At 40.5% G+C, this 57,671-nt stretch carries 51 protein-coding genes and 2 pseudogenes (2 of these 53 cut by a window edge); 8 read left to right on the top strand and 45 right to left on the bottom strand.

The features are described from left to right. Both RCO84_RS00550 and RCO84_RS00545 read right to left on the bottom strand, forming a co-directional pair. Window positions 1-197, bottom strand: partial view of a YeiH family protein gene (locus RCO84_RS00550; RefSeq protein ID WP_317583448.1) — the 5' end (the start) only. The gene continues 847 nt to the left of window position 1, outside the view; 197 of the gene's 1,044 nt are visible here — the first part of the coding sequence; it begins with the start codon at window positions 195-197; its stop codon lies off the left edge, out of view. Between the two features lie 84 nt (window positions 198-281). Then, entirely contained in the window at window positions 282-1,175 is an 894-nt protein-coding gene (locus tag RCO84_RS00545) for a LysR family transcriptional regulator (RefSeq protein ID WP_317583446.1), read from the bottom strand. Window positions 1,176-1,391: 216 nt separating this feature from the next. On the opposite strand from RCO84_RS00545, the gene RCO84_RS00540 reads away from it, so the two are divergent. Then, the gene (locus tag RCO84_RS00540) at window positions 1,392-2,186 is read left to right on the top strand and encodes a 4Fe-4S binding protein (protein ID WP_317583444.1); all 795 of its coding nucleotides are present in this window, start codon (window positions 1,392-1,394) and stop codon (window positions 2,184-2,186) included. A 14-nt stretch (window positions 2,187-2,200) separates the two neighbouring features. Further along, window positions 2,201-2,824 carry an HAD family hydrolase gene (locus RCO84_RS00535; RefSeq protein ID WP_317583441.1) on the top strand — a complete coding sequence of 208 codons (624 nt, stop codon included), beginning with the start codon at window positions 2,201-2,203 and terminating at the stop codon, window positions 2,822-2,824. 120 nt (window positions 2,825-2,944) lie between these two features. Here RCO84_RS00535 and RCO84_RS00530 read toward each other — a convergent pair whose 3' ends face one another. From RCO84_RS00530 to RCO84_RS00515, 4 genes are all read right to left on the bottom strand, one after another. After that, on the bottom strand, window positions 2,945-3,670 hold the full coding sequence (locus RCO84_RS00530) for an HNH endonuclease (protein WP_317583439.1): 726 nt from the start codon (window positions 3,668-3,670) through the stop codon (window positions 2,945-2,947). 3 nt (window positions 3,671-3,673) lie between these two features. Further along, window positions 3,674-5,002, bottom strand: a complete 1,329-nt coding sequence (locus tag RCO84_RS00525; RefSeq protein ID WP_317583437.1) for an AAA family ATPase — start codon at window positions 5,000-5,002, stop codon at window positions 3,674-3,676. Window positions 5,003-5,502: 500 nt separating this feature from the next. Further along, complete coding sequence (locus RCO84_RS00520) at window positions 5,503-6,255, bottom strand: YaaA family protein (protein WP_317583435.1); 753 nt, start codon at window positions 6,253-6,255, stop codon at window positions 5,503-5,505. Between the two features lie 34 nt (window positions 6,256-6,289). Beyond that, window positions 6,290-6,463, bottom strand: coding sequence for a hypothetical protein (locus RCO84_RS00515; RefSeq protein WP_317583434.1), 174 nt, complete (start codon window positions 6,461-6,463; stop codon window positions 6,290-6,292). Window positions 6,464-7,541: 1,078 nt separating this feature from the next. Between RCO84_RS00515 and RCO84_RS00510 the strand changes: the two genes are divergently transcribed. Beyond that, a complete protein-coding gene (locus RCO84_RS00510) occupies window positions 7,542-8,714 on the top strand; it encodes an RtcB family protein (protein ID WP_317583432.1) in 1,173 nt (390 codons plus the stop codon). A gap of 56 nt (window positions 8,715-8,770) precedes the next feature. Here RCO84_RS00510 and RCO84_RS00505 read toward each other — a convergent pair whose 3' ends face one another. Continuing rightward, complete coding sequence (locus RCO84_RS00505; protein WP_317583430.1) at window positions 8,771-9,070, bottom strand: helix-turn-helix transcriptional regulator; 300 nt, start codon at window positions 9,068-9,070, stop codon at window positions 8,771-8,773. 186 nt (window positions 9,071-9,256) lie between these two features. Between RCO84_RS00505 and RCO84_RS00500 the strand changes: the two genes are divergently transcribed. Both RCO84_RS00500 and RCO84_RS00495 read left to right on the top strand, forming a co-directional pair. Continuing rightward, complete coding sequence (locus tag RCO84_RS00500; RefSeq protein ID WP_317583428.1) at window positions 9,257-9,481, top strand: hypothetical protein; 225 nt, start codon at window positions 9,257-9,259, stop codon at window positions 9,479-9,481. A 162-nt stretch (window positions 9,482-9,643) separates the two neighbouring features. Beyond that, window positions 9,644-10,480, top strand: a complete 837-nt coding sequence (locus RCO84_RS00495) for a transposase (protein ID WP_373690108.1) — start codon at window positions 9,644-9,646, stop codon at window positions 10,478-10,480. Window positions 10,481-10,616: 136 nt separating this feature from the next. On the opposite strand, the gene RCO84_RS00490 is transcribed toward RCO84_RS00495, so the two are convergent. The 12 genes from RCO84_RS00490 to RCO84_RS00435 form a co-directional block, all read right to left on the bottom strand. Further along, window positions 10,617-12,272, bottom strand: a complete 1,656-nt coding sequence (locus tag RCO84_RS00490; RefSeq protein ID WP_373690107.1) for an arabinan endo-1,5-alpha-L-arabinosidase — start codon at window positions 12,270-12,272, stop codon at window positions 10,617-10,619. Window positions 12,273-12,593: 321 nt separating this feature from the next. Beyond that, a complete protein-coding gene (locus tag RCO84_RS00485; RefSeq protein ID WP_287875601.1) occupies window positions 12,594-13,115 on the bottom strand; it encodes a hypothetical protein in 522 nt (173 codons plus the stop codon). 130 nt (window positions 13,116-13,245) lie between these two features. Beyond that, window positions 13,246-13,638, bottom strand: a complete 393-nt coding sequence (locus tag RCO84_RS00480) for a pilus assembly protein HicB (RefSeq protein WP_117588060.1) — start codon at window positions 13,636-13,638, stop codon at window positions 13,246-13,248. A 66-nt stretch (window positions 13,639-13,704) separates the two neighbouring features. Next, a complete protein-coding gene (locus RCO84_RS00475) occupies window positions 13,705-13,887 on the bottom strand; it encodes a type II toxin-antitoxin system HicA family toxin (RefSeq protein WP_317583424.1) in 183 nt (60 codons plus the stop codon). Between the two features lie 223 nt (window positions 13,888-14,110). Beyond that, window positions 14,111-16,114, bottom strand: a complete 2,004-nt coding sequence (locus RCO84_RS00470; RefSeq protein ID WP_317583422.1) for a hypothetical protein — start codon at window positions 16,112-16,114, stop codon at window positions 14,111-14,113. A 19-nt stretch (window positions 16,115-16,133) separates the two neighbouring features. Next, window positions 16,134-18,671: a hypothetical protein gene (locus RCO84_RS00465; protein WP_317583419.1), complete on the bottom strand. Its 2,538-nt coding sequence runs from the start codon at window positions 18,669-18,671 to the stop codon at window positions 16,134-16,136. Between the two features lie 117 nt (window positions 18,672-18,788). Next, window positions 18,789-19,829: a DEAD/DEAH box helicase family protein gene (locus RCO84_RS00460; RefSeq protein WP_317583418.1), complete on the bottom strand. Its 1,041-nt coding sequence runs from the start codon at window positions 19,827-19,829 to the stop codon at window positions 18,789-18,791. Between the two features lie 121 nt (window positions 19,830-19,950). Then, entirely contained in the window at window positions 19,951-20,247 is a 297-nt protein-coding gene (locus RCO84_RS00455; protein WP_144154791.1) for an HU family DNA-binding protein, read from the bottom strand. 286 nt (window positions 20,248-20,533) lie between these two features. After that, entirely contained in the window at window positions 20,534-22,393 is a 1,860-nt protein-coding gene (locus RCO84_RS00450; protein WP_317583417.1) for a leucine-rich repeat protein, read from the bottom strand. A 366-nt stretch (window positions 22,394-22,759) separates the two neighbouring features. Beyond that, on the bottom strand, window positions 22,760-24,316 hold the full coding sequence (locus tag RCO84_RS00445; RefSeq protein ID WP_317583416.1) for an IS1182 family transposase: 1,557 nt from the start codon (window positions 24,314-24,316) through the stop codon (window positions 22,760-22,762). A 209-nt stretch (window positions 24,317-24,525) separates the two neighbouring features. Next, window positions 24,526-25,662 (bottom strand): HigA family addiction module antitoxin, encoded by a 1,137-nt coding sequence (locus RCO84_RS00440; protein WP_317574022.1) that lies wholly within the window; start codon window positions 25,660-25,662, stop codon window positions 24,526-24,528. Further along, window positions 25,649-25,978: a hypothetical protein gene (locus RCO84_RS00435; protein ID WP_144154785.1), complete on the bottom strand. Its 330-nt coding sequence runs from the start codon at window positions 25,976-25,978 to the stop codon at window positions 25,649-25,651. Before RCO84_RS00435 ends, RCO84_RS00440 begins: the two co-directional genes overlap by 14 nt. Window positions 25,979-26,296: 318 nt before the next feature. On the opposite strand from RCO84_RS00435, the pseudogene RCO84_RS00430 reads away from it, so the two are divergent. Further along, window positions 26,297-26,665: pseudogene (locus RCO84_RS00430) on the top strand (helix-turn-helix transcriptional regulator); the annotation flags it as partial. A 68-nt stretch (window positions 26,666-26,733) separates the two neighbouring features. Further along, window positions 26,734-27,429: a nucleotidyltransferase domain-containing protein gene (locus tag RCO84_RS00425; protein WP_144154781.1), complete on the top strand. Its 696-nt coding sequence runs from the start codon at window positions 26,734-26,736 to the stop codon at window positions 27,427-27,429. A 432-nt stretch (window positions 27,430-27,861) separates the two neighbouring features. Here RCO84_RS00425 and RCO84_RS00420 read toward each other — a convergent pair whose 3' ends face one another. The 10 genes from RCO84_RS00420 to RCO84_RS00375 all read right to left on the bottom strand — a co-directional run bounded on the left by RCO84_RS00420 (window position 27,862) and on the right by RCO84_RS00375 (window position 41,774). Then, entirely contained in the window at window positions 27,862-28,464 is a 603-nt protein-coding gene (locus RCO84_RS00420) for a helix-turn-helix domain-containing protein (protein WP_373690106.1), read from the bottom strand. A gap of 311 nt (window positions 28,465-28,775) precedes the next feature. Beyond that, the gene (locus RCO84_RS00415) at window positions 28,776-29,060 is read right to left on the bottom strand and encodes a WG repeat-containing protein (protein ID WP_317583412.1); all 285 of its coding nucleotides are present in this window, start codon (window positions 29,058-29,060) and stop codon (window positions 28,776-28,778) included. A 21-nt stretch (window positions 29,061-29,081) separates the two neighbouring features. Further along, window positions 29,082-30,866 (bottom strand): DEAD/DEAH box helicase, encoded by a 1,785-nt coding sequence (locus RCO84_RS00410; RefSeq protein WP_317583410.1) that lies wholly within the window; start codon window positions 30,864-30,866, stop codon window positions 29,082-29,084. 152 nt (window positions 30,867-31,018) lie between these two features. Further along, complete coding sequence (locus RCO84_RS00405) at window positions 31,019-32,539, bottom strand: hypothetical protein (protein ID WP_317583409.1); 1,521 nt, start codon at window positions 32,537-32,539, stop codon at window positions 31,019-31,021. Between the two features lie 33 nt (window positions 32,540-32,572). Then, complete coding sequence (locus tag RCO84_RS00400; protein WP_144154775.1) at window positions 32,573-33,019, bottom strand: hypothetical protein; 447 nt, start codon at window positions 33,017-33,019, stop codon at window positions 32,573-32,575. A 370-nt stretch (window positions 33,020-33,389) separates the two neighbouring features. After that, window positions 33,390-34,328, bottom strand: a complete 939-nt coding sequence (locus tag RCO84_RS00395; protein WP_144155063.1) for a hypothetical protein — start codon at window positions 34,326-34,328, stop codon at window positions 33,390-33,392. Then, window positions 34,325-36,655: a hypothetical protein gene (locus RCO84_RS00390; RefSeq protein ID WP_144155065.1), complete on the bottom strand. Its 2,331-nt coding sequence runs from the start codon at window positions 36,653-36,655 to the stop codon at window positions 34,325-34,327. The genes RCO84_RS00395 and RCO84_RS00390 overlap by 4 nt, the downstream gene beginning before the upstream one ends. Continuing rightward, a complete protein-coding gene (locus tag RCO84_RS00385; protein WP_144155067.1) occupies window positions 36,652-38,019 on the bottom strand; it encodes an LA2681 family HEPN domain-containing protein in 1,368 nt (455 codons plus the stop codon). The genes RCO84_RS00390 and RCO84_RS00385 overlap by 4 nt, the downstream gene beginning before the upstream one ends. A gap of 535 nt (window positions 38,020-38,554) precedes the next feature. After that, window positions 38,555-39,325, bottom strand: a complete 771-nt coding sequence (locus RCO84_RS00380; protein ID WP_144155069.1) for a hypothetical protein — start codon at window positions 39,323-39,325, stop codon at window positions 38,555-38,557. 94 nt (window positions 39,326-39,419) lie between these two features. Then, on the bottom strand, window positions 39,420-41,774 hold the full coding sequence (locus RCO84_RS00375) for an HD domain-containing protein (RefSeq protein WP_317583408.1): 2,355 nt from the start codon (window positions 41,772-41,774) through the stop codon (window positions 39,420-39,422). A 215-nt stretch (window positions 41,775-41,989) separates the two neighbouring features. Between RCO84_RS00375 and RCO84_RS00370 the strand changes: the two genes are divergently transcribed. Continuing rightward, window positions 41,990-43,213 carry a transposase gene (locus tag RCO84_RS00370; RefSeq protein WP_264902789.1) on the top strand — a complete coding sequence of 408 codons (1,224 nt, stop codon included), beginning with the start codon at window positions 41,990-41,992 and terminating at the stop codon, window positions 43,211-43,213. 15 nt (window positions 43,214-43,228) lie between these two features. On the opposite strand, the gene RCO84_RS00365 is transcribed toward RCO84_RS00370, so the two are convergent. From RCO84_RS00365 to RCO84_RS00290, 16 genes and pseudogenes are all read right to left on the bottom strand, one after another. Continuing rightward, a complete protein-coding gene (locus tag RCO84_RS00365; protein ID WP_317583407.1) occupies window positions 43,229-44,320 on the bottom strand; it encodes a hypothetical protein in 1,092 nt (363 codons plus the stop codon). Continuing rightward, window positions 44,313-45,029, bottom strand: a complete 717-nt coding sequence (locus RCO84_RS00360; protein WP_287801685.1) for a hypothetical protein — start codon at window positions 45,027-45,029, stop codon at window positions 44,313-44,315. The genes RCO84_RS00365 and RCO84_RS00360 overlap by 8 nt, the downstream gene beginning before the upstream one ends. Continuing rightward, window positions 45,010-46,053 (bottom strand): CHC2 zinc finger domain-containing protein, encoded by a 1,044-nt coding sequence (locus RCO84_RS00355; RefSeq protein WP_144155075.1) that lies wholly within the window; start codon window positions 46,051-46,053, stop codon window positions 45,010-45,012. Before RCO84_RS00355 ends, RCO84_RS00360 begins: the two co-directional genes overlap by 20 nt. 436 nt (window positions 46,054-46,489) lie before the next feature. Then, window positions 46,490-46,810 (bottom strand): sugar transferase, encoded by a 321-nt coding sequence (locus tag RCO84_RS00350; protein WP_317583404.1) that lies wholly within the window; start codon window positions 46,808-46,810, stop codon window positions 46,490-46,492. Window positions 46,811-46,845: 35 nt separating this feature from the next. Continuing rightward, window positions 46,846-47,199 (bottom strand): hypothetical protein, encoded by a 354-nt coding sequence (locus RCO84_RS00345; RefSeq protein WP_287801689.1) that lies wholly within the window; start codon window positions 47,197-47,199, stop codon window positions 46,846-46,848. Beyond that, window positions 47,189-47,800 (bottom strand): hypothetical protein, encoded by a 612-nt coding sequence (locus RCO84_RS00340; RefSeq protein ID WP_317583402.1) that lies wholly within the window; start codon window positions 47,798-47,800, stop codon window positions 47,189-47,191. The genes RCO84_RS00345 and RCO84_RS00340 overlap by 11 nt, the downstream gene beginning before the upstream one ends. Window positions 47,801-48,103: 303 nt before the next feature. After that, window positions 48,104-48,643 (bottom strand): annotated as a pseudogene (locus RCO84_RS00335) (SIS domain-containing protein); the annotation flags it as partial. A gap of 358 nt (window positions 48,644-49,001) precedes the next feature. Then, the gene (locus tag RCO84_RS00330; protein ID WP_254880790.1) at window positions 49,002-49,622 is read right to left on the bottom strand and encodes an N-acetyltransferase; all 621 of its coding nucleotides are present in this window, start codon (window positions 49,620-49,622) and stop codon (window positions 49,002-49,004) included. A gap of 36 nt (window positions 49,623-49,658) precedes the next feature. After that, a complete protein-coding gene (locus RCO84_RS00325; protein WP_317574013.1) occupies window positions 49,659-49,835 on the bottom strand; it encodes a hypothetical protein in 177 nt (58 codons plus the stop codon). 367 nt (window positions 49,836-50,202) lie between these two features. Beyond that, on the bottom strand, window positions 50,203-51,399 hold the full coding sequence (locus RCO84_RS00320; protein ID WP_317583400.1) for a sugar MFS transporter: 1,197 nt from the start codon (window positions 51,397-51,399) through the stop codon (window positions 50,203-50,205). Further along, window positions 51,362-52,591, bottom strand: coding sequence for an adenylyltransferase/cytidyltransferase family protein (locus tag RCO84_RS00315; protein WP_317583399.1), 1,230 nt, complete (start codon window positions 52,589-52,591; stop codon window positions 51,362-51,364). The genes RCO84_RS00320 and RCO84_RS00315 overlap by 38 nt, the downstream gene beginning before the upstream one ends. A gap of 325 nt (window positions 52,592-52,916) precedes the next feature. Continuing rightward, entirely contained in the window at window positions 52,917-54,062 is a 1,146-nt protein-coding gene (locus RCO84_RS00310; protein WP_317583397.1) for a nucleotidyltransferase domain-containing protein, read from the bottom strand. Between the two features lie 115 nt (window positions 54,063-54,177). Then, entirely contained in the window at window positions 54,178-54,933 is a 756-nt protein-coding gene (locus tag RCO84_RS00305) for a WecB/TagA/CpsF family glycosyltransferase (RefSeq protein ID WP_317583395.1), read from the bottom strand. Window positions 54,934-54,946: 13 nt separating this feature from the next. Continuing rightward, complete coding sequence (locus tag RCO84_RS00300; protein WP_317583394.1) at window positions 54,947-55,618, bottom strand: MAE_28990/MAE_18760 family HEPN-like nuclease; 672 nt, start codon at window positions 55,616-55,618, stop codon at window positions 54,947-54,949. Then, on the bottom strand, window positions 55,615-56,697 hold the full coding sequence (locus RCO84_RS00295) for a DUF262 domain-containing protein (RefSeq protein WP_317583392.1): 1,083 nt from the start codon (window positions 56,695-56,697) through the stop codon (window positions 55,615-55,617). The genes RCO84_RS00300 and RCO84_RS00295 overlap by 4 nt, the downstream gene beginning before the upstream one ends. A gap of 30 nt (window positions 56,698-56,727) precedes the next feature. Then, window positions 56,728-57,671, bottom strand: the 3' portion of a protein-coding gene (locus tag RCO84_RS00290) for a mannose-1-phosphate guanylyltransferase (RefSeq protein WP_317583391.1). It continues 106 nt past the right edge of the window; 944 of the gene's 1,050 nt are visible here — the last part of the coding sequence; its start codon lies beyond the right edge, outside the window — the gene reads right to left on this strand; the stop codon is at window positions 56,728-56,730.

Genomic DNA, 57,671 nt, shown 5'->3' with positions numbered 1-57,671 from the left:
CCCGGTACCCAGGTGTCGGGCAGGTTGTTACGTAAACTATTGGCATAGAGCATACCAATGATGATGCCCACCACCATGGGGCTAAACGAAAGAGCTTTCATCCAGTCCATGCCACCGATGTAGAAAGCAGCGCATGCGAAGAGTGCGATGAGCAATACGCCATGCAGCATACTGCTCCTTTGTTCTGATAATCTCATATTTTTCTTTTTTGTCGGTTATTCGCTTTTGAAAAGCGGGTGCAAAGGTACGAAAAATCATGAGATGTTGTATATACATAATAACTATACGTTATAACCTTTAGTTATGAATCTCTTGAATGTCTGCTGGAGTTTAGCGGTCTCGCCTCTCTTCTCAACAAATAGAAATTCTCGTTCCATCTTCAGATTCTCAATTTCCAGAACCTTGAATACTTGTTCATAGATACTTCTGTAGATGGCTCTTACGCTGATGATACCCATGCTTAAGGAATGTTCCACGAAATGCTTGATGCCCTCTGTGGTTCCCAGATTCATCTCAATGTTCAGATCAGAAAGAGCAATGCCGTTTTCCTGCAGGGCTTTTTGGATGACATCCAAAGTTCCGGAACCTAATTCACGCAGTACAATCGGTGTCTGCCTGAGAAGGTCCAGAGAAATCTCATCTTGCTGGGCTAGGGGATTGGAACAATGTACGAACGCCACCAGCTCATCTTTCATGAAAGGAGTGTATTTAAAGGTGAGCTGCCGCTTGATGCCTTCCACCATACCCAGATCTATCCTTCCTGCAGCAAGCGCATCCTCTATCTCATGAGAATTTCCGCTGAGCAGGGTAAGACGAATGTCGGGATATAGTTTCCTGAATTCAGCAATCAGTTTGGGGAGAACATATTGTGAGATGGTGGTACTGGCTCCGATGCGCAGTTCGCCACCAGATTTCTCTGTGAGCTTCTTCATGTCGAAATCGAGATTCTGATAGGCATCGATAATCTTGCAGGCATGGTCAAGCATAAGTTGTCCGGCACGGGTGAGCTGGATGCGATTGCCGATTCTGTCGAACAGTTGCACCCCATATTCCTTTTCAAGCTCTTGTATGTGCTTGCTGATGGCAGGCTGACTGATGAACAGTTCGTTGGCAGCCTTAGTGAAACTCAGGAGTGTAGCCACACTTCTGAAAACTTTCAGTCTTGTATCTATCATTGTATGTTCCTTTGTTATTTCAAAAATCCTCGTCAATATGATGCCGAGTGCAGCAAATCTCCTGCAAAGATAATGCAAATGAGCGCAATGAAAATTTGTTTTCAAATTGCCGAGTGCAGCAAATCTTATGCAAAGATAACAAAATTCTAGAAATCACTCGCTGGTTTCGCCTAAAAATAGTAACTTTGCACCCAACAAAAAGAAACCAAAGACATTATGAACATTAAGAATATCCATTTGGCCTATTTTAGTGCCACTTTCTCCACCAAACGTATCGTTCGTGAGATAGCATCCCAGTTTCAGAAGCCTGTCATTGAGTATGACATTACCTCAGACGTGCTGAAGGATGATGTCTCGCTGGGAAGTGATGGCAATCTGCTGATAGTGGGCGTACCTTCCTATGCTGGTAGAGTCCCGGAAATGGCAGTTCGTTCATTGAGACGTTTTCTTGGAAACAATACCCCAGCCATCATAGTATGTGTCTATGGTAACAGAGCCTACGATGATACGCTCATAGAGCTGAAGGACCTGGTGGAATCCCATGGCTTCAAGTTACTTTCTGCGGCTGCCATCATAGCCCAGCATTCCATATTTCCCAAGATAGCAGAAGGAAGACCTAATGCGGATGATACGGAGAAACTCCATGATTTTGCTTCAAAGAGTAGGGAACTTCTACTCAAGATACCAAAGATGTTCGCAGTTAGCCGACTGATGGTAAAGGGGAATCGCCCTTATCGTGATACCAAGCCTATTCCTCTGCATCCAGAAGGGAGTAAGGGAAAATGTACATCCTGCCATGCCTGTGTGAAAATGTGCCCTGTCGGAGCCATCACTATGGGGGAACCCTACAAGACCAACGAAAAGAAATGCATCTCTTGCGGACGCTGTGTCGTGGTCTGTCCTGAGCATGCCCGACTTTTCGGTGGCCTGCTGTATAAGGCTGTCAGCTGGAAATTCGAGAAAGCGTATTCGGAACCTAAGCAGCCTGAATTTTTCTATGTGAATGTTTAAAGAATCAGATAGCAATGAGTAGATACAAGAATATCGTCTTCGATGTAGGAAGTGTATTGGTGAACTGGATGCGCATGAACCTTTATACTACTCTGTTCCATGGCGACAGGGAGAAGGCTAAGTGGATAATCGATCATGTGGTGACGAATGAATGGAATGATCAGACAGACTTGGGAAAGCCTATAGATGAATGTCTCTTTGATTTAAAACAGGCTTATCCCAAGTATGCTCCTTATATTGTTGCCTACTGGTACTGTTACAAAGATATGGATGGTGGTGAAATCCCTGGCATCTATGAGATCATGTGTGAACTGAAGCAAAGAGGATATCGTATATACTGTCTTACCAACTGGTCTTATGAGACATTCCCGATAGTAAAGGAAGTCCATGCCCGTCTCTTTGGCATGTTTGAAGGAATTGTAGTGAGTGGGGAAGAGAAGTTGATAAAACCGAATCCAGAAATCTATCAGCTTCTTCTGAATCGCTATAGTCTCCAGGCATCGGAAAGCATCTTCATAGATGACAGGCAAGTGAATGTTGATGGCGCCAACCATGTGGGTATACATGGTATCCTATTCATAGGAGCTCAAGACTTGAAGCAACGGCTATGTGCTTGCCTTCAAATCAGACATTTTTAAGGAAATGAAACTCCTCACATGATGAAGGCTCTTGAATCATCCAGAACCTTATCATGTAAGGAGTATTTGTAATCACCAAAAAACTTATTCTCACACCAAAGGTGTGAGAGGCTACGCTTTCTATTTGTTTCGCTTGATCGGCTCATAATGATTATTTGCATCAAAACAGGAGGTGCATGTGCCGGTAAAGTCAGAGATTAAACGTTTTCTAACTTCATCGTATCCTTTAAAGACAGTAAACCAAACAGACCAATAGCCTAGTTTCTGAGCCAAACAGATAATTTCTTCAACATCTGCAATGCCAGCATTGAACTTATTGCGTAATCGTTCTGCTAAATCCCATGTTTCCAGGCGTTTCTTCCATCGGAAATCTCTTGGAGTAGGTTCTAATTCATTGCCAGGATATGCTCCAAGTTTTACTAAATCAAATAGTTTCTTGGCTTTGCCCTTTTCATCTTCATCCAAATGAGGATTCAGCATGACCGCTCCACCTGCAGTGTAGATGAAGTCTCTGAAAGTATTATCAGTATGTGGCCAATGATAATCCTCTTCATGAATTTCAGGGTGCCCTTTTGTGGAATTACAGATACCACAGGATATTAAAAAGTTATTCCATGCCGTCTCTTCTCCATTTGTTCCTTTTGGTTCAATATGTTCCACTGCGAGTTCATTTGGCAAATGGGTTCCTTCACAATAAGAACAAAACCAGCCAAGATTACCCAATAATGGCATTTTGGCATTATTATAGGGAGAATAGTATTCTTGTATAGTCTCTGTTATTGTTTGATTCTTGGAATTTACATAAGAGACAGTTTCGCCAACATTCTTTTTCTCTACTGGTCTCATCGGCTAATTTCCTTTCGTATTATATTCAGATTGTAATAAAGCAAGATAGGCAGGATTATCGCTGAAGGTAGCTTCAATCTCTCTTAGCTTCTCCAATAATTTCTTGTCTTCTTCTCCGTTTTGTATCGACTTGAAGTAATTTTTTGCGATTTCCTGCATCTCCTGAAATCTTTTACTTCTAATATTCTGTTCCAAACCCATTCGATCGGCAGTAATATCCTCTAATGATTCTCGGTAAGGTTCACCTTCTATCATTACATTTTCATCGAAGCTGATAAGCTGATTCTTTTGAAGACTCTGAACGATAAATGGACTATGGGTAGATACAATGAACTGAATCATAGGGAAAGCCTGAGCCAAATCCTGAAGCACATGCTTTTGCCAATGAGGATGCAGATAGAGATCAATCTCATCTATCATCACAACACCAGGTGTCTTTTTAACAGCATTCCGTCCCAAGCAACCATTTAATTCGATGCAACGATGGGCAATCTCTGCTACAATATTAATCATTGACTGAAGTCCATCACTCATGTAAGAGAAATGATGGCGAGAGGGAATATGTCCTGTTATCGATACCACAGCTTCTATTTCACCATGATCAAAATCGATTTCTGACAAAGCAGGAATAGCTGTTTGCAGTGCCTCAAAGAAAGCTTCGCGAGTTCCCTCAAATTCTTTTCCATCCCTGACATTTTTATCGTAACGAGCTAACCATTCCATAGCACCATCAAAGTCAACCTTGTCATGGAGAGCAAATTTGTAGGCTTTCTCTATTCTAGACGCTCTTTCCTTTATCTTACGGGTAATCTTCATCTGGGCATCGCTGGTTCTCTTGGCTCCGAAAGATAAGACTAATGGATATATTGCACCATCATGATGCTCATATCTTTTGGCTTCCATGTCTGAAACCATAGTCATCAGTTCCCCTGCACATGATCTGCTATGAGTTGTGGTACTACCAGTGAATTCGCGAGACCATGAAATAGAAATAGGAGTAAATTGTGGCTCATTATTTTCTATGGAATCAGTAACGTAGAAATCTGCATCTATTGTGATGCGAGTACGCTCTCCGTTTGGGACATAATCTTTTTCTGTTGAATCAAATGCCATAAAGCGATCATGAATACTAAAGTTGCGACGATATTGTACTGTACTAGGCAGTTTACTCAAACATTGCAAATAGGCACCCAATCCTATCTGTAAAGCCTTGAGCAAAGTAGTCTTACCTGCGGTATTGTTGCCAATAACCACTGTAAGATTCGACTTGAATTCCCTCATTTCACGCTGGAATCCTTTAAAGTTTACAATATCTATCTTGTTAATTCTCATGATTGCTATAATTTTATTATGCGCACAAAGTTACAACGATTTTATGTAACCTCCAAATTTTTAAACGTATTTCTTTAAAGATTTACGATTATTTTTAGACTACTAATAACATTCATGTCTAAATTAGAATAGGATATTAATATTTACGGCACAAAAGAGAGGCTGATATTACATTATACAGACCATATTTAATTTACTATTTATCATAATCCTTGCAATGCAATTTAAATGCTTTATAATTAAAAAAACTAATTGCTAAAGTTATATGGTGATTCCTCTCAATAGGGTATACTGCAAACTTTCTATTTACCATAAGACCTCTTATAATAAAGGTGGGGGTGAAAGCAAGTTCCCGAAAGAGGATGAAAAAATCTTGCCTCCTGCCGAACTGCTTGCCGACTATTTCAAGAAGCGCAAGGCTCTTGATCATGAAATATTAAGAGACACTAGTGATTCAATATATCATTCGTTTTTAATGAAAAAGTACGATTTTGTTCTATTCAACGAACGAAATGAGGAAAAGCAGCTTCTCCTAATTCTGCCGCATATTCAAAACCTTCGTAACTGAAACCTGCCAGTTCCTCTGGAGTAAGAAGCTGATTATTCAGGATATATCTCACCATGGCTCCACGGCAAGATTTAGCCCATACAGCCTGCATCTTCAATCTGCCGTCTTTCTGGCGTACATAAAAGAGTGGCTGAATGACCTTTATCTCCTTACATACTCTTTTCCAATCAAACAGATGTTCATATTCCTCAGTTGATAGATGGATGAGTATGCCATCGTCAGCCTTCACACTATCGATGAGAACATCCGTGAGTTTGTCTTTCCAGAACTGATTGACCGGCTTGTCGTTTGTGGCTTCAAGTGATACGCAATGCTCCATACGATAAGGCACGATGCCATCCATTGGACGAAGCAAGCCATAGAGAAAACAGGTAATCCAGAGATGCTTCTGGGCATACTCTAAGGAGTCCTCACTTAAAGAACTGGCACGCAGATGTTTATAAGCCTGACCATTGTAAGCCAGGATAGCAGGCATCTTTTCAGTTGCCATAAAATTATGATAGCGTTTCCAATTTTCAGTTGCAATCTTGCTGCTGCAATCCAGTTGCCTAGCCAATTCCTCTACATTCATCCTTGCCATTTCTTCGGCCAAGACATTGGCAACTGATTGGAAGAGTGGCACGGAGATAGGCTTCCTGTCTGTCTTATCAAACATGATTTTTGCATTTGCCAATAATATCTGCATAATAATCTATCTTTTATTTTTTGAACATCAATAATCAGTAGTTGTACAAACTTAGAGCAGCCTTCATGTACCACTGAAATGCCATTACATGATCCTCCACAACACCGATGCTTTGCGCATAGCAGACACCCATGTTGTTCATCGCCATTAAATCTCCTTCAAGAGCTTGCTGACGATATTTGTTTGCCGTTTCACGTTCCTTTTTCATTTCTGTAATCTCAACTTGGGTGCAAAGGTACAACTTTAATTTTGAATTTCGACACCCTAAAGATACAAAAAGAAAAGGCAGCTGCAAGCATCTTCACAAACGCCTACAACTGCCATCTCCATAATATATATTGAAACTTCTTTCTACAATTCTCTCAAATTTTCATGAAACATCGCCTGTTAAGCGAAGTTCTTCATGTTGGATCTTGCACCATACTCAGCGCATGCTGCAACAATCAAAGCTAAAATCATTCCTAAAATCATCATAATCTTATCCTTTCTCTATATCAATCTGTTATCCTAATCTACATCTTCTTTACCTCATCTAATATCCATTAGAGAAGCTTCATTGGAAGCATCCTATGGATGCCTCTCAAAGCTTGCTTACTTGCCGAGGCTAATCTTATAGTTTACATTTACAACCTCTGCAAAAAGAGCAGCTGCAACTGCCAATGTCATTCCTAATACCATCATAATGTTACCCTTTCTTTACTTTAATTATTCGTTATTCAATCTTTTCGAGTGCAAAGATAATGCCTTTTTGTGTGCGCACACAATTTTTCGGGAAGAAAATGCTGTCAAGGGTATGATTTCTTGATTTCCGTCAAAAACTGTCATGACAATTGGACAAAATGCCAGGTCTCCCTTTCAGAAGTCCGACTTTCAACTGCTGTTTCAACAAAATGATGCATCAACATTAAAACTTTTCCCATTTCTCTTGCTGATTTCAGATGAATTGATTTTCTTTGTACTTGATAAGGTATTCAAAACAGTATCTTTATAGAGGGCAATACCTCCGTGAGGCTGTGACGCTGCGGTTTGAAGGGTATTGCCCTCGTTTCTATTGGCAGTTCTATATCATTGAGACACTCCTATGATGAATGTAATTTCAACATCCTATACCATTCTTGCGGTAGTACAATAGTAAGAGGATTCCTCATGATTATAGTGTTGGATTAGTTGATAATACCCGTTGAACAGCCGATTTTTGCTAAAATTTGAAGATTTTGTACTCCTACGCAAAAATACTGCATACCAGTATTGTAATTTTGCACTAAAAAAGATAGGAGATTAAGAAAATGAAAGAATTTGCAATGAATGGAACCCCTGTTAAGATGTGGGCACATATGTGTGACGCAACGGCTTGGCAACAAATATCGAACCTTTGTAGCCTGCCTTTTGTTTTTCATCATTTGGCATTGATGCCTGACTTACATGGCGGAAAGGGTATGCCTATAGGAACTGTCCTTGCTACTAGGAATGTCGTGATTCCGAATGCCGTGGGCGTGGATATAGGTTGTGGTATGTGTGCAGTTAAAACCAATATCCAGGTGGAGACCATTGAAAAGGATGTTCTGAGAAAGAAAATCATGCGAGGCATACGGCACCAGATTCCTTTAGGAATGGAACACCACAAGGTTGCCCAGGATGAGAAGTATATGCCTGAAAATCATGATATTGATGGCATGACTGTCGTTAAGCGTCAATATATATCAGCTATCAAGCAAGTGGGAACACTTGGTGGAGGAAATCACTTCATAGAACTTCAAAAGGACGATGAAGGATGGCTTTGGATCATGATTCACTCTGGGTCAAGAAACTTAGGCAAACAGGTTTGTGATTATTATAACAGAGTGGCAACCATTCTCAATGAGCGTTACTTTTCTTCGGTTAAGTCAGACCTTAATATGTCATTCTTGCCACTGAGAACCAAGGAGTTTAATGATTATTGGAATGAAATGCAGTATTGTATCGATTTTGGTCTGTGCAATAGAAGGTTGATGATGCATCGAATTCAGGAGGTCATATCTGAAGCGATACCACACGTTGAGTTTGAGCCGATGATCAACATCGCTCATAACTATGCATCCTGGGAATCCCATTTTGGTGAGAATTGTATCATACACCGAAAGGGAGCAACAAGTGCCCGAGAAGGTGAAGTTGGTATCATACCTGGTTCACAAGGAACGAGTTCATATATCGTGAAAGGCCTTGGCAATCCTCTCAGTTTCATGAGTTGCTCCCATGGAGCTGGCCGTATCATGAGCCGAACTGAAACTGTAAAGACACTCAATTTAGCGGAGGAAATCCATAAGCTGGATGAGAAAGACATCGTTCATGCCATTCGTAGTCAGGAAGATTTGGAAGAGGCCTCTGCTGCCTACAAAGATATAGAATCCGTCATGGCACAAGAATCAGACTTAGTCAAAATCAAAACCCATTTGTCACCCATTGCCGTCATCAAAGGATAGTGTATGAATTCAAAATCCTGATTCTCTAGTATTACTGATTGCGTAATGTTAGAGAACTAGGACAACTTTTCTGAAATCTCATTACAGCACGTATGTATTTTGCCAAGCGTGAATCGGAATTCTTTTAAATCAGATTGCTTGATGAGCTCATATCCTTCAAGATATTCGGTGCCTCCATAGAAGAAATCCATTTTGACATTGAGTACTTTACATATGGATTCCAGTAATCCTGTCTTGATGTCTTTAGCCCTTAACTGTTGACTAAAGCCACCAGGAGTCATGTTGAGTTGTCTTGCAATGTCTTTTTGCAGGATACCCTTTGATGATAATAATTCTCTTAATTCTTTTCCGCTCATACTCTTAACACCCAAAAGAGTCTATATTTTTAGGTAATAGTTAATCAATACTGCGTTAAATTAATATTTAATCGTCTGTAAATCAATAACTTATATTAAGAAATGCTTATGAAAACTTAACTATAAAAAGTTGGTCAAGTCGCTGATTTTCAGTAACTTTGCAAATCACGACAAACGCAAAATTATATGAATACAGGACTTGACCAATATATGGATATCTTTAAAGATGCAGTTGAAGATTCGGCTGCAAAGTTAACAAAAAGTTTCGAGAAAATACTCATCGAGGTGATAATTTTATTCATGGTAATACCAAGAAAGATAAATTTCACCCAAATGGGGAGGTATGGCTCGCATGTTGAGCAAACCTATCGCAACGCATTCGGCTTAAAAAAGTCGAAAAGCATTGACTGACTCAAACTTAATGTCTCACTTGCCAAGCGCTTCTTTGGTAAACAGGGAAGATGGGCTATTGCCATTGATCCCAGCTACATCAGCAAAGCTGGCAAGAAGACTCCACATATCGGTCGTTTTTGGTCGGGATGTGCACAGTCTGTTAAACATGGTCTCGAAATCATGGGTATTGGACTCATTGATATTGTTGCCAAAGACTGCATGATGTTAAGAGCACACCAGTCGCTAAGTAATAAAGAACTGAGTCTTAGAAACAAGACTATGGTAGATTTCTATATCAGCGTCATTAAGCGTTACCGCAAGGAACTTCTTAAACTCTCAACCCTCATAGTTGCAGATGCTTACTTCTCTACAAGTACATTTGTTAATGGGATAAAGAAAGAAGGGTTCTCTTTGGTAAGCCGCTTTCGTGACAATGCTTGTCTCTTTTATGTCTATGCTGGTCCACGTACTGGAAAACGTGGTCGCCCAAAGACCAAGGATGGCAAGATTGATATGAAGAATCTTGACCTCACTCGAATGGAGAAGATGGAGATGAAAGATATAGAAGGAACAGCTTATACTTTGATTGCCTATTCCAAGACACTCAAGTGTAAAGTTAGACTTGTCATCTGGCAGATGCCGAATGGCAAGAAGAAACTATTCTTCTCTACAGACACCTCACTTTCGGGTGAAGAGGTACTTCTTTATTATAGAACCAGGTTCCAGATCGAATTTTGCTTTCGTGACGCCAAAGGCTATACTGGTCTTATGGACTGCCAGGCTCGCGATAAGTGGAAACTCGATTTTGCTTTCAATGCTTCGTTCACATCACTAAATGTTGCCAAGGTAACTATGAAGGGGATGGGAATGGAATATTCTATGTCTTCATTCAAGTCCCTGATGACCAACATTTATCTGGTGAAACGAATTTTTAAAGCAAGTGGGTACACCCCGAACCGAACTTTAATTAGCAAGATTTTCAAAGATCTCTCGTGCTTACAGCGTATAGCTGCTTAGCACATTATTGAATTATTAACGAACTATTGGTTAATGGTAGTATAGCTATATTTGAACTAGAGGGTGTGTCATAAGTCTATGGCGCACCCTCACTTTCTTTTTGTCATCTACCTTTTACCTTAATTCCTTTGATGTCTTAATTCTTCTTGCCCCAATATGACTTGCGGTTCCTTGTGCTGTTGTAGTTGCTGAGTCCGGAATATACAATAGTATATTTTCTAGGATTGGATTCCCAATCACATTCTCTCTGCAAATACATAGGTATGCCATCTATGTAGAGAATGGCATTTGCCTTGTCGTAGGACCATTTGCCACCAGCATGGAAACCTGCAGTAATCTTATGACCACTACCCAATGTCATGCTTTCAGAACTGCACTGCTGACCAAAATTATACTCCAGGGTGATATTCTCCCAGGTTCCCTTCAATTCACTTTCGAGAATGGTAAGCTGTGGCACATCACCATATCTCTCAGGCATAATGACTGGCCAGCCATCCTGTGTCCATCGAATGGAACGTACTTGTCCCATCATAAGGGCGTTTGAATATGGATTGCCATTTACTCCTGCCGGCAAACGACCTTGTGATGAAAAATACCAGTTACCTCCTCCATCATCAAAGACAGCACAATGAGAGATTCCTACCCAACCTGGACTATTGTTGAACTTGTACGGATGTGTCAGAATTGGATATGCCTCCCCACCCTTGTTGGTACAGTCTCTGCCATCCTTGCCATAGTAGGGACCTTCTATATTCTTGGCTCTCAACACACGAGTGTTGTAAGCCACAGAAAGTTCATCGTAGGCCAGAAAAAGATAATAGTAGCCATTGTGATATATGATCTCCGGAGCTTCAGATGCCTGCCAGCGACTATTGATATTGCGAGTATAGATACGTTTGCCATATTTGCTGATGTCTCCCCATGGGTCACCGATATTCTCATAAGGCATACCTGTATTCGGGTTCAGGCGCATGGCAACAATACCAGAATGCCATGAACCGTAGATGAGGTAATGCTTGCCATCAGGGCAGATGATATATGACGGATCGATGGCATTATACTTGAAATATGCATTCCAGTCACCTTGGCCGTTTCTTCCCCAGTTGAAGCCACGGTCAGTGGAAGAGCAAGCCACCATGCCCTTGTCTGTCCAATGGTTGCTTGCCGGATCGGATGTTTCCATCATGCCAATGAAAGCTCTTTCTGTCCAGGTGTTGTCAAAATTGGCTGCATCGGCATATAAGCCATTGCCGATGTAATTATCAACCACGATGCAATAGTACATTCGGTACAAGCCATTTCTCACCTTGCGAGCACATGGCGCCCAAAATCCATAACGAAAATGCTTGATAGCAGGAAGGCCCTCCTTTGCTCTATATTCATTCACCTTGGTTGCCACCCAAGAAGGCTGTCTTCTCATGGTGGAGCCTACCCAAGTCCAGTTGATCAAGTCCTTGCTCTTACGGCAGAAGAAATGGCCATGTCCTTCCAAACTGTTACCATAAGAGGCATCAGTCTGATACATGTAATAGTAGCCGTCATCAGCCTTCATGACTGTAGGGTCATGCACGTTGGCTAAATTCCAACTGCCACGCTGGTCCCAACCTGCCATTGATGCATAATCATCAATATACGAAGGAGGTGTGTAAGTACTAAGGCGACCTGAAGAAGCTCTTGTTGTCAACTCAGTTTCAACCTCTGCTGCAGGAGCTAGTTGCTGCTCCAAACTGTCGGTACAACCTGACATGATGCCAAGCAGTATAACCGCTGTCATTAAAACATTCTTTTTCATTGGTTACTTTCGGTTTATATGAAATTGTAATTGTTTATTCTCTTGCTAATCCGTAATCAAGCATCGACTTTTCAATGCTTTCCTTTTTCAGAAAATACGTTTGGTGACGGCAAAATTACGCCAAAAGAGGCTAAGTATGGTGGATTATATGTAGAATTTTAGTGGATTATCTGATTCTTTTCGGAAAAAGGCTGTTTTGTGCAACTAAAAATTACAGTTCATATTATCAGGGAGTTTTTGTTTTGATTAATAGATAGATGTCATGGAAGTAACGATAACCAAAAAAGCCTCCGGGACAATCATATCCCGAAGGCCATTATTCTATTTCTTCAATACTTTTTTCACATCTGTATGACCATCTGAGTAGGTGGTCTTCCCGATGTTCAAACCTGGCTGAAGAGTCTGTACCTCATTACCTTTCAAGGTAAAAATACGAGTAGAGAGTACAGATGCAGCTTCTGTAAAGTCACAGACGCCTGTAGTCTGCCCATCTGTATCGCCGAAGGAAACAGATCTTGACTTGCTTACACCTGAGCCATAAGACACCTTGAGTGTTGCACCGGCAGCTGCTGTTACATAGTTCTTCACTTCAGAAGCATCATTAGCCTTATAAGTATAGTATTTCGATGGAACGAAATACTCGTTGTTACCACTCTTGCTCTGTGCATCCGAAGCACCTTCACAACCTTTCAATGTGATATTGTAGTCTTTATAACTTCCACTAGTCTTGCAATCCCAAGGCTTCTTTTGGGTAGCAGCAGTAGCATAAACACTATTCTCCACATAGATGTTGCTCTTGTAACCTGCACCAATGCATTGAACTACCCACAAGCTAAAGAACATAGCGCTTACCTGTCAATATTATATTAACATTTTGCTGAACATTTCCAGAAAACAGCAAGAAAAAAGCCCCGATACGTCTCGTACCAGGGCTTCGAGCTCTTTAACAATGTATATGAAACAATCATCTTTACTAGAAAGAGATTGCTCTAAAATCCTCTTTAATCTTGCCGACACAAGCTGACAGGCGTTGATAGTTTTTCTCTCCGGCTTTCTTCACACCGCTGATATATTGTCGCATGAGCGATGGGTTGATGCCAGCACGGCGGGCAATATCAGACGCATTGAGATATGAAAAGTAATTGAAGAATGATTGAATATCGTACTTGTAGATAAAATCTACTTCCGGCAAATCATCTTCAAACTCCCTAGCCTCCTCGTAGCAATCAAGCAAATCCTGCTTTGCCTCCTCTACGGTACGTCCCACAGAGTTGAAATGCCCCTTGTTTATCGCATCTTCTGTATGACACCAATACGAACCATCAGATGCTTGTTCTACTGTAACTAAAACCTTTCTTTTCTCCATACATTTATATTTTTAGTAAAAGAGCTCCACAAATAAATCCACACATGGCTCATAGATTGGCAGGGGCTATTCCCCTGCCAAATTTTTAAGCACTTTTATAGCAGTCCCTTTGGCCATCTCCTTGCAGTGCCTAGGCACATAATCGTAAGCGCCAGTCTTGGGATTGATCCATTTGTCGTGCTTTGAACCATGTTGAGACAGGATGCATCCCGCATCTCTCAGTCTCTTCAGTAATTCTGATTGTTTCATTATTTGTAAGAGCTCTTTGTCATTTCGACACTGCAAAGGTAACAAAAAAGCAACTAACCACCAAACATATAGGTAGCATTTTTGTTACATTAACTAAGATTTAACATTTATGCCTACATAATAAATATTCAAAGAAACAAAAAATGACTCATGGTATAGGCATGCTCTCACACCAAAAGAGGCGAGAGCATACCAAATATCTGAAACAAAAGAACTTAAAATACTACATTTCACTCCAATGCTTTGAGAACCTCGTTTCACTCTGGTTGTCCAAATACTCTTGCAAGAACTTAAATGGGAAAGGATAAGTCATCAGCTCATTCCATTGGCCAAAGCCCACAGCCAGCATATTCTTCAACTCCTGAATATCTTCCCATACACGTTCTTGATGATCCTTTTTCAAAATACAGATACGCCTTACATGGGGAACCTTGCCTATCTTGAAGGTAGCACCTGTATTGAAATTATCGGAATTATAACCAGATATGTAAGAGTAGGACTCTGATCCCTCCCCATCAAGACCTTCTTCCTTCCATAAATGAAATCCCATCAAACCACGCAAGAATTGATGGCTCGTACCCGCACCCTTTCTCTTAAACACGCAAATTGTTTTGTAATCTGGATCAGTCCCTTCAATAATCTTGCCATAGGTATCATCAATTTGCTTGGCATCCAAGATAGGAATCTCTTCTGTATCAATGATCAGATAAGCATTTCCCTCCTTCTCCATCACATGATAATCATGATTACCTTTCATTTTGAGAAGAGCAGATAAGCCCATTATAGAGGCAACAAAGGTGTCATAATCCTCTCCCAATCCATCATCAAAGCCATAAGGCTCAAATGCCATAGCTTTTCCCTCACACAACTTCAAGGATGCTCCATATACAACCTCCTTTTTTTGTTTAAAAAGCCAGAATTTCCAATTCCCTGCGATGGCTGCCATTTCTGATGGCATATAGCCCTTGACAATGCTATCCTTGACCAGTAGTTCCATCAAGATCCTCTTAGCCTTAGCCTCTGGCACATCATCCTCCTTGCCTCCACCATGATGAATCATGTGCTGGAAGGCAATACCACTTTCATACATACGCTTCACAGACTGCGAATAATGAGTTTCATCACCTATCTCCTCACATAACTTTAACAGCATATCCACCTTACCACCTCGCTTGACAACACTCACAACGTTCCCCATGGCGGCAAGCACACTCGCCTTGAATTGATCAACCTGCTTTTTTGAATCATCCGTGCCAAAAGGATCCTCCACAAGAATGGTCTTTCCCTGAAAGTATTCTTTCAACAGCTTTTCAACATTCTCCTTCGGATGACTCTCAAAGTAATCCAAAACCTGATGGTCGGAAAAATCAACTGTCAGCATACCATCAAAGAGCTTATTCACGTTTTCAATTACCTGGCAGATGACAAACAATCGGCTGTGATTGTATGTATCCTTGTTCCAAGGCCAATAAGGAACAGTGTTGTGAGAAGAAGAGAAGCGCTTCTTCTTGATGTAAACCTGGTCCAAACGATAATCACCTTCATTCAGTTTTTTGAGTATAACCGGCTTCAGATATTCTCCAAGCCATAACTCACCATCCATTTCCTTCCCCACCTGGGAAACACAGTTACTATACGCCTGCAACTGCTTGAAATCCTTAGGATGTGAAAACGAGGTAGTTCTGGCAGCCAGATTCATATACTTATTCACCTCCAACTTCAAGCAAACCAGTTCCTTCGACCTTTTGGATACCCCAAAGTTCTGGTCATAACAAACCAGCAACATGCCATTGTTGTACATCATGCCACCCTTGCCCTTCTTTCCGAGGGCATTGATTGCAAGCGACACGATAATGCGCTGCTGCAGGAATTCATCATACCCATGCAGATCATCTGACTTGCAAGCCACATCCTTCTGAACTTTCAAACTTTCCATCACCAGCTTCTCATCGCCCTTCTCCACCAGCACGAAAAATCGCGTATAGCCGTCTCTGCTGCTAAAAGGTTCATACTTTGCATATATGCCTACTACCGACAAAGATGGCGTGTCAGAGAGTTGTTCGTAAGAAAGATTCTTGCGCTCACGATCTCTCGTTTCCATCCTGTAAGATACAATGCCATACTTGGCAAAGAATGTTTCTCTGTTCCATGACACCATAAGCCTGTTGGTTGTCACAGGCAACTTCAATATCTCTTCTTTTGAAATATGCTCTATCTTTTTAGCCATATCACATCTTATTAAATAATTAACTTTCAATTAAACTTTTAATTTTCAACATAGCATCTCCCTGGACATGCCCATCTTCATCTATCAACCCACAAATCTCATACCTGTCCATCGACTCAAATGGCATCTTGAGCATGTTGATTGTATAAAGCGGACACCCCAGACGATTCTTCTTTTCCTGACGCTTCTCTAAAGTAGGCATATCCCCTTCTCTATCCAAATGCTCAATGGAAGGATTCATATTCTTCACATCAAATGCTACCTTATAGGAACCATCTGGATTGAGAACCACAAAATCAGCCAACTCATAATCCCGATCCTCCAAATGTGCAAACAGCTCTTCACTGCAATCCACATAACGAAGAACAAGCGCCTTGAACGCTTCCTCACCTATCTCTCCGGCATAATCCGCCATCAGAATCTCCGGGTGTAGGATAAGTCCATCCGAACTCCAGCCTGTAGCATATCCGTTCCTTTCGAAATGCTCATGGATAACCTTATTTTTCATCAACACATCCAATCTTACAGATGCAGGAGATACAGGATGCTGGCAGAAAGATCCATCCTCATCTCTTTCCCAATTGCCATAACACTTTCTCAGGAAAGGAACCATCATGGCCTGTTCATCAAGCTCCTGCAAGGAAGCCACCACAGGATTACGGATAATGGCCTGCTTGTAGTACTGATTCATGATTTGAGCCCTCTTGACGTAATAAGGAATCGACAAATCTTCACTCCCATCCTCTAAATTCTCATATTCCACCTCATAAGGATGTGGAGTGAAGAGTAAAGCCTTCTCCCTCATTTTACGCAATTTGCATTGAGCAGCCTGGGAATCATTATGCAGTTTGACCTCTTCAGCAGAAGCATGACTATCAACGCCGATCTCAGTATGCTCCTGAATATAACTGCTCAAAGCCTTGAATTCCTTGGTGTGTGACTTGTCACCCAAATCACCCATAAAGAATTCCGTCATCCCCTCATCATACAGAACGTAGGTAGACAGCGGTTTGTTTTTAGTTCTACATATTCTTCCCACAGCCTGCTCGACCATTGTCTGAGCCCAGGCTGCCTTGTCCATGGCCACAGCATCCTCCCTGAAACGGATACACTTCTTGGAAATTGCCTCTTCCAACCAGTGCCCCACCTGATTCTGAGTCAGCCAACTTCTCTCGTTGAGCATCATGAGCGACATCATAATCCGGTAGAGACCAGCATCAAAAGCCTGCTCCTGGCTATCATCATTGAAAGAGAGATAAGAGGTGGGACTCTGGAGATATACAGCATCCCAGTCCTTCTTCAGTTCATGTTCATCCTCCTCCCAGTTGTCACCCCTCTCATAATCAATACCTTCCGGTATCTTATACTGGAGATTGGCACCCGCCTTGAAACTACCGTAGGCCGTCACCAGCATCACCTTGGAAATGCTGCCATCACTCAATCTCTTCAAAACCTTGTTTTCCACGTCCTTTAAACTGTTGGACATGAACAGATGCTCATTCTGCCAATCAGGTAAACCACTCTCAAAGACATCCTCCATATGATCATCATTTTTCATCTTCTGCTTGTAGGATCCGTCAATCAGACAAGCGATAACGTTCATCTGCTTCTCGTAGGCTTGAGCAGCTCTATTCTGGAAAAAGAGCATACTGTGAATGTCATCATGCCAGTGGAACCAGTGATAAGCCTCGATGAACTGAAAGATACGATAGAACTCAAAAACTGCTTCATCAGCATTGGAAGCCTTACGGAAGATTTCTCTTCTGGTCAGCTTGAACCATCGGTCAACCAGTCCTTCCTCAACAGCATCTTCACAGAACATCTGCTTATATTTCTCAGGTAGGGTCATGTGTTCCTTGCGGCTGTCCTTGAACATATAATGCTCCAGTGGCACTACCTCTACCTGATGACGGCTAGGATACGTAGCTTCAACAAGCTCCTCAAACTTCCTGCTATCCTCTCTGACCAAAAGATGAACTTTCCTGCCCAAAGCCGACATCAGATACTCTATATCAAAGTTACTGATCACAGATTCACTTGAAGCCGTAGCAGAACAGAGTACCACAGCCACCTTGTCAGAAACCACCAGATCATACAGTATTTTCTCAGGCGTGGAGCTAATCTCCCTGCAAGAGAGCCTTACCCGGTGAAGACTGTCTCTTTCATCAAGCTCCTCCTGATATAACCGGCAACCATGCATATAGAAGGAATCGTCCTGAACCTTATATTTCTTGCCATCTACCTTAATGGTCAGATTCTTGCGGTTGGTGTAGTAATCCAGAAGTTGCTGCTCAAAGAACTTCTCTGAAACCACCTCAAAACGAGCCAGGAACGAATGGATTTCACCTTCCACCGTAGGCCACCCCAAGTATTGTTCCCTGTCATCGGTCTCATTTTTGAAAGCATCCTGCCTCTTCAGGAAAGCCTCTCTGACGCAACCACTCAGGAACTTCTTCACCGCCACAGTATTGCTTTCCGAGAGCTTGAGGAACTTATCCAAGGAAATCACCATGTCATACTTCCCAGACAGTTCTTCCTCATTCTCAGCATGAGACAATATGAAATTCTTCTCACCAGCCCGATAGCAAATGAAGGACCGAGCTTGTTCCTCTCCACCACAAATCTCCAACTTAAAGGTGGGACCGGCAAAGAACACACCACGTCGAAAACTGCTCTAATCCTCCGTATCTGCCAGAAAGATGTTCTTGTAAGGCAGTATATCCCCCATCTTCCGCTTCCAATTATCCTGGCAAATTTTCTGAGCCTTCTCCAAACTTTCCTTCAAAAGAGTCCCATCATATCTCTCTGTAAGGGTATCCTTGGCCGACAATAAGCCCAAATACTGCAAATAGCCGTGATATCCCTTGCCATATTTGTTGAAGCCTGCAGACTTTCTGCAAGCCTGACCAATGATGACATCACGCATGGCTACTGCTGCCTGATCAGACTCATCAAACAGGATTAAGGTCTTCTTGTCACAGAAATCCCTGATACAGACACTTTCCGACAAAATAGGATCAATACCAAGCATCGCCTTATGAACGGTCATCAGAAATACCTTCCTGCTGGCGTAGTTAACCTGCGGATAGACACTCTCCAATGAAGGAAAACGGCTCAGTATAGTCTTCACACCCACTTTCTTCACTTCTCCAGTAATAAGCAAATGCTTCTTGTAGTTGGCAAAGAAATCCCTGACAGCATATCTCAGCCGGCTCTCTTCTGCCTGTATCTGCTCTAGCAGAGAAGCATTCTCAGAATCATCTTGTAGTATGGCCACCAAAGCATTCATGCACTTAGCCAATTTCTCAACCTGCGCTAATCTGTTTTCCAACACAGCCACAGAAACCTTCTTCTTCCGCTGCTGCTCTATCTGATATCCCATTTCGTCCAGCAATTCCTGAAGACTTCCGGACCTTACTGCCTTCAAGATAACCTCCGTGTTGTTCTCTATTACAAGCTTCTCACTCAGCTTAAGACAACCAGGCTGATCGATAAACTTCTCAATCTCGCGATTCATACCCTCTATGAGCTTGTTCTGAACACACAGAATGATGATGCGCTCAAAATGCTTGGGATAATATTCACAGGTGAGTTTACCAATGGTATATGACTTGCCACCACCAGTTGCCAAGTCACAGATGTAAAGCCCAGGATGAACATAATGCTTGAATATCTCCTCCACATGGGCACTCAGTTCTTGCTTTTTATCTTTCATACAAAATATTTTTAAATCGTCCACAAAATTACGAGCTTTCTGTGCAGTGTATCTGCACAGAAACAAAAAAAGCCACCAGATGACTCTGATGGCTACCGATTTGAGATATAAACTAACTATCCTAACTTTGCTCATTACTATGCTTGCGAGAGAAGTATGGAAGGCTATCTGAAGCCTTGAATACCACCTTGTCACGAGCTGCAATGGTAATCTTCTCGCCTGTTGCAGGATTAACACCCTGGCGTTCCGCTACATGCTTGATGGAGAAACGGCCGAAATCAGGGATGGAAATCTCTCCATCTCCCTCCACGATGTTATCAGCCATCACACCCATCAGAGCGTTAAAGAACTTGGAGGCATCAGTCTTTGTGATGCCAGCCTTCTCAGCAAATGCTGCTACAATCTGTGTCTTATTCATTATTCTTACTTTTAAAAAATGGTGTGCAAAAATACTAAAAACCAATGAATTGAGCAAACAATTTGGTTAAAAAATAACCACTACTCACAAATCCCTACTACTAAATAGGGAAAATCCACCTTCCATTTAGAGTATCTCCCTTTGTCATCCCACTAAATCGCCACATCTTTGCAACCGTAATCAAGAGACTGAAGATATCTCGATGATACAGTAGAAGTAATTAGAATAGTATCAATTTTGCCTGTATCTTTTTCTTGCCGTAATAACCAAGGAATAATCTAAAAAGTTACCCAAATATTTTATCTCCGAAGCGGGAGATTAATTTCTGTTTAAAATCGTTTGGGAAATTGCAATCCCTAAACGCATCTTTATCAATGCTGACAACACCATCTGGAATAACAATACTCTTTAAAGATTCACAACCGATGAATGCCCCTTCTCCAATACTAGTTACACCATCAGGAATAACAACGCTACTCAAAGAAGTGCAACTCAGAAATGCACCCACAGCAATATGAGTTACACTATTAGAAATAACTAGGCTCTTCAAAGATCTACAACCACTAAATGCATAATCCCCAATGCTGGTAACACTGTCAGGAATGACGAGACTCTCCAAAGATTCAGCCATATTAAATGCCCAATCCCCTATGCTAATTAGACACTTTGAAAGAACGAGACTATTCAAAGAAAAGCAATATTCAAACGCTCTATTTCCTATACAAGTCACACTGTCCGGAATAACAATACTCTTCAAAGATTCGCAACCACTAAATGCACCACTCCCAATGCTAGTTACGCCGTCAGGAATTACAATACTCTTCAAGGATTTGCAACCACTAAATGCCATTTTCTCAATACTGGTGACGCCACCAGGAATGACAAAGTTCTCCAAAGATTCGCAAGTACAAAAAGCACCATCCCCTATGCTGGTTACACCATCAGGAATAACAAGACTCTTCAAAGATGAGCAATAACAAAATGCCAATGTATCTATGCTTGTCACACTGTCAGGAATAACAAGACTCTTCAAAGAACGGCAATGCTGGAATACACAAAATCCAATGCTAGTAATACTATTTGGAAGAACAATATTCTTCAATGATTCGCAGTGACTAAATGCACCATCTCCTATACTGACAACACTATCTGGAATGACGAGGCTCGTCAAAGATTCGCAACCGGAAAATGCATCTCCCCCAATGCTGGTAACATAGTCCGGAATGACATATGATGTAATGTCTTTGTCTCTAAACGAGATAATTGTACTTTTGTCTTTGTTAAACAACACACCATCTTCAAAGATAAAATTCGGAGACAAACATTTCGCTTCTCCATTCCACTTGCAAAAGAGATTACCATTAATGCTGACAACACTTTCCGGAAGAACGAGATTCTTCAACGAACCACAATAGGCAAATGCACCATTTCCAATGCTGGTAACACCGTCTGGAATAACAAGACTAGCCAGAGAAGAACAACCAAAAAATGTTTCATCCCCAATGCTTGTAATACCATCTGGAAGAACAATACTCTTCAAAGAAGAACAACCCTCAAATGCACTTTCCCCAATGCTAGTAACACTATTAGGAATAACAAGGCTACGCAAAGATTTACAGTCTTCAAATGCCCTGTCACAAATAATCTTTGTCCCCTCTTTTATGGCATAAGTACCCTTAAGCTTTTGTGGAACTTTCAATAGTTTTCTTCCATCTTTGCTGTATTTCACGCCAAATTCATCTGTAATGGCCTCATTTAACTCTGCTTTCGTTGCTTCTGTTGACATATCCTCTACTTTCAACTGAGAAGCACCCAGAGAATCACCATTCACCCAATCCATCAACAGTACCGGATATTTCTCCTCTTTACCTTGACTCAGAACCAGGAGTTCCTTCTCCAGATACTTCATAGAACTACTGTTGGAAGACGTATCAGCACATCCTTTCTGAGCTTTCGTAAAACACTTGAGAGCATAACATTTCCCGGTAGTCTTGTCCTGCATCTTGAATACCACGGAAGAATCACCACTGATATGATAGGGTTCTCCATGACCATCTAATACGACAGAAAGGTGAGACAACTTGTCAAGATTATTACCGGCATCTTGAATAGCCTTCATATATTCTAATAGGGTTGGATACTGCATAGCTTTTACAATTAATGATTCATATAGCCGTATGAATATACGACATGGCAAAAGTACACATTAAATTTCAAACCAACAAAAGAAACAGCAGAAAACTTATAGAATAGTGCCCAAAAACAAGTTTTTTGCCTCTTTCCTAAATTGGCACTATCATAAATAATAAGAGGGTGTGTCATAAGTCTGTGACGCACCCTTTTTTTTGTGTGTTTCTGTATATTCTAGTTGAATCGTAGTCTTTCTTCACAAAGGGAATCTTATTATATTGTATAGAAACTTTACTTTTCTTGTTTTATCGATAACAAAACAGCCCCAAAGCTCACAAAAGGGCATAATTGTCCCAGACGGTAAAACTGTCCAAATTGAGTTTTATCGTTTTATCCCCAAATATTTCTTCAAATTGAATCCTATACCGAACAACCCTATGTCCATGTAAACTTTGTCCTTTCCGAAATGCCTGAATCGCTTATAATGCATATCTGCCTTCATCTGCCCAAATACAGCTTCCGGCTCTATCGGTCGCTGGCTTCTGTGTTTCAAGCCCTCTTCAGACGTTAGTAGCAGGAAGGCTTCCTTTTTATATGCATTCAGTTTATGGTTGACATATATGGTTCTGTTGCCTTTGGATTTCTTGCAGAGACTTCCAAGCGGACATCCATCACATCGTTGTGCTCTATATAATGTAATGACAGACACATAGCCGGAGTCACTTTTCGTTTGCCGTTGTCCACAAGGTTCCATGTGTTGTCCCATGGGGCAGACATAATAGTCATCATCCCTGTTGTAGTAGAAGTTCGCTTGGTTGAAGGCATCCTCCTTGAAAGGCTTATGCTGTTCCTTGTGAAACCAGTTGTACTTTACATAACCCATCATCTCTTCCATCTCTAGGTACTCGTAGTTCTCCTCCGAACCATACCCTGAGTCTGCGGTGACGCTCTTGGATTGCTTTCCATATCTTTTCTTGTACTTATCCAAAAAAGGCTTGAAGGTCAGGGTGTCTGTTGGATTGGGATAAAGGGCGAAATTCGTCCAATATTGATTCTCTGTCGCAATTTGAAGGTTATAGGCAGGCTTTGTCTGCCCATTGTTCATGGCATCTTCCTTGAGGCGCATGAAGGTCGCATCGGGATCAGTCTTGGAGTAACTGTTTCTCTCGCCCAGTATATCCAGTGATTTTTCATACTCGCGCAGTTTGTCCGAGGCTTTGAACAAGTGATCTATCTGAGTATTTAGCTTTTGCTTCTCTCTTCCTGTAAGCTTTGCCTTAGGAAGGTTCTTCACTTGCCTCTCACACAAACGTGCACTTCTCTCTACATCCTTGGCGGAAGTGGCTGGCTCGCTGTCTTCTTCCCTAATGTCACTCCCGCCATTCAGGCGAATTTGTTCTTTTATCTGAGCCAATGCAGCAGATGTCTTTTCCAAGAGCTTAGCCCTGTTCTTTTCCACGGTCTTCTTCCATACAAACGTGTACTTGTTTGCTTTCGACTCTATCTTAGTGCCATCAACATATTGTTCCTCCAGACTAATCACGCCCTTTTCAGCCAATATGGAGACGACCGCATCAAAATAGAAGTCGATGCATTTTATCATATGATTGGTTCTAAAGCGGTTGATGGTCGCGAAAGACAGTCGCTTGCCTCCACAAATCCACATATAGCGAACATCGTATTTAAGTGCGTCCGCTATGCCACGACAGGAATAAACGCCATTGATATAGGCAAAAACAACTAAACTTAGAAGCATCTTCGGACTATAAGGAGGAGCACCAATCCCATCATAGGTATCCATGAGAGGGTTGATGTCCATACTGCGAACAATACGATCCACCATACGAACTTTGCTGTCTTTTGGCACATAATCATCGAAAGAGTTAGGAAAAAAGCTCAATTCGTGCCGAGTTTCAGATTTTATTTGTATCTTTGCCATACTTAAAGAAGTTTTCTGCAAAGATACAAATCTTTTGCGGAAAGGCAAAGCCCGAGCTTGTGAAAGTTTGGGCTTTGTTGTAAATAAAAATGTTTTTTAAAGATTTCGTATCTGTGAAAAGGCAAAAAATAAAAAGGGGTGCGCCACAGACTTATGACACACCCTCTCATAAAGAAAGTATATTTCCGAACTATTGTTAACAGTCTTTCCTAAATGAAGTTTTCTTGTATTGGATGAGATATTTTTTCTGTGCTAGACCCTCGTAAAGCATACTTGTGAGTTTCAAATTTATATCTCCACATGACAAGTCCAAAATCCAAACCTTTTTTCTTAGCTTGTAATTTAAGATGATGAACTATATCATTTACTCCTATTCCCTTAGAACTTGTATTCATAATGTCTTTCCAGACATTAGGAGCAATTAGAATATCTTCAGCAAACTTGTTAGCTTCTTCTTCCTTTTGGTCTGTAGAATATGCTCCATCTGAAATATAAGCAACATTTGTATTGGGCTTAAGATGTAACTCTATATGTCCTAACTCATGAATGATATTGAATATCAACTTGCAAATATCATTGTAACGATGAGTTGTAACGATAGCCGGATAACCATCTACCCAAGAAGAATAGGCATCTATTGGAGCTTTTTCGAGTTTAGACACAAAAGAGTAAGAGATACCATATTTAAATAATATCTCTTTTGTTTGTTCTTCTGTAATCCTATTGTTATGTGCAGCAGAAGCTATTTCCATAGCAGCCTTACGGGCATTACCCATCTCATACCCATGAGTAGGTCTGTTATGCTTAGCTGACACGTAAGCCAGAACTTGCCATGTCCTAAGATTTTTCTCGTCAGTCTCTACCTTTGTACTCTTTTTGAAATTACCATTGTAAGCAGACTGGAAAGTTGGAATCTGAGATGGCTCCATTCCAAATATTTGTCTCAATGCATCCAATTTCTCTTGAACAAACAAAGAAGATCTAATCTTCAGTTTAGCATACAGTTCTTTCATGTTCAAAAGACTGGACAACATGTATTCTTGATCAATAGAAGCCAGCTCTTTTTCATTACGAAGTTCTATAGCAACTACATCCTTATCGTATTCAGCTTGCAGATTAAGCCAAAAAGATGATTTTATACCTAAAGCCTTTTCTAACTTGACAGCTAGAGCAGAAGTGATAGTTTCTTTTTCCCTTAACATTCTGCTAACGTTGGAGGCTTGCATTCCCAAGCGTTCTGCCAATTCTTTTTGTGACATTCCTCTTTCCTTGATTTCATCCTTAATGATTTCTGTAGGATGAGTAGCCATGAAAGGAACTTGGTTGTCAATTCTACTTGTCTCCATAATGTTCGCTTATTGTAATTAATTTAATGACTATACCTTCCTCATGTTCTGTGAACAAAAGGCGATATTTAGACTTGTATCCTATTCTGACACTACTGTAACCAAGCAAATCTCCAACAAGAGGTTCGTAATGCAAAGAACCAATGTCTTTCAATTCGGAAACATTGTCCACCATTTTCATTTTCTTTAAAACCTTAGCTAAGTCGGTTTTAAAAGATGCATTACTACTCAATTTCTTGTAAAGACGATTAGTTGTGCAGTGACCTCTTAAGATTAAGTCTGACAATTCAATATCTTCACACTCTATTTTCAACATAAAATGCTCATTTTGGGTACAAAGATAAGTAAAAAATATCAAATATGATAATTTTTAGGGATAAAAATACTTATTATTCCTTATTTTTGAACACTTTATACATTTTTTTGCTGATTTCCATAACTCTTTTGCTAAACAACGGGTACTATGCTAAAAGCCACATTGTGCAAGCAATGAATTTAAAATAAGATGATTCTAGGCTCCCCAAAACCTCCTAAACTACCTTAAAATGCAGGAAAAAGTTAAATGATCGTTGCTACGCAAATAGATTGCGGAGTTATTTGCTATCTTTGCAACAGAATTTAAAAAGAATAGCTTATGCCAGCAAACAAGAATGCCCTGATAAGGTACAAGACAATAGATAATTGCCTGAGAAACAAGTATCGCCGATGGACCATCGACAACCTGGTGGATGCTTGCAGCGATGCCCTCTATGACATGGAAGGCATCTCAAAAGGTGTGTCTTTGAGAACCGTACAGGCAGACCTGCAGATCATGCGTAGTGACAAGCTGGGCTACAATGCCCCTATAGAGGTGTATGATGGCAAATACTACCGCTATGCAGACCCCAACTATTCCATCTTCGACATGCCTCTGTCTGAAAACGACTATGAGATCATGAAAGAAGCCGTAGAAATGCTCAAGCAGCTGGAGGACTTTGACCACTTCTCGGAAATGGCAGACATCTATTATGAAGAGCCTTTCCATTTCGGAGAAGGCGACAATTGAAGACAACAATTAAAAAGAAGAAAGAAATGAAAGAACAGAATAATAATCAACCAGAGCAGAACGCCATCCGGGAAAGAATTAGCAAACACCTTCGGGAAATCGAGGAGCAACACCACATCAAGATACTGTATGCCGTAGAATCCGGCAGTAGGGCATGGGGCTTCTCATCTCCTGACAGCGATTGGGATGTACGCTTCATCTATGTCCATGAACCAGAGTGGTACTTCCATATCGAAGAGCAAAAGGATACCATCGAGCAGATGTTCCCTGATGAAACAGACATGTCCGGCTGGGATCTGAAGAAAGCCCTGCGCCTCTTCAAAAGTTCCAACCCTTCACTCTTTGAATGGCTCCACTCTCCTATCATCTACCAAATGGACGAAACGTTCATCAACGAGATCCGCCAAATGGAAACCCAATATTTCCTTAAGGAGAAAGCCATGTTCCACTACAACCATATCTACAAGAAGCATAATGACAGATACATCAAGGACTATGGACTGCCATTGAAGAGATTCCTCTACTACCTCAGAGGTATCCTTGTTTGTAAATGGTTATCTGACAAAGGCACCATCCCTCCTGTAAGATTCACAGAACTGGTGAATGCCACTGTAGAGGATACTGACATGAAAGCAAAGATCGCTCACCTGCTGGAACTCAAAAAGAGAAGCAACGAACATAACCTGGAACCAGTAGATGAGCAGCTCTTCGCTTGGGCATAGGAATGGGCAGAGTTCTACAACCAAAAGGTTGAGCAACTTCACCCTGAGAAAAAGACCAGTCATGATGACAAGCTCAACATGCTGATGTACGATACAGTAAACAGAATGGCAACGGCGATATCCAACGCCACATCTGTACTGCTGCTCAAATTGTAAAATGCAAAAAGGCTCAAAGCCACATTCCTGAAGGTAAACAGAAATGTGGTTTTGAGCCTTCTTGTTAACCTGAAACCTAAAAGCAACCAGATCTGAACAACAGGTAAATTGGAATACCTGAATTATTGAGCAATGAAAGGCTGCTAAGACAGATGTCTGTTGCCGTTAAAGCGTTGCATTGCATTACCAAATTCCTTGATGGATAATGCAAAGAACAGAAATACAGCTACTATTGACGCTAAAAAACACCAATTTTCATAATCTTTTATAATAATTCTATTTGTAGGTAATGAGTCTCTGCCCGGTCTCCCATCCACCTTTACGGTTGAGCATGTCCGGTTCATACCATTTGTTGAAAACCACATAGTCACGCTTTGGCTGACGGACGATCACAGCGTTGAACTGTACATTGGTATGGGTCTTTCTCCCCCGGAACGGAATATACTGTCCCTGATAGGAATGAAGCCCGGACACAAAGGTTCCACCGCTATTCTGGTCAATGCCCACACTTGTAATGATGATGGTGTTGTGCACATACGTCTTACCATCGAAGCAGGAACCATAGTAGTTCCTGCAGAATATTTCCAATACATACTTGCAGTCTGCTGCCGAGAGCTGCGCCTTGCATATCCCCACATACAGGATAGCAAGAAGAAACAAAATTATCTTCTTCATATTTAAGTAATCCGGGTTTATCTCCAGGGCATCGCACAGGGCTATCACTATGCCACTTTTAGGCAGCATCACTCCTTTTTCATACTTGAATAGAGTTTGCCTGGTGATAATGTTGCCCATCATATCACATAGCTGCTGCATAGACAATCCTCGCATTAATCGAGCGTTATGCAATCTTTCTGCAAAGCTTTTCTTTAAGTCCATTATATTATTATTTTGGAATAGTTACCTTTTGGCAAGAAGATTCTTACTAAGAGCCTTCTAACTTATTAGTTACTAATATTTGTTCCATAATCTTCTCCTTTTAAACGTTTAAAGTCTTTTTGAATATACAAAGATACATGATCCCCCTCACATCGCCAAACTTCTTGCATTATTTTAACGCAAACGATACGTAAACACTTAGAACAACAAGCTTGCTTGATTGTTATGCAGAGGACAATTTTATCCTAGAAGACCAGGAAGGCAATGAACTTGATTTCCTCCTTAATAGCATTCCATTCTCATACAGTAGATCATTTCAGATGGATGGTCTGTATTTTCCCCGTAATATCAGTTACCACAGCGATCCCCCCATCACGAATCTCCACCTTCTCATATTTGGCATCAACTATCACCTTGCCTTTTACTGTCATAACACCCCAATGCCTGGGAATCTGTTCAAAGGCGCAATAGGCACCGACTGGTTGCGCTATACTATGGTAGAGAGGTGGCACGATAACTTTACCATCTACCTTCACACCCCATTTCTTTCCTGCTTGATATAATTCTACATGCCCTGCCTCCGACTTCTCTTGCATCAGCAATAACTCCTGTTCCTCTTACTTTTTCCTGCGCTGCATTTCCATGTCATAAACTTGCTTACCAAGCCGAGGCATCGCAACCATCAAATTCTCGCTTTCTGTTTTGGGTTGATTGCAACCTATATAGGTCTTTTTCAAGCTGGAGTCAACGAAGTAATAATCCTCATGGCTGTCCATGACCACTATGCCACTGTCGTATAGGTCGGCGCACAGCCAATATACATGAGTATGGTCGCCACGTAAAAAACAAACCTTTTCACTGTTTTCTTTATGCATTCGCATAGAGCCGCCATCCTCCTCTTTATATATCCATTCCTGACAACCACTGGCTGTAGAGCGTTGAAAGTTGTAGATTAAATAATATCCATAATTCCATAGGTCATATTGGGGAGGGCGAAAAGGTAAAGCAAAGTACTCGTAGGTACGAGATCTGAAGAGACCATTATATTCGACGAACTCCCATTTATTGATGGTGATTACCTCGGGAGCATCTTTCGCATGAATGTCCTCGTCTATGACAGCTCTTGCCAAGAGGTCGTAGTAACATACAGTCTTTCTGCGAGGTCGGTAGGATAAGATATTACCTTGCAAGAACTTCATGTCATAATAGTTGCCTGGTTCTATCACCTGTTCGCCTTGTCGGTTCACTACCGTCATCTTTCCATCAGGCAGCTTGATGATGGCAAACTCCCCTTTGCTATCTACAAACTCACGATACTGTATCCTTTGGAGCAATTCTTCATGGCTCATCACCATCATCATTTCCGAGTCTGGATGAATCTGAATATCGTCTTGCTTTTCGTTCACCAGGAAAAACTCTCTATCCTTTGGAGTCTCCTTTCTCTTGCCAACTTTCAGCTTTCCCTCGAACATAGCATTCCAGTTCCATACTTGCGAAGGTAACCCGAACACCCGATATAGTCCTACATTATCTATAATTACGCAGTTCTTCTTTCCCTTAGCCACTCGCAATCCTCGTCCCACCATCTGCAGATACTTGGCAAGTGACAGCGTTGGTCGAGCCAACTGTACAAACTCCACATCCGGGCAGTCAAATCCCTCCGAGAAGATGTCCACATTCACCAGCACTTGGATGTCACCTTTCTTGAAGGCTTCAATGTCTTGCTGTCTTTCTACTGCAGGTGTCTTCGAGTCTATGGCTATGGATTTCACGCCATTTTCCTGATACAGCTTTGTGATTTTCTGGGCATGACTGATATTGATAGCATACACGATGCCCTTTCTGTCTCTGCCAAATTCTTCCAAACTCTGATAGAGCCTTTCGATACTCGGTTTCTTATTCAGCAACATATCCATTTCCTTGTTCTGGTAGTCACCATCAGCCCCTCGCTTCTGCAAGGAATCGATGAGCCGTTGCGTCACACCATCCGATTTGATGCTCACGAAATCGTATGTCGCCAATCTTCCCTTGCTGATAAACTCAGGAACACTCCACGACTGCACCAAGATATCAAACAAATCAGTAAATCCCTTACCATTTAATCGGCAAGGTGTAGCCGTCAGTCCCAGGAACTTAGCATTCGGGAATCTCTCCCACATCTCCTTATAGGTCTTGGCAAGGGCATGGTGCGCCTCGTCAATCACTATCATTCCCGGTTCTTCCTCTATCTCGTCATAGTGTCTCATCAGCCACTGAATGGACATCGCCTTGACGGATGACAATAGGGAAGAGGTGTTTGATGCGTAATAAGAATGGAACTTTCTTACGGTTTCGTCTATCTGCGACACCAGCTCTCTTCTATGGGCTACAATCCATACTTTCTCCATTGGATTGTTGCTCACAAAAGAGTCTATGACTGCTGTTAACAGGTATGTCTTACCTGTCCCGTTGGCATTTGTGCCATCACGGACCGGTGAAGGCGCAACTCACCTTCAATGCGCCCCTTCATATCCTCCTGATAATCATAAAGTTTGATTTTCATCACCCAATAGAATTATTTAAGCGTTTCATTCATTTTGCTCCAGTCTCTGTTCATCAGTTCCTCTATCATGCCATAAATCTTTTTAGCATATCTCGTTCTGGCATGATTGTCATAGAGCGTTCCACTCAGGATACTTTCATAAAATAGGATGACAAGGCTTTCAGCCTGACACCTGAACCTCCTATATTGCCTTTCATCATACTCCTTGTTGTGCCAGTAGTAGGCACCCGCCCAATTACGCTGATGATCATTCAAAATCTCTGAGGAAAGGAAAACATACTTAATCAAAGTAGCCTTCCTAACCTTCATCAATTCGTTTATCTTGCTGTGGAACACCAAAAAGGCATTGAATGACATGCCCTCCATGACGGTTTTCAATTCAGCACTCTTTTTCTTGACAAGAACCTGATCTGCCTCCACCTTCGCAGCAATCTCATTCTCCTGCTTGATCTGTTCTTCCAGATAGGTAGTGTCCCATTTCCTCCAGATGAGCTTCCTGATATAGACGTCCAGTTCCAAGGCCAACTTACCTTCCAGAGTCTCCTTCACCTGAAATTTCTCATCCAATAATAAGTCGCGCATCTTCGATAACAACTGATAAACTGTTGAAGAAATCAACTCCCGCTCAGCAGCAGCATCTTCTCCAGCAATTACCTTCTCACCCAAGCAAGCAATATTCTTCTCCAATTCCCCCAACTCATCGGAAGAAAAGAACCCAAATTGCTCCAACTTGCTCATCATGCCATGAATTTCAAAATACAAGGCATTGCAAAATGTGACAAAATCCATGTCTTTCAGCGACTTCATGAAGATAGGAAGATAGCAGATGACAGGATAAACCTCCATACTCTGAGGCATCTCCATTTCCTTCGGCAAGTCCACCCCCGAAGCCTTGCCATCCTCTCTTGCTGTCGATATGATCTCGCCCGTCTCAGGATTTCGGGCATCCAGATAATTGCCGAAGTCAAAGTTCTTGTCTATCTCGTCAATACCAGTCAACTCCTTCAGCAATATCTTCGGCTGCTTGGCATCGCTCTTCATGATTTCCTTGAACACGTCCACGCTTGCCATGCACAGATTACCCACGGCAGAGGCAAAGGGCACGTTCATCAGCAGATTGCCATGCAACAGGTCATCGAACTTTTCTCCATAGATGCGCATGGAGATATACCATTCCTTGGGATTACCCTCAAAGCCGATGGAGGAGATATGAATGTCCTCAGCCGTATCGGTATGCTGTCCATACAGACTGCTGATGACAGGATATTTCTTCCGAAAATGTTTCTTGATGATGCGCTCAAAACGGTCATAACCATTCTCAGCAAAATCAAGTACATGCGCCCATCGGCAACATGCCATGATATATCCGTCATGGTTCAGGAAGTTCATGTTGAAGTACTGGTGTTCGTTGATTCTCACCGTCACTTCCAACTGCTTGTTGGTCTTTTTGTTGAACGCAAACGTGCCTTCAGACGGAAAATCCAAAGGCACGCTGGTTGTGAACACTGGTAAAATTATAGGTGCTTCTCTCATTGTTTCTGTTTCATTATTGGCGTAGTTGATGATTTACAGGAGTGATTTCTCCATGTCGTTTGGCTCACGAGTCACAGCCATCGGCTCTCCTTCAAATGGTATCTCAGGCATCAAGTCCATCAACTTCTTCTTCATGCCTCGATGATTGGGGTATTGTCCTGCCGTCTCTTTGATATAGCGGCATACCTCCTGTCGTTTCTCCTCGTTGTTCCATATCTTGACAGCTTCCACCAGGGCTTGATAGCTGTCGAATATCAGTTTACCGATACGTCTTTTGTTTTCGCCTACCAGTTCTTGTATGTCATCTCGGTTGATGAGCAGTGGTATATGCTTGCACAGCGCCATGGCGATGCCATAGGCAGCATCAGGCCTGTTCTTGGCCAAAATCTGTGGGATGGATTTCTTGTGCCATCGTTCCAACAGTCGCAGCTGAGCCATAAAGTCATCATTGTCTCTTGGCTCAAAGCTTACTTCCTGCATCAGATATTTGGAGTATTCCTCGTCATTGTCTACGCTCAGCCCTTTGGGAATATAGTTGATTCTCGGTCACTCCATCTTGGCGCGATAACGTTGCTTCTCCATAGACCGTTTTCTCTTCTCGTCCCATTTAATGCGCAACAGCTTCTCTTCCCTTATCTGAGTTCAATATCTCTGAATTCAGGTGTATTCATCACCTCTGCCTTCAGATGCATCTTGATGACTTTTGTCAGATACCGTCGCCATGCCTCCTTGTTCTCTTCGGTAACAAATGGCGGTCATTGCTCTCCGTAGAAGGTATGCCATGTGAATGGCTCAAAGTCGAGGTGCCAGAGGAATGATTTGTGTTGGGTGTTGTTTGGCTCCATAATTTTTATCTGTTCAAAATATCAATGGTAAATTTAGCAAAACAACGATGGCTATTCTGCATATATCTTTGATTGAAAATATCCTCTTTCACTTCCTTTTCTGCCCGGTGTAGGCATTTAGCAATCTGTGCAATCTGACTCCTTGAATAGTTCTTTTTAAGTTTCTCCAATCGCAACGCTTCAATTTTGTGATAATCATATCGCTCTTGCAAGTGAAAAAAATCAACATATCTGTCATAAGGGTATTTTGCAACAAAATAAATGAAATCCTTGCGCGGACTTATTAAGTGACCTAACTTAACTTTAATCCTTTTGTGTAAATCAAAAGCAAAGGACGAAGGACTAAGAAATTTCAGTTCATTAAGATTCACATATGGTAAGTCTTCACGTTTTATTCGCTCGTTGCAAACAGGACATGAAGGAACGAAATTGAATAATGACAACGCTACAGGAGGACATTTTCCTTTTGGCAAAAAGTGGTCTATATCAAATTGTCTTTTGGCTACACCTTTACCAGTTTCTGTATATACATTGATATAAGCCATATCACAATAATGGCATGTATAAATCTTTAGTCCATCAGCATGCTTCTTAAAAAATGCGGAAATTTTGGAATCGTATTTATTCGTATACTTGAAAATCTCATGTAAGTCATGTAAACTTTTAGATGTAATTCTCTTTTTGGAACAAACTCGAAGAAATGCCTCATAGAATAATGCCAAGTCTTCGAAATCCATAGTCAATAAGTCAGCAACAGAATTATTCAATGCTCTGACACATCTGTATTTGCGTTTCCAATTCTCCCATTTTGATTCGAGTCCAAGTCTTTTTCTTCCTCGTTTCGTAACTTTATCTGCTAAATCAGTAGCGAAAAGGCCTATATAGTCATTGACTAAATCTGCAAATTCTTTACTCCCTTTGGATGGATATTCAATTGGTTTCATTCTTCGTTGTCATAAAAATCCACTAACTCATCATACATTTCCCTAAGTTCCCTCTGAAGATACTCTTCACCAATGATACTGGTAACATAATTAAATTTGGATTTCTGCTTCTCGAAAGCTTTATTCAGTTCCATATCATCAATATGCAATTCTTGCTTGTTTTCGTTATCTCTTAGCGATTCTTGATACCTTCTGTGCTTGAAATAAAACTCAACAACTTCATTGATACATGATTGAGCTATTTCACCCATTGTCCCTTGCAAAAAGAAAGATTCACTTAGCATGTCAACAATATTAGCTCCAAATGTTTGCCCACGTTGTTTTTCACATTCTCCTTTTTGCAGACATAGGATGTTGCTTCGCGGTATATCACTCAGCACAAATGGTGAATGAGTAACTAAAGTTATATTGATGTCATAAATATTTTTAAGATGTACTGAGTTGATTGAACTCAGCAGAAGTTCCACAAATTTACGTTGTAAATCCGGATGATAATACAGTTCAACTTCATCCATAAGCATACATACGTGATGATACTTAAGAAATGACAAATGTTCTTTTTCTATGGAATCATCTTGTACTGTTGAGTCTATGTTGACCAGATGATACAACACATTCCCTAACGTATAGGCAATTTGCCTTTCTCCAGAACTTAATCCGGTAAATGGTATCAGCCCAACAGACTTGGATTTACTCTCAAACGCCTTCTTGTCATCACGTTTTACAATCATCAATGTAACTTCTGCAATAGGTGGAGGTAATAGGTCTTCCTTTTGAAATTTGAAATCAGTAGTTGGTTTATCACATTTCTTTTCACTTTCGTAAAAGAACCTACCTTCATTTGTTTTTATGAATCCATCTACGTCATTGGCAAGAACGACTCCCGTACGAATAGCATAATACTCTTCTGTATCTAGAAATACCAAGAAAGCTAATTGTTGACGAAGTTTCTTCGTCCTATGAGTCTGGTCATGGAGTAAATCGTGTATATAACGTTTTATCTTCTTTTCATCATATCTGTCACCAATTAACCACTCCCAATCTCTTTCGTATGGTTTATATGTTTGAATAATCTTCAATGTCTTGTATGCCACATATTCCCATGCCTGTCGTTTTAAATTAGGCAAGGTCTCAATATCTTCTTTAAGAATGAGGCGCATCTGTTTTGCCCAAAACTTACAAATCGGATTTACCATAGAAACAAATCTTTGTTTCAGGTATTCTTTCTCGTCTTTATTCTTATTTGCAGAGAGAAGTTTGCCTAAATAAAGTTCTTCGAATCCCTCATATTCATTTTCTTCCTTATATTTAAACGTGAAACCTACAACCTCATATGTATTATTGATGATTCGCAAAGGGAATTCGCGAATACTCTTTCCTTCTTCATCCGTTTTTGGGACTTCGTAAAACGCAAGATTTACAAGATTATTCTTCCCAAGCATGTTTTCCTTGCTTGCATTGATATAGCCCTCTTCACGCATGGGATGAACTACAACAGGAGTTTGATAGCCATCATTCTTGTGAAACACCCCTTTGAGCCAAAAATAATCCTCGTTCTTCAAATGTTCGATATCGCCATATAACCTTTCTAGTTTTGCAACAGACGTTCTCTCACTTTCATAATCTCTATAATTAAAAGCATAGAGAGAATAATTGCTTACAATGGTGTAAAACCATCCACTTAGATAAGCATGTTTGCCATTTTGGTATTTCAATGGTTCATCAACATCTCCCTCTGATTGTTCTTCAAGTATTTTGATAGTGTCACAATGGTTATTCTCGTCAACAGTTGATATACAGACATTTCTACCTTTTACGGTAAGAACTTTTACCTCATGGTCCAAATAGACGGCAACCGAAGCATACACATGGTCAATGTAATGAAGATGCTGGGCGCTCGAATAATTGAATGTTTCACCCAAAATAGCAGCCGAAAGATTGTTGAGAGTCCTCAATATCATGTCTATAATGGTACTTTTGCCAGTACCATTTTGACCTACAATGGCACTTATACTCACTTTCACTCCATGGTCTGGTGAGTATAGCAGAAATTCGGAATCAAAAGCATCCTCTCGAATTGCTACATTAAAACCATTCTCAACATCGCCTGATATAGAAAAGCCTTCATTGATATACAGCCAATCTTCACGACCATACAGGGACTTTTGCATCATTTTTGCATGGTAAATAGCATTCTCTTCATTGGGAGAATACAATTTCAGCCCAACCAATTTTAATCCACGAGAAGCCATTCCTTCATTACAATCCTCCTTAGAATTTGGTTTCATCCAAGGGCGTTCTATATTTATCATGTCAATATCTTTCATGAGCCATGTTTGTCATATTCAGCGTGCATAACAAAATTGCACAAATATATGATGGCGCATCTAACAAGTTGCGCCAACCTAATAGTATTGAGTTCCAATTCTTGTTTCGAAATGGTTAATTGGTATTCAGTATGGGACATTGGCTCGTCCTTAATAATTATCGACTTATGCTCCATATAATTGCGTAGCATTTTCAAGTCCTTTGTTTGTTCATCAACAACATACCAATCCGTTTTCATTCCATAAACATCCAACTTGATGTTATACAAGCCTAATAAAGGCATATTCTGTGAATGTGCCAAGATTTCTTGTCGAATATCTCCATTCTTACAATTCCATATTTTGGCAAAATCTACCTCATAGGATTTTAATTTAATATCAAGATAATTGGATAAGAACATGGCTATCTTGTCGAATATGAAATAAAAGTTCTTATATGCCATTTTCAGCATCTCCATATTCACACTGTTCTTATCCTCATTTATGATAGAATATAGAATCTTCCTGGTGCTGATGAAACTACCTTTGATTTCTTCAAAGGTGCTTTCATAAAGAGCTTTTTTCTCTGGGGTGTCAACTATGACAGGAAGTTTCACATTATCACATAGTGACAGCATAGAATCAGGTTCAACATCATTAAAACGATTGATTCTTAAATAATGATGACATATCCATTTCTCGTATTCACCATCTTGGATATTGTTATAATCAACTAAAGGTGCATCCAATGAAGGAGAGGGCCATGAACAAATCTGTCTGAAATAAGGTGAAAGACTATCATAAAACTGTTGGTACTTTCTTATTATCTGCTGAGCTTTTCTTACAATAAATGGTTCTTCGTCAGTCCAAAAGCTATGCATGTTAGCATAGGCAAAACCTTGATTTCTCTCTACTTCCTGCGTATTGCAAGTATCCAACAAAGCCATTCTGTAGTATTGTTGAGCTTCGCAGAATCTTCCAAGATGATCATATGCATTAGCTAAACACAAATAAGCACGGCATGATGTTCTGAAAGCATTAGGATACAATGCTGCCCATTTTTCTTTTTTCACACGAGTAATCAAATATTGTACATTATGGTAGTAGCTTACTTCCTTATAGACATATTCGTTATTATAGTATGCCTTTCTGAAATCCAATTCCCGGCTTTTCAGAATTCCATAAGCATCTCCAAGAACACAATACCCTATCAACTGATTAAACAGACTTTCTTTTGCCCAGTCTGTTTGTTCAATCTTCGATAATTCAGCCATGAATGTTTCTCTGTCAACGGCTTTATTATTAAACAAATCAACCAATAGAGCAAACTTATTTATCTGTTCTGTTCTTTCTGTTATTTCTGATTGTTCAATAGAATATTTCATAATGAACTCTTGTAAAAAACATAATAAAGGAGACGGCGAACCGCCTCCCCGGTGTCAAACATGAGTTTGAATCACCTGTTTGATGTACTACACAATCGACATGACATCTTGACCAGCGTTGAACACGTCAACAAGGTCAATTGGAATACCAAAGTACAACTTGATTGCAATTCTTGACAAATTCAAAATTGCGATTATACACTTGGCAGACTCCTCAAAACTCTGCCCTTTCACTTTGTCGATGAGTCGGGCAATCTTATGCCCGACCTAATTTAATTTTAATTTTTTCATTTTTTAAAGAAATTAAAATTTAACAATATAATTAGTCCACCCGATTTGTGGATTCCTTACGACTATCCTCCCATCCACCCAGCTCTTGCATTCTCGTAAGGTAATATTTGTACAAATCCCCATCCCCCAAAAACAAACTCATCATTGGGGAGAGGAGCTTTTCCCAAAATCATCACTATTTCAGTCCCTCTCGATACCAGTCGAAGAGTATCTTGGCATTGCCGCATATCCTCCAATCACCCAGTTACCCTTGTTCTTCTGTTCCAGGGCTTCTTTCCTCCACTAGATGATAATACGCCACAATTACTTCCCTTATCTGCGTATTAGCACACCTTCTTGCCTCTTTAGCAAGTAAATTCATGATGCAATATGTGAAAGTAGCCATGATACAAACACCGAGAATAAATACTATAATATTCTCTGCCCAGCTGTATATCACTTTATCACTCCAGTTGCTTTGCCACTGATTGAAAACCTCAAACCAACTTCTCCACATGGTAAAATGCTTGATTAGTAAACTCACAAACAACAACAAGACGGGCAGCATCAATCCCTCATATATCGCTCTCAACACCCAAAAACGAGAAATATACACAAACCGATTTCGACAATCCTCATCTTGATAGTTGTCCAATCTCATCCACATATACGAAAAAGCAACTTTCTTATTTTCCTCTATCAGTTTTGTAATCAACTCATCTTTGAATGTAAAATGTGTCGCAGCCTCAGAAAACATAAATTCAAAATCGGCATCTTTATCCCTTTCCCAAAAATGCTTCATCAGCCAATAGCGAATTTGCTTACCCGCTATCCAACTTATCATCCCCAACACATATGCGATAACAATACATACTATCACAGATAATGTTACTTGCTCCTTATGAAACACAAAATCTTTAAAGCTAGAAAAAGTATATATCAAAACACCCAACATAGTCGTACCAGAAATCAAGTACGACATATCAAAGATGTTTAACGCACCTGTAACTGTGTCAAATTGCTTTTGAACATTCATATCAATTCGTTTTTCATTATCTTTGCCATGCCGATGAAAGTAAAGTTTCTCCCGTCGCTCATAAGCTTCTTTGTTATAGATAGTTTATCAATTTCTATTCTACTTTAAGAAAAGCAGATACATCATCAAACAAGTCTGCATCTAGCTTCATGTCATTCTTACATATAATCTCAAGCTTGATTTTTGTCTGTATTAAAGGATTATTGACGGAATAAAGATATTCATTCAAAGCCCTCAACTCCTGAACTAACCATTCATGCTTTTTCATCATCCAACGACATATCAGGGTACATTTGTCATTCTCACACTGAATGTCATTAACATTTTCAGGCCCATCCATTATATTTATCTCTATCCTTCCATCATTCAAACAACAGTTACATCCTTCGCATTTTTCTGTATTATTGATGGTTGTTAAATACTTTACATTTAAATACAACCTGACAATGAGAATCTCCGTTATGGGTTTATCATATAAAGGCATGTAGATATTCTGCTCTATAAAATTACCTTTTTCATCCAAACAAGGAGTTTCATAATCTGCATCAAACTCGAGCTTATCGGTAATTAGATGTGAAATCCAATGGAATCTTGAAATACCAGCCATGAAACTTATGTTCTGGCGCAACAAATGATAATTGACTCGATCGTTGGCAACATCAAAAAGATCAGCCAAACGAATCAGTATCATTAAATATTTCAGACTTACCGTATCTCTTTGGGCCCTAGACTTCAATCCATACACATCCTTATAATCCCAACAATGACTCTCAGAAACCTTAGCAACAAAAGAAACAAGTGTAGGTTCCAAATAACTCAACAAAGAATGGGCCTTAGATAGGATAAAGTCAGCACTTTCCGTGTGATGCCTTACTCTGGTTCTATCACTAAAAAAATCATATACAGCTTCAAATACCTCTACCAGATGATTGCCTGCTTCCTTAAAATGAACATTTCTTTTTCTCTTTTTCTCTATCTCATCATTATGCACAGGATTATCCTCGCCCAACTTGAAGAACTCGTCAACAGCATTTTGCATTTTTAGGATTTGCTCTGATACAAAGTCAAATGTATTGCTATTGGCAGAACCTAAAATATATAAGTCAGGATGAATAACCATACTAATATCATGCAAGTAACATGATAAAAACAAGATATAGTAATCAATTGGCTTTAACACGAAATAATCTATGGTTCTTACAATGTGTACCGCATTATTGACTAACGTCACAGCATGCTCTTCATTGTGCAAGGTATAAGAGTTCAAGAATTTTGAACCATTATACCACAAGCCCTTGGTGATTCGATGAGTCTGAATCAAGCTATCTATCCAATCAGGATTCTTAACGAAGGAGATGAATGTACCCAACACCCCTAAAAGCGACATATCAACATTCATCTGATTAGAAATATCTTCATTGTTGATATTTTTCACGAATGCAACGAAATCGTCGAAATCAAAATGTGGGTTTCTCAACCTCAACAAGATGCGCAACTCTGTATAACATAATTTCTTTGAGTTGGATTTTACAAACGAATAATCGTCAGAACATCTGACACCTATCGATTCGGAATAATAAGCATTCAATATTTTACGTCGGAAATCAGGAGAGTTCTTATCTACGAATATTGTATATTTCTCTATTCCCAAAACAGAATAATCTTTTAAATCCTCCTGATTATGCAGATTCTCCAAGTTACTTATATTATCCAGGAACTCTTTAAATTTCTCAAATTGAGTAGCCTGCTTCAAATCCCTATTTCCTCTATAGTTTCCATTCATCCCCCGTTTCAGCGAAGCATATTTATCTAAATAAAGTTCCTTCATCGCAAGAGAATTCTCTACATCCTTACGATAATATAGATTCTTTGTTTCGCCTTTTTGAGTAAATAAAGATTCAAAATTTCTAACTACTTCTCCTATTTTATCCGCATTTGATGAAGAAAGTTTTTCTATAAGCAACCGATATTTCGACTGAAAGATTTCCTCTTCGGTTGCTTCAAGAAAATCCTTTAACGCATTTAGACTTTCTCTATCATTTTCTTTTTTATATTTATTTTCTTCATCTAGTATCTTTTGAACAAAATCCTCCATCATTTTTTCTCCAGAATTTGATTCTGTTTTCAATCTGAAGAGATTTACACGATAAAGGAAGTATTTTTTGTATCGTTTCAACCATTTGAGTCTTGAAATATCCTTCTCTTTCATCTGACCCTTACCAGCATTCGAATCATCCTCTTTCTTTTTAAGTCTTTGAATTTCTGCATCAACCACCATTTGGATTGCACAAAGTTTTTTGAATGAAATAGAATCATCTATATCATCTAAACTCCAAAACATGCCGCCGGTTTTAGATATTTCCCTAGGTATATTCTCAATACCTTCTAGATGATTATCAGCATCATCTATATAACTACATGAGCTTTTTCCATCCTCATGAAAATGCACCTTATATATTAAGTTTTCCTGGAATTTCTTACAGTTTGCTGGCAGGAAATTATAAACATCACAGTCTTCACTATCAATACTGCGTTAAATTAATATTTAATCGTCTGTAAATCAACAACTTATATTAAGAAATATTTATGAAAACTTAACTATAAAAAGTTGGTCAAGTCGCTGATTTTCAGTAACTTTGCAAATCACGACAAACGCAAAATTATATGAATACAGGACTTGACCAATATATGGATATCTTTAAAGATGCAGTTGAAGATTCGGCTGCAAAGTTAACAAAAAGTTTCGAGAAAATACTCATCGAGGTGATAATTTTGTTCATGGTAATACCAAGAAAGATAAATTTCACCCAAATGGGGAGGTATGGCTCGCATGTTGAGCAAACCTATCGCAACGCATTCGGCTTAAAAAAGTCGAAAAGCATTGACTGGCTCAAACTTAATGTCTCACTTGCCAAGCGCTTCTTTGGTAAACAGGGAAGATGGGCTATTGCCATTGATCCCAGCTACATCAGCAAAGCTGGCAAGAAGACTCCACATATCGGTCGTTTTTGGTCGGGATGTGCACAGTCTGTTAAACATGGTCTCGAAATCATGGGTATTGGACTCATTGATATTGTTGCCAAAGACTGCATGATGTTAAGAGCCCACCAGTCGCTAAGTAATAAAGAACTGAGTCTTAGAAACAAGACTATGGTAGATTTCTATATCGGCGTCATTAAGCGTTACCGCAATGAACTTCTCAAACTCTCAACCCTCATAGTTGCAGATGCTTACTTCTCTACAAGTACATTTGTTAATGGGATAAAGAAAGAAGGGTTCTCTTTGATAAGCCGCTTTCGTGACAATGCTTGTCTCTTTTATGTCTATGCTGGTCCACGTACTGGAAAACGTGGTCGCCCAAAGACCAAGGATGGCAAGATTGATATGAAGAATCTTGACCTCACTCGAATGGAGAAGATGGAAATGAAAGATATAGAAGGAACAGCTTATACTTTGATTGCCTATTCCAAGGCACTCAAGTGTAAAGTTAGACTTGTCATCTGGCAGATGCCGAATGGCAAGAAGAAACTATTCTTCTCTACAGACACCTCACTTTCGGGTGAAGAGGTACTTCTTTATTATAGAACCAGGTTCCAGATCGAATTTTGCTTTCGTGACGCCAAAGGCTATACTGGTCTTATGGACTGCCAGGCTCGCGATAAATGGAAACTCGATTTTGCTTTCAATGCTTCGTTCACATCACTAAATGTTGCCAAGGTAACTATGAAGGAGATGGGAATGGAATATTCTATGTCTTCATTCAAGTCACTGATGACCAACATTTATCTGGTGAAACGAATTTTTAAAGCAAGTGGGTACACCCCGAACCGAACTTTAATTAGCAAGATTTTCAAAGATCTCTCGTGCTTACAGCGTATAGCTGCTTAGCACATTATTGAATTATTAACGAACTATTGCACTATCCTTATCATTAAAAAATTTATCTAATGAGCCATTGAGCCGTTTTATCCTTTCATTAAATTCACTCTTGTCCAGTTCTGACTTTATATAAATTACAGAGTCATCCACATAAAAATAAGCATCTCCTTCGAATATTTCTTTCCTCATCATTTCCTTTCTAACAGCCAGCATGCAGAGATTACCAAAGAAATATGACTGAGGCAAACCTTGTGGAATGCCACAATTCATATAGAAGTCACTTATATTCTCTGTCTTATTCATATAATATTCATCTGCCCATGATTCGAGGTAAGTCTTATCAATATCAAAATAAAGTAACTTCGCAATCGCTACTTTTAAAGTTTCAATATCACCCTTACAATTATTTTCACTACCAAAAGTAGCGGAAAGCTTATTTACAATCAGATTATATAGATACTTAGGGGAAACCGTTGGAAAGAAGTTTTGTATGTCAAGACATACCTCTGTCAAATAGCGATGGCTATTCTGATAGGTACGACAATGCTGCACAACATCATCAGAAAAAGACTTATATTGATTCTTCCAGTTTTTAAACAAGTATTTTACATCAGTGCTAGGCAGATTGCCATAGAAATTATGTGGAATCAGCTTAGACAGTTCAGAAAGGTTACGTATCCCATTTGAATCATCATACATCAATTTTGCCAAAATGCAAACCATGCAGATCATATCTATCAAACGGGCAGAGTGCATCGGTCGATAAACCAATTTATTCCCTTCAACCTTCTTCATCTTGAAATATACAGAAATGTCGAAAAGAACTTTCTTCTCAGTATCCAAAATTTCATTAAGTCGCTTCTCGCAAGCCTGTATCACTTCCAGAATTAGCTTTGAATTATATTTGTCACCCAAAGCATAGAATAGTTCAAGGTCATTTTTTGCTATGATATTATCACTTGTTCCTATTACAGGATTCACACAATCTAGAAGACCTTTCTCAAAGACATAAGATTCCAAACAGTAAATAGCATTATAAATATTTTCATAACTTACAATACTGTCTTTCAAGCTATTCTTCTTACGGTTATCGATTTTTGAAACAACACTATTCATGAAAATACCCCTTCCATATTTTTTTTAGTTTGTCTATAAAGACAAGTATAGGCCGTTGTTGAACATCATCCTGTTCTTCATCCACAAACTTACAATACATAGAAAACAACATCAGTTTGTCTTTTCTCACCGCAATCGTAAAACCATCCTTTACATGAAGAAGATGATCAAACTTACTCCATTCCAAAGTCATTTTGGGGCGAGCATATTCATTAAAAGATAAGACGAACAGATCATTAAATATAAATTCTGCCTTTTTATACTCAGCGTCTAGCTCTTGTAATTGGTTGACAGCTTTTACAATGTTAGTAAAAAAGAAAAACAAATCAACCAGCTTCTCCTGATAGCCAATAGTTTGTTTTCTTAAATAGCTCCAAGTATTACCAAATTGAGAATTGCATGATACAAAGTATGCAAATCCAAAAAGCGGCTCATCTTGAGTTACTATCAATTTTACGATTTGTTTCACATCCCGTTTTTTGTCAACATTATCTACAAGAAGATTCAAAAAAAAGTTCAGAACCTTTAATTGATGCTTTTTATTACGAATAGAAATATCCTTTCCAAAAGAATCACTATGCGCATTTTCTTTCGTTGTCTCCTCGTCTATTCCATCTTCCTCTTCTTCAAGCTGTTTTTGAATATCAAGCTTAAACAAAAAAGCAGAATAAGCTGGAATCTTGTTTTTATTATTCTTTTCCTGTGGCATAATTATTCTTATAATATTCACTATAGTCACTTACCTCTAGCGGCAGTTTTTCACATCTCAAAAAAACACAGAGATTAATAAAGAAACGCTGAAGCTGTTCATAAGCCTTTCGCCCGGCATCATCATTGTCTGGATACATGTGCAGGCGGAACTTGTCCAACATCATCAAATCCAGTTTTGGTAAAATAGTAGAACTCGGAATCGCCAAAGCCTTTTTACCCGCAGACAACAATGCCAGGCAATCTGTAATACCTTCGCTGATATACAAATCATCCCCTCTTTCCAGCGTATTTAGAACCGGTAAATTATAAAGTCTAGTTTTCTGAGACGAAATAAACTGGAAACGAGGCACTTTCTTGTCTGCAGCCCCTAAATATCGTGTTTGCAGTCCCACTAAATTACAATCCACGTCATAATATGGAATTATCAAACACGGAGTAAATATACTAAGATATAGTGTTTGGGATATAAATCCACTTTTTATTAACGTTTCTTGCGGAAACGAATCTTTCAATTTCTTTAGAAGTTCCCAAGGCTCATCTAGAGACACGATGTTTAAAGACTTAATGACTGTAGGATTTAATTTTCTTTCATCAAACAAGAATTTCTTTCCTGTAGCAGTCAGATTACAATGATTAAGAATATACTGTGCAACCTCGGTAACAAATATTTTTTCTTTCTCTACAGGTTTCTTTATTATTCGTTTTGGTATAACCAGAGTTTTTGATCTTCTAGGCACATTTTCCAGATAAATCCCAAACTGACTGCATAACCATTCGCATGCTTTGACAAAACTCAAATTTAATTCGGTCTCAACAAATTTGATAGCATTGCCACTATTGTGGCAAGCAAAGCAATACCAACGATTACGGTTCTCCCCAAAGAACCCCATACTAGGATGATGATCATCATGTGCAATACACAATGCTCTATGATACTTCACTACAATACCTAATTTTTCAGCAACCTCTTCACAGGAAAGTTCATTTAGCTTTTCAATTACACTTTTAGGAATATAAACCATAATTCAAAAAAAGATAATAAAGTTTGTATAAGCATCCATCCCCTATAGCAATACAACTTTCTCCCCAATGTTTACTGTGGATAAAGAGTATTAAAAAATGGACTTTTTCGATTTTTAAACAAATCTAACCAGAAGAGACTCCGTCAACAAGACATAATCCCTCCTTTCAGTTACAATCATGTCAAATGCCATATATATAACATTTATTCACCCAAATATCAATATCTCCGGGAACCCGCACAACATGGCGAAGACCTTTGATGCCCCGCCAACCTTATAGCGTAGCGGTTCCGAGCACCGAGAAGGTGCGGTTACATCCCTTGCCCTTTTGGAAAGAGTGAGGGCTTGGGAGTAGGTTAAGGGCCCTCCCGCAGGGGGTACTGTCCCCTACAAGGGGAACTGAAAGGGTCGTAAAGACTATTGAAGACAGGTGGGACTATTCTTTTACAATCACTTCAAATGTCTTGAAGATAAGCTTGAAGTCATACCAGAAGCTGGCATTCTTTACATACTCCAGATAGAGTTTAATCTTCTCCTGCATGATTACATGGATGTAATAATCCTCAGAATCAGCTGCCTTCTCCATTAACTCATTCTCATTTCTGAACTTGATGCTGGCAGGGGCAGTGATTCCCGGCCTTACATCCAGCACATGCATTTGCTCAGGAGTCCAATAATTTACATAGTGACTTTGGTTCTCGAAATGTAAATATTCATAACTTTCAATGTACTTCCTGCAAAATCGCCTTTGGCTCATGCGCATAACAGGTGAGTATGAAATATGCAGGTTAGTTAATTCACCGAATACATATAATATTGCGCCATCTGGTAATCGAAGATGGTTACATTACCGGCATTTACCGTAACAGAGAAATAGGTGGCGGTATGATAGTCAAAGCCATTGATGGTATTGCCAGACATCATCATGTTTACATAAGAGGCAGTAGAGTAATCAAAGAGGTTAGGGAGATAACCAGAAAGATAATTACTCCTCTGATAATCATATACTGACAAAAAATTGCCAGTATGCGAAACACTCATCGGATGATAACCACCATTGGCAAAATCAAACACACTTGAAGCCACTCTGTTTGTCACCATTACATAAGAAGCTACGGCAACAGCTCTTCTAACATCAGCTATCATCTCTTTCTCCTCCCATATCATTAGAATGTACGTCATCCGTTTGAGGCGCAAGAGGAGGAACTGGTGATGGTGGTCTCACCCCATGCCCCTTTTGTTGCGCCATCATAATTTGACACTGAGTGGTTATAGTCTCAGTAGTCTGTTTTGCCTCATCCAATAACTTATGAATGCCTTTTGCCTCAGTTTCAGCCTTATTGAGCATTTCATCGGTCTTGAAAATAGAATATAACGAGAACACCAAGAAAATGATCATTAGGCAGCTCGCAGCAAACATAAGTACATTAAAATCCGCCTGTAGCTTATTGTATTCCAAATGCAAAAGAGCCTCTTGACGCTCTTGATGCTTATCAAGCAAAGCTTGAAGCTGGTCGATATTCTCAGAACTCTTACTCTTCACATTCTTACTGCTGTTTAAGACCTGCTCAAACATCAAAGCATCCTTCTTTTGCAGAGCTACAATATCATCTTGTGCTTGCTTATAGCAAGAAGCAAGATAAGCAAATGCTGCACAGGATACAAGTATTACAACAATGACACAAGCTACAAATCTATGCCTACCGCTAATCGTGAAGACTGATTTTGTTTGACTATTCTTTTCCATACAATTCCCTTATTATATTCTTTAGCACTTTGAAAAATTCTCATTACCTTTGCGCCCATTCACTGGGCTTACAAGACTATCCCCCACCTTTTCCCAGGCGGTCCCATCCCGCACAACCATGGCGAGGGCTTTGATGCCCCGCCAACCTTAGAGCGTAGCGGTTCCGAGCACCGGAGGGCGGTTACATCCTCTCGTTCCTGAGGAAAGAGAGGCTTGGTGAGAAAGGTGGAGCCTTCTTTAATGGTAAAGAAGGACGGGATGATTTTAGAAAAAAATTAGATGATTTTAGAAATCAAAATCATATTATTCCACTGTCACACTCTTCGCCAGATTTCTCGGCATATCCACATCCAGTCCCTTATCCACAGCCACATAGTAAGCAAGCAGCTGCAGCGGAACTACGCTCAGCAGCGGAACTAGCGCGTTCAGGGTTCTTGGAACCTCCAATACATTATCCGCTATTTCCTTCACCTGCTGGTCACCCTCGGTCACCACGGCAAGGATGCGGCCGTTTCTCGACTTCACCTCCTGCATGTTCGAGATAATCTTTTCATACAACTGCTGATGCGTAGCAAGGAAAACGATTGGCATGTCCTGGTCTACCAGAGCGATAGGGCCATGCTTCATTTCGGCAGCAGGATAGCCCTCGGCATGGATATAACTGATTTCCTTCAGCTTCAAGGCACCCTCCATCGCCCCAGGATAGTTCACACCACGCCCCAGATACAGGAAGTTGTGCGCATAAGTAAACATTCGGGAGATATCCTTGATTATCGGAGCCTGCTCCAATACCTTCTCCATTTTCTGCGGAATCTCAGAAAGTTCCTCTATCATCTGATAATAGTCAGCAAAGAGGCGACCACTCATACAATCCTTCAGACAGTTAGGCTGGTCATAAATCTCCTTCAGCATAAAGTGATCAAAACCACCCTTGCTCAGTTTGCTGATGTCCAGATCCACGGCCTTGATATCGTAATGACATGCCGTATGCTCCACGATAGGAGTCGCATCACTGGCGATACATTAAGAACGCAACCACGTCATCGATAGCCTTCACCATCTCCTCGTCATGCCTTCCCTCCTTATCCATCAGGAAGATATCAATATCCCCACAAGGCCGGTGATTCGGTTTAGGATAGTGCAGAGAACAACCATATTAAAAGCAAGAAGAAGTTCATCAGAATATATTAACCAAACAATTTTACTTAATTACATTAGGATATTCCAATATCTGAGTATGCAACAAATCCAAGAACATGAGCCTGGTATAAACCGGAGAAGTTTCCGGGAAATGCTGTTCTGCTCTTTCTAATTCTTCTGTGGCATATAGATACTTAAACTTGTTGCGCTCATAAAAGCTAAGAACTTTTGGCTGATTATACGCATCAACAACCAAGAATCTACATCCTGTTTTGTTATCCTCCTGTACAAACCACGTCTTGATAAAGTTCATCACTTGTTGACCAACTAAGAAATTTCGTCCTTGATATTTCTTATTAACCCCTAGTCTTCCCAATAATACGGCAGGATAAGTACGAAGATGTTTTTGGCCTGGTATAGTTCGTTGAACCTTGTTAGCAGAAGGTTTCGGAATAAAAGTTGTCTTTACACTATCATTTGATACAGTAAAGAATGCAACGATTTCAGAGAACTCACCTTCATTGTTGACAAAGCAATAAGTCTTACCAAGTCGCTCTTGAGCATACAGCAAGGCATTGTGATGAAAGAAGTCTTCCAAGTCTTTATCTCCTTCTGTTTCACCACAACAAAAAGGCAAAGATGCAAGTTCTGCAGTCAAAGGCATAAAGTCGCATCTTTCCATAATATCAAATTGATAATTATTCACCAGCCAATTTAATTAAAGAGGAAGTTTAATCTTAACATTTTTTGAGCGTTCCATCATACGACGGATTGCATCTTGTGCTCCTTCAGGAATCACAGTTGTGGCAGTATTTCTACTACTCTCTACAATCTCTATAAAGCGCTCTGCAACATCACCTGTCAATACAGGAATTGTTTTAATAGCTATTGCCATAATCTTATCTCCTATTATTTAGTTTATATAACTTGCCGCCAAAGTTACGCTTTTTCCTCGAAACCACCAAGAGAATCACAAGAAATCTGCAAGTTATCAGCAAATAACCACGAAATCAATCGTAAACTATTAACTGTAAACTATAAAACAGCTGTTCCCTACCTCTGCAAGCTATAGTAAGGCGGTCCCATCCCGCACAATATGGCGAGGGCTTTGATGCCCCGCCAACCTTAGAGCGTAGCGGTTCCGAGCACCGAGTAGGGCGGTTTCCCTCTTCTTCCCTGAGGGGAGAAGACCGAGATGAGAGGTGGAGCCCTCTTTAAGGGTAAAGAGGGACGGGGTGATTTTCGAAAAATCCTCCTTTTATTTAAAGAGGAACGTGGCGTTTCGAAAGTGCATACCCTCCAATCACCCCATAACAAACCAGCGGTATAAGAAATGCAATCGCCATACTGCCCGTAGTATCCGCAATATACCCCATGATTACAGGAGCAACCGCACCACCCACTATCGTCATGATAAGCAATGAAGAGGCAAGTTTGGTCTTTGTACCCGCATCCCTCAATGCCAGCGAGAAGATAGTCGGAAACATGATGCTCTCTCCTAGGTACAGGGCGAAGAACGCAATGAGAGATAAGGTGCCGCTACATACCACCACAATCAATGTGGCAACAAAGGTGAGGATGGCACAGACCAGCAGCACCAGCCTTGGCTGGATATAATTCATGATGACGCCACCAGCCAGTCGGCCGATAAAGAACAACCCCATTCCGCCAAAGGCGAGATACAGACTGGCAGTCTGCTTCTCTATATGAATGCTCTCCTCTGCATAGTTGATGAAGAAACTGTTTACACCCGTCTGGGCAGCCACATAAAGAAACAAGGTCAGCATACCGAAACCGAATGCCATCACTCGCATCGGCTTCTCCTCCACCTTCTCGTTCGTATCCGCCTCATGCGCTCTCCTTGGGTCCGGCAACTTGATTCTTGACAGGACCAGTGCCACAGAAAGCACGAAGATACCCACCAGGGCATAAGGAATGGCAATGTTGACACCCGAGAACAGAAGCTGTCCGCCAACCAGCGGTCCTACAATCCATCCGATACCATTGAGCGACTGCGACAGGTTGATTCTGCTCTCTGCCTTGTCAGGATGTCCCAGTACCGTAGTATAAGGATTCGCACTCGTTTCCAGACAGGTCAGTCCGCATCCTATCACAAACAGCGACAGAACGAAGAAGTAGAAACTGTTGATCCTGCTTCCCGGTATGAACATCAGGGCACCGATACCGAAGAGAACCAGTCCTGTTATCACTCCCCTCCTGTAGCCCCACTTCCGGATAATCCATCCGGCAGGCAGCGCCATCAGAAAGTAGGCACCATAGACAGCAGTCTGCGTCAGGGCCGACATCGCCTTGCTGATATGGAACGACTCCTGGAAATGCGGATTCAGCACCTCCAGGATGCCATGGGCAAAGCCCCACATGAAGAAAAGGCTGCTGATAATGAGGAAGGGCACCAGATAGTTATGCCCTTCGTATCTGAAGATGGATGGCTTCGTCATGATTCTCTGCAAATTTAAGACTGTCCTTTACTACCAGTGCCAGATAACCACCGCCACCGGCTCCCGGCATCTTCCATGCCAGAACCTCCTCCATGTGGCTGTAGCGGTCAATCATCGGCTGTACACTTGCCTCCGGTTCTATCACACCATTGATAGACGGATTCACCATACCCGGGAACATTGCAATCTGGGCCTCGAAAGATGCCCTGTATGCTGCAGCAAAGGCATCGAGGTCGTGCGCCAGAATCGCCTTCCAGCAGGCATCAGCTGCATCAGCCAGCGCCTTCACCTTCTCAGGCGTGATATCCTTACCTTCCACCACACTGCATCCCGGTCTTCTCGGTTCCATCGGAATCATCACCAGATGGTCTTCCAGGAAACGGAGGGTCATCTCATCCTGCGTACTCTCTATCTTCTCCGGCCAGAAGTTGTTGTCATAATAATGACGCACCAGACCGGGAACACAGATACCGATAGAATCCTGGGCACCCGAGATGATACCATCATGACGCTCCGGATTGTTCTCGAAGCAGAATACCAGTCGTGCAAGCATCTCCGGATCCATCTTCGGCAACTTCACCGGCCATATCTTCTGAATCATCTTACGGGTAGAGGTAGACAGACCACAGCGGTCGCGCACTTCAAAGGTCGGTTCCAGCGAGATGGTAATCGCCCATCCCGGATGATACATACTTACATAAGGCTGGTCAATCCAAGTACCAGCCAGATCCAGACGGGTAGGAATCCCCACTTCCTGTGCCGAATTATCAGATACGTTCGATAACGCCTTCTTCAAGTCAGAAGAAGACCGCGCCTTCAAACCAGCATGAGGAGTGCGCTGGAGTTCGACATATTCGATGCCCCTTTCCTTACAAATTCTACGTTTCTCATCAGACCCACCTTCAGCGTTCACCACAAACACGTCCGGTTTCACCTTATCAAGAGTTGGCAGAAAGTCGATGACTCCTCTTCCCTCATTGATATATGCCTCCTTCACCGCCTTGATATTCTTGACCATGAATAGCCTTTCCTCCTGCGGAAACATAGGCTTGCGATGCTTATACTCCAGATAAGTAGCATCCGATCCGATACCCACATACAGGTCACCATACCGTGATGCCTGCTGGAAAAACTCAACATGACCGGAATGTAGCAGGTCATAGCAACCGCTCACAAAAACTTTTTTCTTCATTATGATTATCATTGATAATCGAAGTACAGATAGTCATCCTCATCTAGCAGATTACCTATCTGCATCTCGACAAAAATAAACAGAGTTATTTCAATTAATTATTTGATTATTTTATTTTTTATATTTTAGCCTCCAGAAGAAGTGCCAAGTTCTAAACAAAGGCTCGCATAGAGCCTCAGCAGGAAAATATCTCACGAGTCTTATATCCCGATATACCCTTTGGAGATTATGTCCAACTAATGAATCAACCTTCTTTTTTAACTCAAGCTCGCTAAAGTTCTCAAAGGAAAGCTGCAAGCATCTCTAAACGGGCGATGCTCATTGATTATTTTATTCCATGAATCTTCTTCCATACTGCAAACCACGTTCTAAACAAAGGTTCACTCAATGCCTCAGTAGGATAATGCTTCACGAATCTGAGATTCCTGAGATTCATTCTGAAGTAACGATGCATCTTACTTTCACCGATCTTACTACCCATCCTGTCATCATACTGTCCGAAGTTTCCTCCTCGCATGATTTCATCAAGCAGGAACCTACCTTCCCTTTCATCCATCGGTGCAATCATCCTATCTTCTGATAGCCCGAACACCTCCTTCATCACGAACATCACAGCCTGAGCAAACTTCCATAATCCAAGATATTTCAATTTATGCCGTAAGGCATCCAAATCTGTGTTAATCTCTGTCATCTGTGGGAGACTTTTATTAGAATTCGTGAGATTTGTGAGATCCGTGTGCCACTTCACTAACACAAAATAGTAATCCAGAAGCTGCCTCAATCCGATACCCTCCGTAAAGATATGCCGATACAGATGAGAAAGGATATAGATAACGTTGAATGAAACCTGAGGCACATGAATCTCCCCATATCCATCAGGCAATGAAACCCGATGATTACACTGTTCACCCGTCACCTCCTCAAACCACTTCTGCATTCTCCTATTATGAATCGGATAGAACATATACGAAGGAGTAAAATGCACCTCTATCGCCGTCTTCATCACTGGATAATCCATATGATGATACCGCATCACCTGATTCGGGCACACCCGATCTACATACTTCATGATTTTCTTGCGACCACCCGAAAGATAAATATCTATGTCCCCGGGAGTACGTATATAAGGGTCAGGATAAAGCAACGCATTCCCCTGCCCCTTCAAGATACAGTTAGCAAAGCCCTCGTTCTCGAAGTTCTTGCAAATTTTTACGGAATCTTGAAACAGTCTGATATTCTGTTTTCGTATCTGTTCCGCCATCACCATCCATTGCATCAGTAGCTTCTGCTCTGGTGCCAACTCCTTTGGCAACCGCTGGATACCATAAAACAGCACACCAAGCAAAGCCTGCTTCTTGGCAATAGCATACAGCTCCTTCCAATCCACCTCCTTCAAAGAACCAGGTATTTCCTTGGCAGAACCAATACAGAATCGCAAGAAATCAAAGAAAATCTTTTGTTGTTTCAACATAAAGTAGTACTTTTGCACGCATGAAGCAAGCCATACGCATCATATTATCCTACATAGCAACTATCATCCTCCTTCCGATAGCCTTACTATGTAAGTTCTTCCGAAGAAATTAATCCTACTTTTTTCGAAAAGGATCCTTGTATATTCCCAAGAGCTGCTTACCAAAGTAATAGAAGAACTGCATATCATCCACGAAATAACGCTTGAAGAGGCGCTTTGGCTCCTTCATGCAACGATACAGCCACTCCATACCAATCTTCTGCCAAATCTTAGGCGCACGTTTCAATGTTCCAGCTTCGAAGTCAATGGTAGCACCCAGAGCCATGAATACCTTTACTCCAGGCATCTTATCACGATACTTCATAATCCATTTCTCTTGCTTTGGAGCACCCACACCAACGAGCAGTACATTTGCACCACTCTCGTTGACGATGCGAACCAACTCCTCACATTCATCCTCATGCTTCTCGAAGCCAAAGGAAGGAGAATGAGCACCAACCACCATCTTGTGCCCCACCTTCTCATTGATACGTTCCATAGCCTTGGCAGCAATACCCTCCTTGGCACCAAGCAAGAAGATTTTGCAGTCAGCATCATTCTTATGATACATATAATAAGAGGTGAAGAAGCTGGAACCCGGAATCGCTTCCTTGATTGGAGTCTTCAACAACTTACCGAACAGGTAGAGAATCTTACTGTCACATACCACCCATTCCGACTTCTGATACACATCATAAAACTCCTTGTCCTTCTGAAGCTTAATCAGATGGTCAAGATTAGGAGTCACAAGAACACCCTCCTTCAGGTTCTCCAAGAGTTCCTGACGGGTAATGTTCTGAATTTCAATATTTAAGATTTCTACTGTTTTCATTTCTATTATCGCCCTAATATCGTTTATATTTATGATCACTAATGTGTTGTTTCATCGTCGTTGTAACCATCTGCATAAAAGTAATAATATGATTTTTAAACCTTTCCAAATCGGTTAGCATATAACAAGCACCACATTGAGAAAATGAAATGTTACCATGAGCTAACATATTTCTACGATTTTTCACAATTAAAAAACTATTAGAAAACTCACCTCTATCTTTATCATCTAAAGGACAACCATATTTTTGGAATATTTCAAAAATTTTTCTAATATCTAAGCTACCTGATATATTAACAGCCAATTCCTCAAATTTAATTTTCATAGTCATTATCTCATCATCTGGCTTATCAAAACTTGGATGGTTGCGACGTTTCATATGACTTCTCCACATTTTTCTCATATCATCTGATAGGGAAAAATATGTCAAGTTGTCATCAAAAACAGCATCATATAATGCATTTAAACAATCATTTACAGTTGATTCTACTAAATTATATAGAACCAAGAGAAATTGAGCTTTTAACACACACTGCATTTCTTGAGTAACATACAATTCTTCTTTTGTATCATCATTTAACAATGGCTTGTTTTTGTGTGACTCTAGCTTTAATACAAATGAAAGCATGGTGAAAATTTCATTAATGTCCTCCACCCGCATTTTAAAATTTTTATCTATTATCATTTAAGATACAGATTTTTTACATATTCAATTCTATTACGTATCTTTTGAGCTGTATGAGTTCGATATCGACCTTCAATTAACTTAAAGAATTCATTTCTGTTATTTTTGTCTATAATCAATTCTTTCTTCGCTACTAAGTTAATATCAGGATTATCAATAAGGGCTAAATATATACCAACGGCAATTGCCTCAAAATATGGCTTAGAAATTCCTATAGCCATCTTTGTCTTTGCAAAGCCTTGATTAGGATATATTTTTTCTATTGCATTTATAAGATTATAAAAATTTTTCTTCAGTACGGCCTTTTCATTTTTGTTAAAGGTTTTATTTTTTTCTGCCAAGTAATTATCCAAAAATTTAGCAACCCCTTTGTTCTCTACTATCGAAAACGAAGGGAATATCTCGCTAAAAGCAAACAATCTCAACAAGAGTTCCTCTTCTTCCCTTCTATTTTGCATGTAATTTGCCAGTGGACAAAGTTTCTTAAATCTAGGTTCTTTTGCCAATTCTGCAATAAAATCAGTAAAAATACCTTTATAAATTCCTCGACGCGTTTCCATCGGCAGCAAAGGCACACTACTTGTGTTTATACGGTCAAACATTTCATTTCTTACATCTTCTGTAGCTTTAGCAGATAACACAACCATTCTGATTGATATATTTTTAAAGCTTCTTTGTAAGCCAACAGGAAGTTCTGAATACTTACAACCATTCATTTCAGAAAGTTTCTCCAAATGGGATAAAGTTAGTTCGTCAGATAAGAATGCAGCCAAAGTTCTAATTCGCTGCGAACCATCTACAATTTCCAATCTTCCACTCTCTTTAATTTCTGCTGAAAACATAAAAGGGACTGGTAATCCTAAGTAAAGACTTTCAATAAAACGAGACTGATGTCTATCATCCCAAATAAATTCTCTTTGATAATCAGGAACATACAGTTCGTTATCTTCTTTATCTATATCCTTAAGATATTTATTAACATACAATTCTATTGTAAACTCTTTCATATCATATGAAATTGCGTTCTGTTGAAGTTCTATCTGATCTTCAATCTTTTGTTTTTTTTCTGGTGTCAACATATTTTCAGTCATTTAAATTTATATTATTTATCATTTTCCGAATTCTTTAATTCTCTGCTCTTCTTTCAAAGAGCAAACAAGCAATTGTCCGTGCTTCTCGGCTACGATATAGCCATCCAAGCCTTGAACCACCACTTTGCTTTCATCGGCTGCATGTACCACGCAGTTCTTGCATTCATACAAACGGATGTCCTTGCCTACCTTGGCATTGCCAGCCTCATCCTGTGGAAGCAAGGTTCGGAGACTGCCCCAGCTGCCTAAGTCACTCCAGCCGAACTCGGCTGGCAAGGTATAGATTTCCTTCGACTTCTCCATTACGGCATAGTCAATGCTTATCTTCTCACAGGTTGGGAAGAGTTTGCCGACCACCTCTTTCTCCTGTTCGGTATAGAAAGAAGGTGCCATCTCGTCCATGATGCTGGCAAGCTGAGGCTGGAAGGTGCGGATTGCCTTGCTGATGGTATCAATGTTCCATACGAAGATTCCAGCATTCCAATAGTAATTACCGGCAGCAAGATATTGCTCGGCTGTCTCCAGGTTTGGCTTTTCTTTGAATGCCTCAACCTTATAGATTTCATCTACGGATGTTGGCTCTGCTGCAGCGATATAGCCATAGCCTGTTTCCGGGCGGCTTGGCTTAATACCGATGGTCACGATGGCGTTCTTATCGGAAGTATAGCTCAATGCCTTGCTGAGCACTCGCTGATACTCCGAAGTATTGATGACGAGGGCATCGGATGGTGTCACCACGATGTTGGCATCAGGATGCTTCTTCTGGATCTTCCAGCAGGCATAAGCAATACATGGAGCGGTATTGCGAGCCTCCGGCTCTGATAATATGTTATCTACTGGCATGTCAGGGATTTGCTCCTTGACTATGCGAATGTATTTCTCGTTTGTCACTACCCACATGTTTTCGACAGGACAGATTGGCTTCAATCTATCTACTGTCAATTGAATGAGGGAACGACCGA

It is taken from the genome of Segatella copri, from assembly GCF_949820605.1.
In the GTDB taxonomy this organism is placed as follows: Bacteria; Bacteroidota; Bacteroidia; order Bacteroidales; family Bacteroidaceae; genus Prevotella.
This window is presented reverse-complemented; position numbering and strand designations above follow the sequence as displayed.

Coding starts and splice junctions, on each gene's coding strand:
- RCO84_RS00415 (WP_317583412.1), bottom strand. CDS start 29,060: ATGCAAGAGAAGTCGGAGGCAGGGCATGTAGAATTATATCAAGCAGGA.
- RCO84_RS00405 (WP_317583409.1), bottom strand. CDS start 32,539: ATGAGAGAAGCACCTATAATTTTACCAGTGTTCACAACCAGCGTGCCT.
- RCO84_RS00360 (WP_287801685.1), bottom strand. CDS start 45,029: ATGCCACAGGAAAAGAATAATAAAAACAAGATTCCAGCTTATTCTGCT.
- RCO84_RS00295 (WP_317583392.1), bottom strand. CDS start 56,697: ATGTTGACACCAGAAAAAAAACAAAAGATTGAAGATCAGATAGAACTT.
- RCO84_RS00510 (WP_317583432.1), top strand. CDS start 7,542: ATGAAAGAATTTGCAATGAATGGAACCCCTGTTAAGATGTGGGCACAT.
- RCO84_RS00435 (WP_144154785.1), bottom strand. CDS start 25,978: ATGTTGAAAATAGAGTGTGAAGATATTGAATTGTCAGACTTAATCTTA.
- RCO84_RS00420 (WP_373690106.1), bottom strand. CDS start 28,464: ATGGACTTAAAGAAAAGCTTTGCAGAAAGATTGCATAACGCTCGATTA.
- RCO84_RS00340 (WP_317583402.1), bottom strand. CDS start 47,800: ATGGAAAAGAATAGTCAAACAAAATCAGTCTTCACGATTAGCGGTAGG.
- RCO84_RS00460 (WP_317583418.1), bottom strand. CDS start 19,829: ATGAAAGATAAAAAGCAAGAACTGAGTGCCCATGTGGAGGAGATATTC.
- RCO84_RS00500 (WP_317583428.1), top strand. CDS start 9,257: ATGAATACAGGACTTGACCAATATATGGATATCTTTAAAGATGCAGTT.
- RCO84_RS00305 (WP_317583395.1), bottom strand. CDS start 54,933: ATGAAAACAGTAGAAATCTTAAATATTGAAATTCAGAACATTACCCGT.
- RCO84_RS00475 (WP_317583424.1), bottom strand. CDS start 13,887: ATGAAACAATCAGAATTACTGAAGAGACTGAGAGATGCGGGATGCATC.
- RCO84_RS00520 (WP_317583435.1), bottom strand. CDS start 6,255: ATGCAGATATTATTGGCAAATGCAAAAATCATGTTTGATAAGACAGAC.
- RCO84_RS00425 (WP_144154781.1), top strand. CDS start 26,734: ATGAAAGAACAGAATAATAATCAACCAGAGCAGAACGCCATCCGGGAA.
- RCO84_RS00445 (WP_317583416.1), bottom strand. CDS start 24,316: ATGGCAAAGATACAAATAAAATCTGAAACTCGGCACGAATTGAGCTTT.
- RCO84_RS00505 (WP_317583430.1), bottom strand. CDS start 9,070: ATGAGCGGAAAAGAATTAAGAGAATTATTATCATCAAAGGGTATCCTG.
- RCO84_RS00480 (WP_117588060.1), bottom strand. CDS start 13,638: ATGGAGAAAAGAAAGGTTTTAGTTACAGTAGAACAAGCATCTGATGGT.
- RCO84_RS00365 (WP_317583407.1), bottom strand. CDS start 44,320: ATGAATAGTGTTGTTTCAAAAATCGATAACCGTAAGAAGAATAGCTTG.
- RCO84_RS00330 (WP_254880790.1), bottom strand. CDS start 49,622: ATGGAAAGATGCGACTTTATGCCTTTGACTGCAGAACTTGCATCTTTG.
- RCO84_RS00470 (WP_317583422.1), bottom strand. CDS start 16,114: ATGGCTAAAAAGATAGAGCATATTTCAAAAGAAGAGATATTGAAGTTG.
- RCO84_RS00355 (WP_144155075.1), bottom strand. CDS start 46,053: ATGGTTTATATTCCTAAAAGTGTAATTGAAAAGCTAAATGAACTTTCC.
- RCO84_RS00325 (WP_317574013.1), bottom strand. CDS start 49,835: ATGGCAATAGCTATTAAAACAATTCCTGTATTGACAGGTGATGTTGCA.
- RCO84_RS00515 (WP_317583434.1), bottom strand. CDS start 6,463: ATGAAAAAGGAACGTGAAACGGCAAACAAATATCGTCAGCAAGCTCTT.
- RCO84_RS00455 (WP_144154791.1), bottom strand. CDS start 20,247: ATGAATAAGACACAGATTGTAGCAGCATTTGCTGAGAAGGCTGGCATC.
- RCO84_RS00545 (WP_317583446.1), bottom strand. CDS start 1,175: ATGATAGATACAAGACTGAAAGTTTTCAGAAGTGTGGCTACACTCCTG.
- RCO84_RS00385 (WP_144155067.1), bottom strand. CDS start 38,019: ATGAAATATTCTATTGAACAATCAGAAATAACAGAAAGAACAGAACAG.
- RCO84_RS00525 (WP_317583437.1), bottom strand. CDS start 5,002: ATGAGAATTAACAAGATAGATATTGTAAACTTTAAAGGATTCCAGCGT.
- RCO84_RS00370 (WP_264902789.1), top strand. CDS start 41,990: ATGAATACAGGACTTGACCAATATATGGATATCTTTAAAGATGCAGTT.
- RCO84_RS00450 (WP_317583417.1), bottom strand. CDS start 22,393: ATGCAGTATCCAACCCTATTAGAATATATGAAGGCTATTCAAGATGCC.
- RCO84_RS00540 (WP_317583444.1), top strand. CDS start 1,392: ATGAACATTAAGAATATCCATTTGGCCTATTTTAGTGCCACTTTCTCC.
- RCO84_RS00400 (WP_144154775.1), bottom strand. CDS start 33,019: ATGCAGGAAGTAAGCTTTGAGCCAAGAGACAATGATGACTTTATGGCT.
- RCO84_RS00440 (WP_317574022.1), bottom strand. CDS start 25,662: ATGGAGACAAGTAGAATTGACAACCAAGTTCCTTTCATGGCTACTCAT.
- RCO84_RS00490 (WP_373690107.1), bottom strand. CDS start 12,272: ATGAAAAAGAATGTTTTAATGACAGCGGTTATACTGCTTGGCATCATG.
- RCO84_RS00395 (WP_144155063.1), bottom strand. CDS start 34,328: ATGAAACCAATTGAATATCCATCCAAAGGGAGTAAAGAATTTGCAGAT.
- RCO84_RS00495 (WP_373690108.1), top strand. CDS start 9,644: ATGGGTATTGGACTCATTGATATTGTTGCCAAAGACTGCATGATGTTA.
- RCO84_RS00315 (WP_317583399.1), bottom strand. CDS start 52,591: ATGAAGAAAAAAGTTTTTGTGAGCGGTTGCTATGACCTGCTACATTCC.
- RCO84_RS00390 (WP_144155065.1), bottom strand. CDS start 36,655: ATGAAAGATATTGACATGATAAATATAGAACGCCCTTGGATGAAACCA.
- RCO84_RS00485 (WP_287875601.1), bottom strand. CDS start 13,115: ATGTTCTTTAGCTTGTGGGTAGTTCAATGCATTGGTGCAGGTTACAAG.
- RCO84_RS00345 (WP_287801689.1), bottom strand. CDS start 47,199: ATGATAGCTGATGTTAGAAGAGCTGTTGCCGTAGCTTCTTATGTAATG.
- RCO84_RS00310 (WP_317583397.1), bottom strand. CDS start 54,062: ATGTTGAAACAACAAAAGATTTTCTTTGATTTCTTGCGATTCTGTATT.
- RCO84_RS00530 (WP_317583439.1), bottom strand. CDS start 3,670: ATGAGACCAGTAGAGAAAAAGAATGTTGGCGAAACTGTCTCTTATGTA.
- RCO84_RS00380 (WP_144155069.1), bottom strand. CDS start 39,325: ATGAATGTTCAAAAGCAATTTGACACAGTTACAGGTGCGTTAAACATC.
- RCO84_RS00300 (WP_317583394.1), bottom strand. CDS start 55,618: ATGATAATAGATAAAAATTTTAAAATGCGGGTGGAGGACATTAATGAA.
- RCO84_RS00350 (WP_317583404.1), bottom strand. CDS start 46,810: ATGAGCCAAAGGCGATTTTGCAGGAAGTACATTGAAAGTTATGAATAT.
- RCO84_RS00535 (WP_317583441.1), top strand. CDS start 2,201: ATGAGTAGATACAAGAATATCGTCTTCGATGTAGGAAGTGTATTGGTG.
- RCO84_RS00320 (WP_317583400.1), bottom strand. CDS start 51,399: ATGACGAAGCCATCCATCTTCAGATACGAAGGGCATAACTATCTGGTG.